This is a genomic window from Nocardioides marmoriginsengisoli, assembly GCF_003725695.1.
In the GTDB taxonomy this organism is placed as follows: Bacteria; Actinomycetota; Actinomycetes; order Propionibacteriales; family Nocardioidaceae; genus Marmoricola; species Marmoricola marmoriginsengisoli.
The window spans coordinates 1-56,326 of the sequence record NZ_RJSE01000003.1 but is presented as its reverse complement, the minus strand read 5'-3'; the positions used below and the strand labels follow the sequence as shown (position 1 = coordinate 56,326).

Genomic DNA, 56,326 nt, shown 5'->3' with positions numbered 1-56,326 from the left:
TGGCGTCTCTCGCCGACCAACGCACCCAATTCGTCTCGATGCTCGGCGCGCTCGACCGGCTCGCCAAGGTCACGGTGCAGACGCTGGACACCTCGCAGGAGGACATCGTCGCCGACCTGCGCGCCCTCGCGCCGATCCTGGACCGGCTCGCCGCCGCTGGGGCGAACCTGCCGAAGGCGCTCGAGATCCTGCTGACCTACCCGTTCCCGGACTCGGTCCTGGGAGCGATCAAGGAGGACTACCTCAATGTGTTCATCACGACGAACTATCGAACGCCCGCAACCTGCTCGGCGCAGGGTTGTGCCTGGCCGCAAGCAACCTCCGGTCGGGCGGCGACCTACAAGAGCGCTGGCCGCAAGTCCGTCCCGAACCTGCTGCCGCCGACCAGCTCGCCGCTTCCCGGACTGCCCGCCCCGACCGTGAGCGTGCCGACGAGGAAGCCGACGCCGACGACCACGCCGTCCACGCCGTTCACGACGTCGTCGGAGTCGCCGACTCCCGACGCGCCGTCCGGGGCGTCGAGCCCGACCGGCTCACCGGAAGCAGGGGAGTAGGACATGCTGACGCAACGGATCAGGATCCAGGTGATCGCCTTCGTGATCATCTCGCTGGCAGTCACGACCTACCTCGGCGCCCGGTACGTCGGCATCAACCTGACCGGCTCCGGCTACGACGTCACGGTCGAGCTCCCCGACGCGGGTGGAGCGTTCGAGAACGCCGAGGTCACCTACCGCGGCGTCCCGGTCGGCCGGGTCAAGGAGCTGACCGCGACCGCCTCCGGCGCCGACCTCCGGGTGCACATCGACGGCGACGCGCCGGCGATCCCGGCGGACGCATCGGTGCGCGTCGTGAACCGGTCGGCGATCGGCGAGCAATTCCTCGACCTGCGCCCGGATTCCTCGGACGGCCCGCAGCTGAAGGCCGGCGACACGATCCGCGGCGGTGCCAGCTCGTTGCCGCCGACCGTGGACCGGGTGATCCGTTCCGCGAGCTCGTTCGTCGCCTCGGTTCCCGAAGACGCGTTGAGGACGGTGATCGACGAGTCCTACGAAGCGTCTCGCGGTGCGGGCGGGGCCTTCGGCCAGCTGATCGACACCAGCCGGGAGTACGCGCGCCTCGCCGACAAGAACCTGCTCGTCACGGTCGGCCTGATCGAGAGCTCGCAGCGGGTGCTCGCCACCCAGCAGGCGTCGTCGGCGAGCATCCTCGGGTACAGCCGGGACCTGGCACTGATCGCCCGGACGCTGCACGACTCGGACGGCGACCTGCGCCGGCTGATCGGGGTAGCGCCGGCAGCGGCCCAGGAGATCGACCGGCTCTTCACCGAGGTGGGGGTACCGCTCGGCATCCTGATGAGCAACCTGGTCTCGACCGCGGAGGTCTTCGGCACCAACGCGGCCGGCCTGGAGGACGCGATGATCCGGATGCCGCAGGCGATGAGCGTGGGCTGGGCGATCACCAACTCCCAGGGAGCCAGCTTCGGTCTCGCCCAGAACTACTTCGACCCGTTGCCGTGCACGACCGGGTACGCAGCTACCCAGCGGCGCCCGGGACTGGACACCGGTCCCGGCAGGCCGTTCAACCTGCGCGCCGGGTGCACGCTCTCGCCGTCCACCGGCGTGAACGTCCGCGGACCGCAGAGCGTGCTCCGCAGGCCGGCCGCCCGGACCACGCCTCGGGTCACCTCGGCGGACTCGCTCGCCGATCTGTACGGGGGCGGCCGATGAGCGGACGACGGTCCAAGGCCGGGTCGGGGGTCAGCTCGGCGACGATGTTGCGCTACCTGCCTGCCCTGTCGCCCCCGGCGCGGCCGCGCCGACGGGTGCTGGTGTCGTGGACCGCCGCGCTGCTGGTCGCCGCCGCCCTGGCCGGCTCCGGCGGGGTGGCCTGGTGGCGGGCGGCGCACGACGAGCGTGCCGAGACCGCCGGTCGGCGTGACGCGGTGGTGATCGCGGCGACCCGGGCGATCGAGACGATGAACACCCTGGACTACCGCAAGGTGGAGGACGGGTTGGAGGCCTGGTCGGCAACGACCACCGGCACCCTGCACGACCAGCTCCAGCAGGTGGGGAAGGAAGACCAGGCCCTGCTCGCGCAGCAGAAGAAGGTCTCCACCGGAAAGGTCGTGGGCCTGGCCGTGGTAGATCTCGGGACCACCACGGCAACGGTCGTCGCTTCCGTCCAGGTGACCGTTCGCGACGGTGTGGACGCGGCTGCCGAGCCGACGGTCAAGCGGAACCGCTTCACGGCGGACCTGGTCCGCGTCGGCGGCACCTGGAAGCTGGAAAGCCTGCAGCAAGTAGCGGTGCACCTGTGAGGGGCCGCATCCTTCGGGTGATCGCCGCGACGGTCGTCGTCACGCTGGTCGTGCTCGGGGTCGCCGGCTGGACCCGGGCGATCAGCTTGCGCCACGACTCGCCGGCAAGCAATGCCGCACTGGTCGACGCCGGTCGCACCGAGGAGCTGGTCACGGCGATCTCCCAATCCCTGACCCAGGTGCTGAGCTACGACTACCAGGATCCGGGTCTCACGAACGCCGCCGCGGACCGGGTGCTCACCGGACCGGCCCGCGACGAGCACACGACGCTCTTCGAGGAGCTCCGGAAGAAGGCACCCGGCCAGAAGCTGGTGCTCAGCGCCGAGATCCAGGCCGCCGGAGTCGTCACGCTCTCCGGAGACCGTGCCACCGTCCTGGTCTTCCTGGATCAGTCGAGCCTGCGGGCCGGCGACAAGGAGGCGACCGTCTCGGCCGCCCAGCTCTCGGTGTCGGCGGTTCGGGTCGACGGTGCGTGGAAGATCTCGGGACTGCGCCCGCTCTAGCCACGGGCCAGGAACGTCCGCACCGCGTCGAGCGTGTCGACGTCTCCAGGTGCCTTGTCGTCGCGGTACCGCAGCACCCGGGCAAACCGCAGTGCTACACCCCCGGGGTAGCGCGTCGACCGCTGGACCCCGTCGAAGGCGATCTCGACGACCTGCTCCGGTCGTACCGTCACGACGTACCCGTCGTCCTCGACCTGCAGGGCACGGAACCGCTCGGTCTGCCAGGCGAGCATCTCGTCGGTCATGCCCTTGAAGGTCTTGCCCAGCATCACGAAGCCCTGCCCGTCACGCGCGCCGAGGTGGATGTTGGAGAGCGTTCCGCGACGTCGCCCCGACCCGTGCTCGACCGCCAGGACCACCAGGTCGAGGGTGTGCCGGGGCTTCACCTTCACCCAGGCCGCGCCTCGGCGGCCAGCGGCGTACGGGGCCGTGGGGTCCTTGAGGATCACGCCTTCCTGACCGTCGCCGACGACGCTCGCGAAGAAGGCCGTCGCCTCGTCGACCTCCGTCGTCACCAGCCGTCGGGTGCGCATCGATTCCGGGACGAGCTCGTCGAGCCGTTCCCAGCGCAGGGTCCCGGGCGATTCGATCAGCGACTCACCGTCGTGGGCGAGCAGGTCGAAGAAGAACGGCTGAGCACTGACCCCTCCGGACGATGCTGTTTCGGACGCGGTCTCCTGGAACGGACGCGGGCGCCCGTCGGCTTCCACCAGGAGCGCCTCGCCGTCGAGGATCAGGGACGTTGCCGCGAGCGCGCGCACGGCCTGGACGACGCCCGGAAGCCGGTCCGAGATCTCGTCGAGGCTGCGGGTGAAGACGAGCACGTCGTCCCCGTCCTTGTGCGCCTGGATCCGGATGCCGTCGAGCTTGGTGTCGACGACGACCGCACCAGCGCCGGCGAGCGGGGCGAATCCCTCCGGCACTCCGGGGGCCGACGAGGCCAGCATCGGTCGGACCGGGCGGCCGACGACCAACGTGAACTCCGCCAGGGCTTCGACGCCACCGGTCAGCGCCGCCACCGCGATCGGTCCGGTCGGTGCGCTGAACATGGCGGCCCGGCGTACGGCAGCGAGAGGGACGTCGGCCGCAACGGCGATCGCGTCCAGCATCACCGAGTCGAGGGCGCCCTGACGGATGCCGCCGGTGATCAGTGCGCAGAGGTAGGCCTGCTCGTCGGCGGCAAGGGTCGCGAAGAGGGCCTCGACCTGAACCTTGCGCTCGCCGCCCGATCCGGGCCCTGCGAGCTCGGAGACGGCGGTCAGGCGCTGGTCGATCTCCGTGAGTGAGAGCGACGGGGCGACGGCCGGTTCCGGCAGCTCGGCGAGGCTGCGCCAGCCGACGCCGGTACGGCGCTGCCGCAGCGTCCCGGACAGGTAGGTGGCGGCCAGGTCGATCTCGGTCGGCGGCGCGCTCACGAGGAGGTCGGCCAGGAGCGCCCGCTTCTCCAACCGTGAACGGGTCGCCGCTACGGCCGCGGAGGTCCGGGCAAGGTCGGCGAGAAGCATGACGCCATCCTGCCCGTTCGCACCGACAGCGCCACAACCCCGACTCAACACGCCACAAGGGGCTATTGAACGGACGAGAAGGGCCTGCTCAACGACCAGACGGGCCCACTCAACGGGAGTGGGATTAGGTTGACGGGGTGACGAACCCCCAGACGCGGGCCTGGCGGCCGGAGTGGCCGTGCCCGGTGGGGGCGATCCTCGGGGTGCACCGCCGCGGCGCTGGCGACCCGACGTACCGGGTCGGACGGGACGGCTCGCACGCGCGCGCCCTCCGCACGCCGGAGGGGCCGGCGACGCTTCAGGTGCAGCCGCTGGATCCGCAGGGCGTCGTGGTCGCGACGGCCTGGGGGACCGGGGCGGCCTGGGCGCTCGACGTACTGCCGCGGATGCTCGGCGCCGACGACGACGTCGCCGGGTTCGAGCCGCGCCACGAGGTGATCGCGGCCGCCTGGCGACGGCACCCGCACTGGCGCCTGGGCGCGACCGGCCTGGTGCTGGAGTCCTTGGTGCCGACCGTGATCGAGCAGAAGGTCACCGGGCAGGAGGCGTTCGCCGCGTTCCGCCGCCTGGTGCGCCGGTTCGGCGAGCCGGCGCCCGGACCGCTCGACCTGATGCTCCAGCCGGCTCCGGCGACGATCCGGACGATCCCGTCCTGGGAGTGGTTGCGGCTGCCGATCGACGGCGGACGGTCACGCCCGTTGCTGGCGGCGGTTCGGGTGGCCGACGCGCTGGAGCGAGCCGGGGGAGGGGCGCTCGACGACTTCGACCGCAAGCTGCGCAGCATCCCGGGTCTCGGCGTCTGGACCAGCGCGGAGGTGCGCGCGACGGCGCTCGGTGACGCGGACGCGGTGAGCTTCGGCGACTACCACGTCGCCAAGGACATCGGCTGGGCGCTCACCGGCGAGGCGGTCGACGACGACGCGCTGGCCGAGCTGCTGGCGCCGTACGCACCGCACCGGCACCGGGTGCAGCACCTCGTCGAGACCGCTCAATTGGGAAGACCCCGGCGGGGGCCGCGGATGTCTCCGCGAACGCACCTGCCGGGGTCTTCCCGTTAGTTCGTGCTCAGGTCGTGATTAGCCGATCACGTAGCTGGCCGACACCGCGACCTGGATGTCCGCGCCGATCGGCAGCCCGAACCGCTTGGTCGACAGGATGATCCGCAGACCAACGATGCTGGAGTAGCCCGGCTGGACGTTCTGCTGGTTGATCCAGACCTGGCCGACGTTGAAGACGTTGATCAGGGTGTTCGGCTTGACGTTGATCGGGATCTTCTTGCCCGCGATCACGAGGTTCACGAAGTTCAGCTGAGCCTCGGAGACGTTGTCACCGGTCGTCTTGCGGACGTGGGTGGTGACACCGACCGCGTCGGCCTTGATGATGCCGCCGAGCAGGTTGATCTTGGCGAGCTGCGCGCCGGTCGCGACGTCGGCGAAGCCGGGCACCGTGCTGGCGTTGACCGAGGTCTGCACCGCTCCGACGACCGCGATCTTCGGGATGTTCACGCCCGCGATCTCGTTCGTGTACGGCGTGCCCTGGGTGCCGTTCGACGGCAGGCTCACCATGCCGGTCGGCTGGGCGAGCACCTTGATGCTGTCGCCGGCACCGATGCCGATGAAGGTGCCGTAGGCGAAGCCGCCGACGGGGAGCGCGTCGCTCGGTCCGGTCGGGACGATCAGCGCCTGGGTCGGGTTCAGCTTGATCTCGGCCCCGGCCGGCGCGGCACCCTGCTTCTTCAGCAGCGTGATGTGCAGCGCGTTACCGATGGTCCGGACCGTCTTGCCGGGCACCGACTTGGTCACCGTCGACTCGTTGATGACGACCTCGGCCAGGCCGGGGATGGTGATCTTGGTGTTCGCCGGCAGGGTCAGCGGGTACGCCTTGCCGGCGATGGTCAGCCGGGCGAAGGTCGTCGAGGTGCCGCCGTCGAGGTCGGCTCCGGTCGAGGTGGCGTTGCTCGCGGTCACCCACGAGGCGCTCTCGATCGCGTCCACCTTGATGGCGCCGTTGAGCAGGTTGATCCCGGCGATCTTGGCGCTCGATGTCATCTTGACGCCGTTGCCGGCGAAGGACTCGGCCTGGTTGCCGGTGGTCACCGCGCCGACGCTGACGAGGCCGGCGACGTTGACGCCGGCGACACCGCTCTGGTTCGAGTTCGGCAGCACGCTGTCGGTCAGGTTCGACGTCGCCGTCAGGCCCGAGGAGATCATCGTGCCGAGCGCGTTGATCTGGGTACCGCCGGCGGTACCGGAGTAGGTCCAGACCTGGGTGGCGGCAGAGACCGGGGCAGCAGCGGCTGCGAGGGAGGCCGTGGCAACGAGCGCGGTAGCGCTCAGCACGGAGACGAGTCGGCGCACGAGGCACCTCCATGAGGAGAGAGATTGACGGGCTCGCCGAGACGACCCGAATGGGAGGAACCTGGATTATGTCACCGATTTCCGCCGTATCCGAAACTCGCCGACAAATTCCGTGTGATGTCTTCCGTTCTGTAAACGGCTGTGACAGTCTCCGTTACATTGCCGTCGTCGCTGGAGAGGATGTGCCGGATGCCGCACCTGACTGCTCCCACAGTCTCCGCGGCCCCTGCTGACGAACCTGGTCAGAAGTGGTCATTGCAGCGTCTTCGCGCGGCTTCCGACGGCGAGATCGGTGCTGCCTTCGGTGAGCTCGAGGCGCGGGAGCGCGGCGTACGGGCGGTGCTGGCGGCGCTGACCGGGACCGGCTGGGACGGGCCGGCCGGGACCGTCCGGTTCGTGGTGGCGCTGGAGTCCGGTGCCCGGGAGAGCTGGACTGTGCGGTTCGCCACTACCGGCGTGTCGTCGGTGCCGGGGGCCGATCCCGACGTCGAGCTGCGACTCGGGCTGGTGGACGTCGTCCGGTTGATGACCGGCGAGGCCGACGGTGCCCTGCTCCATCTCGCGGGCGGCCTGGAGGTGGTGGGGGACGAGAACCTGGTGCTCGCCCTCGGGTGTCACTTGCGGACAGCCGACACCGGCCGGCCGCTGATCGACCCGGCCGCGCTCGACCCGGTCGCAGTCTCGCGCGCCATCGCCGGCGCCCGCACCGAGCACCTGTCCTCGGTGATGGCCGGCGGCTTCCGGTCCCTGGTGCTGAGCGAGGTCTTCGGCCGGCTGCCGGAGTTCCTGATCGAGGAGAAGGCGGCCGGTGTCCGGGTCGCGATCGCCTTCGCGATCGGCGGCCGCCGGGACGGCGGGACCGACCGGTACGTCGTCCGGATCCTCGACGGGGTCTGCACCGTCGAGGTCGACCCTGCGGGGGAGACGGCTGTCGACGCGACCCTGGTCCTCGAGGGCCACGAGTTCCTGCGTCTGGTGCTCGGCCATCTGAACCCGGTACGCGGTGTGCTCTCCGGTCAGCTCCGGGTCGAGGGCCAGGTGATCAAGGCGCTCGGGTTCAATTCGGTCATGCGGATCCCGGGATCCTGAGGTGGTTGCACGATGACAAATCTACTGGCACAGTTCGGCTGTCAAAATAGTGTGACCTGCGTAACTCCGCCGGGTCACCACCGTTGTGCAGGCATCACCGGACATCGACCGATCGTGGGGAGGCAGCGTTGAGTTCCTTGGCGGTCGCCGGCAGGTCCGGCTTCGAGTCGATGGTCGACCGGTCCCGCAAGGGTGTCGTCACCAGCGGAAACCTGGTGATCCTCGGCATCGAGGCTGTCGGCTTCATCGTGGTGGACATCGTCAAGCGCCGGTTCTCCTGGACCGAGTTCATGCTGCAGGCCTGGTTCATGACCCGGGTCTCGCTGCTGCCGACGATCCTGGTCGCGATCCCGTTCGGCGTGATCACCTCGGTGCAGATCGGCGCGGTTGCCAACCAGATCGGCGCCACCTCGTTCAGCGGCGCGGTCAACGGCATCGGCGTCCTGCGCCAGGGGGCACCCCTGGTCACCTCGCTGATGATCGCCGGTGCCGTCGGCTCGGCGATCTGCTCCGACCTCGGCGCCCGCACCGTCCGCGAGGAGATCGACGCGCTGAAAGTGATGGGGATATCCCCGGTCCAGCGCCTGGTGGCGCCGCGGGTGCTGGCCGCTCTGGTGGTGGCGCTCCTGCTCACCGTGATCGTCTCGATGGCCGCGATGATCACCGCCTTCATCATGAACGTCGGTGGCGGCAGCATCTCCGCGGGCGCCTATCTGGACTCGTTCGTCAGCTTCAGCCAGCCGACCGACTTCGCCCTGGCGGAGTTCAAGGCGCTCGTCTTCGGACTGATAGCGACGGTGGTCGCCTCGCACAAGGGGCTCGGTGCGTCCGGCGGTCCGAAGGGCGTCGCCGACGCAGTGAACCAGGCCGTGGTGCTGAGCGTGATCCTGCTCGCCGGTGCCAACGTCGCGATCACCCAGGCGTACGTGATGCTCGTTCCGCAGGGCGTCGCATGAGCGCCTCCGTCGAGCCGACCAGCCGTCCCCAGCTCTCCGACCGTCTGGTCGGTCTCGTCGACGCATTGATGAACGTGCTCGCTCAGGTCGGCGACTTCGCGACCTTCGCGGTCGGCACCATCGGTGCGATCCCGGCCACGATCTCGCGCTACCACAAGGAGGTCCTCCGTCAGCTGAAGGACATCGCCTGGGGCAGCGGCGCGATCATCGTCGGCGGCGGCACCATCGGCGTGATGATCCTGCTCGCGCTCTCCGCGGGTACCTCGCTCGGCATCGAGGGCTTCAACGGTCTCGAGATCGTCGGACTGGCGCCGCTGACCGGCTTCATCTCCGCGAGCGCCAACACCCGCGAGCTCGCGCCGCTGATCGCCGCCCTCGCCCTCGCCTCCCAGGTCGGCTGCCGGTTCACCGCCCAGCTCGGCTCGATGAAGATCTCCGAGGAGGTCGACGCGCTCGAGGTGATGGCGGTGGAGCCGATGCGCTACCTCGTCACCACCCGGGTGATCGCCACCTCGGTCGCGATCCTGCCGCTCTACCTGATCGGCCTGATCGGTTCGTACCTCGCCTCGGCGTTCTCGGTCGTGGTGATCTTCGGGCAGTCGCCGGGACAGTACGACCACTACTTCTCGACGTTCATCCAGGGCCGGGACGTCTTCTTCTCGGTGGTGAAGATCATCGTCTTCGCGATCGCGGTGACGTTGATGCACTGCTGGTACGGCATGCGCGCCTCCGGTGGCCCGCAGGCCGTCGGCGAAGCGACCGGGCGCGCGATCCGGGCCAGCATCGTCTCGGTCGTGCTGCTCGACATGGTGATGACGCTGCTCTTCTGGGGCGGCAACTCCGGCTTCCGGGTCTCGGGGTGATCCGGCATGGCTAAGGCACTGGTACGGCGCGAGCTCAAGCGCCAGGACTACGCCAAGCGCGGTCTGGTGACCGTGATGGCGGGAGCCGTCCTGCTCGGGCTGCTCTTCCTGCGGTCCAGCGGGACCTTCGGCGGCCCCGAGCACGTCAGCGCCCAGCTCGCCGACGCCGGCGGATCGCTGGGCAAGAGCGCCGACGTGAAGGTGCGCGGCGTGATCGTCGGGAAGGTCTCCGGGATCTCCCGCGGTTCCAACGGCGGCGTCCGGATCAAGATCGACATCCCCGGCGACAAGCTGGACATGGTCCCGGCCAACGTCGTCGCCCGGATCCTGCCGGCCACGGTGTTCGGTACGTCGTTCGTCGACCTGGCCATCCACGGCGCCCCGGCCAAGGACGGGTTGCGCGCCGGCGCGACGATCCCGGCCGACAGCACCCAGGGCACGCTCGAGCTGCAGCAGGCGCTCGACGACATCGACACCCTGGTCAAGGCGGTTGGCCCGGCCGAGCTCGCCTCCGCCATCGGGTCCGCCGCCCAGGCGCTCGACGGCCGCGGCGACCAGCTCGGCAAGACCATCGACCTGGCCAACAGCTACCTGGCCAAGCTGAACCCGAAGATGCCGCTGGTCCGCGAGAACCTGGGCAAGCTGGTCGAGAACCTGCAGCTCGCGGAGGAGGTCGCCCCGGACCTGCTCAAGGCGACCAACGACGCCCTGACCACGGCGCGGACCATCGTCGACCAGAAGGCGGCGCTGACCGCCGCGATCAGCGGAGGAACCGCGCTGTCCGACCAGGCGAACACCTTCCTGCGGGCGAACTCGCCATCGCTGATCCGGTTCATCCAGAACTCCGCGGTGCTGCTCGACGTCGTCTACACGAACCGGCAGGCCGGGATCACCGGCGCCGTGATGACCAACCGGATGCTCAACGCGAAGCTGAGCACGGTGATCACCGAGCACGGCTTCATCAACACGATCGCGTCGCTGTCCCTCAACGTGCCGCCATACTACAAGGCCGCGGACTGCCCGCAGTTCGGACCCGCCCGCGGTGACAACTGCCCCGGACTCGGCCGCGCCGGGGTCAGCTCGATGCTGGACGGTCGCGCCGCGACGCCGGACAGGAGCGCGCGATGATCGCCGGCTTCCGTTCCATCGTCATCAAGTTCACCGTGTTCGCGGTCGCGAGCGCCCTGCTCGGGCTACTGCTGGTGAACACGATGCTCAACGGCCTGAACGGCGACACCCGGACGTTCAAGGCCGACTTCGCCGACGTCGCCGGGCTGCGGGTCGGCGACGACATGCGCGTGGCCGGTGTCCGGATCGGCCGGGTCCAGGGGATCAAGATCACCGAGAAGGGCGTCCAGGTCACCTTCGACCTGGTCAAGCAGCAGCCGATCCTGGACAGCACCCGGATCGTGATGCGCTACCAGAACCTGCTCGGCCAGCGGTACCTCGCGCTGGTGCAGACCGGCGCGGAGGGGCAGCCGCTCGCCCCGGGCGCGACGGTCCCGCTGGCACGGACCAGTCCCGGGTTCGACCTCACCGAGCTCCTCAACGGATTCCGCCCGCTGTTCGAGGCGCTCCGCCCCGACGACGTGAATGCGCTGGCGACCTCGCTGGTCAAGGTCCTCCAGGGCGAGGGCGGCACCGTGGAGTCGCTGCTCTCCCAGACCGGCAAGCTGACCAACTTCCTGGCCGACCGCGACCAGGTGGTCGGCGAGGTCCTCGACAACCTCACCCCGGTGCTGACGAACATGGCCGGCCAGGGCACCGAGCTGCGCGCGACCGTGGTCGAGCTCCGGCAGCTGATGACCGGCCTGGCCGAGGACCGCAAGTCGATCGGAGCCTCCATCGACGGGATGAGCCAGCTGATCGGATCGACCTCGGCACTGCTGCGCGACATCAAGGTGCCGACGATCGCGGCGGTCAAGCGGTTCAACAAGGTGATGAGCCTGTTCCTGGCGAACAAGGACTCCTTCACCGCGGCGATCAAGTCCTTCGGCTCGACGCTCGCCGCCCTCGGGCGGGCCAGCTCGTACGAGAGCGCGGTCAACATCTACCTCTGCTCCTCGGTGATCATGGTCGGCCCGCTCAAGATCAACCTGAACGGCAGCAACAACGGACCCTGGTCGGAGGTGTGCCGATGAAGCTCACGGAGACAGCGACCTGGGACCCGTTCAAGATCGGGATCGGTGCCGTCGTCGCCGCCGGCCTGGTGGCGGTGCTGGTGGTGCTGAGCACGTTCGTCTCGTTCGGCGCGAACACCTACCACGCGGTGCTGGCGCAGACCGCGGGCCTGCGGGTCGGCGAGGACGTCGAGGTGTACGGCGTACCGGTCGGTCAGATCAAGGGCATCGAGCTGGACGGCGACAAGGTCCGGGTCGAGTTCACCGTCGACTCCGACGTGAAGGTCGGCCGGGACAGCAGCGCGTCGGTGAAGGTCGCCACCCTCCTCGGCACGCACTACCTGGCCGTCGTACCGGCAGGCAGTGGTCGGATCGACACGATCCCGCTGTCGCGGACCTCGGTGCCGTTCAACCTCCAGGACGTCCTCGAGAAGGGCACCGGGAACCTCCAGAAGCTCGACCCCGTGGTGCTGGCGAAGGCGCTGACCGAGACCAGCAAGACGCTGACCGCGACCAGCCAGAACATCGGCCCGGCGCTGACCGGGATCGCCCGGCTCTCCGAGGCCGTCGAGAAGCGCAGCGACCAAACGGGCGCGCTGCTCACCGCGGCCCGGAGCGTGACCGACCAGCTCTCGGCGAGCAGTACCGACATCGTGGCGCTGATGCGGCAGTCGAACCTGGTCATCTCCGAGATCACCTCGCGGCGGGCGGCGATCCACACCCTGCTCACCGAGACCACGACGCTGGCCGACAACCTCGGCAGGATCATCGAGGGGACCAAGGCCGACATGGCTCCGGCGATCCGCAAGCTCAACACCGTGGTGCAGACGCTCCGGGACCAGGACGCGACCCTGAAGGAAGTGCTGGACTCGATGGCACCCACCGTGCGGTACCTGGCCAACGCCACCGGCAACGGTCCGTGGGGCGACCTGTGGCTGAAGGATCCGGCGATCCCGGCGGACGACCTGAAGTGCAAGCTGGGGGGCTGCAAGTGAAGAAGCTGACGAGCCTCGCGCTGCTGCTGGCCATGCTGTTCGGATTCTCCGGCTGCACCCCGGTGGGCGGCGGCGGCAGCATCAAGATCACCGCCCTGATGAGCGACTCCGCCGGTCTCTTCGTCGGCAACGACGTCGGCATCCTCGGCGTCACCGTCGGCAAGGTCACCGCGATCGAGCCCGACGGCACCCGGGTCCGGGTGGTCATGAAGATCGACGCCGATCAGGCCGTCCCCGCCGACGCCGGTGCGGTCGTGGTCGCCCGGTCGGTCGCCACCGACCGGTACGTCGAGCTGACCCCGGTCTTCCACGGCGGCAAGAAGATGGCCGACGGCGCGGTGATCGAGCAGTCGCAGACCCGGACGCCGGTCGACTTCGACGACGTGCTCGGCGCCCTGAACACCTTCGCCACCGGGATCGCGGGCACCAAGGAGACCCGGAACGCGATCCGGAACATCCTGAAGTCCGGTTCCGAGGCGCTCGACGGCAAGGGTGAGGACTTCAACCGGGCGGTCACCGCGCTCGGCGCGGCCGTCGACTCGATCTCCGGCCAGCGCGGGAACATCACCGGGACGGTGAAGTCGCTCGACACCCTGACCGGGACGATCGCGGAGAACCAGGAGCTGGTCCGGACCTTCATCACGCAGGTCAGCAAGGCCAGTGACCTCCTCGCCGACGAGCGGGCGAACTTCCAGTCCTCGCTCCGGTCCCTGAGCAGCGCGGTGGCCCTGGTGGCCGACTTCGCGCACACCAACCGGCAGCAGCTGACGACGACGCTGTCGAGGAGCACCGACCTGCTGAAGTCCCTGCTGACCAAGCGGGACCGCCTCACCGAGATCCTCCGGGTGATGCCGCTGACGCTGCAGAACCTGAAGGGCCTCTACCACGACGGCAGCCTGCGGGTCCGGCTGGATCCGCTGGTGATCACGCCGATCGGCGGCCTCGTGAACACGCTCTGCAACTCGCTGCCGACCGACATCTGTGCAGCGTTCGGGCCGTCGCTGCTGAACCTGCAGAACCTCCTCCAGCTGCTGGGAGTCGGCAAGTGAGCGCCCGGACGTCGAAGGTCGGCACCGCGGTCGTCGCCGCGGCCGGACTGGTGCTGGTGACCGGCTGCGGCCCGACGATGCGCGACCTGCCGCTGCCCGGCTCGGGTGTCAGCGGCGACACCATCACGATCAAGGTCCAGTTCGACGAGGCGCTGAACCTGGCCCAGGGCGCCGCCGTGAAGGTCAACGGCGTCGACTCCGGCAAGGTGCAGAAGGTCACGACCAAGGACTTCAAGGCGATCGCCACGCTCAAGGTGCGCACCTCGGCGCAACTGCGCAGCGACGCCTCCGCCCGGCTCCGCTACACCACGCCGCTGGGTGAGCTGTTCGTCGACGTGAGCAACCCGGCTCGGGGTGCTCTGGCCGCAGACGGTCAGACCCTCGACCCGAAGAAGGCCAGTACGGCGCCGACCGTCGAGGACGCGCTCGCCTCGGCATCGCTGCTGGTGAACGGGGGCGGGCTCAACCAGCTGCAGACGGTCACCGATCAGCTCAACAAGGCGATCGGCGGCCGCGAGGGCACGGTGCGCGAGCTGCTCGACCGGTCGAACACGTTCCTCGCCGAGGCCAACGCCACCACCGGGGACATCGACCGGGCCCTGAACGCGCTCGCCGGGGTGTCCCGGATCCTCAAGGAGAACGAGAGCACGATCAACGCCGCGATGAAGGACATCCGGCCGGCCGCGAGGGTGCTGCGGGAGAACACGCCCGGGTTCACCAAGCTCCTCGCCAAGCTGGTCGAGTTCTCGGACGCGGCGAACACCGTCGTCGGCCAGACCCGTGCGCAGACCCTGCAGATGGTGAAGCAGGTCACCCCGGTTCTGGACGAGTTCCTCAGCGTGAGCGCCGACCTAGGTCCGTCGTTCAAGGACCTGGTGCACGTCGGGAAGCTGCTCAACCAGGCCATCCCGGGCGACTACGCCAACATGTTCCTGATCCTCCGTCTCGACGGCTCCGAGATGCCCGACTTCCTCGGGCCCGGCGGCGGCGGCAGCACCGGATCACCGGGCGGCCTGCTCGGCGGGATCCTCGACGGCCTCAACGGCGTCCTCGGCGGCAAGAAGCCGACCAAGGCGACCCCGTCGACCACCGGCGGCGTCGGCGGGCTGCTGTCCTCGCTGCTCGGCGGTGGCGCCAAGAAGCCGGCAGCAACGGCACCGGCGGAGAAGCCGACGTTGTTCGACCTGCTCGGGGGTGACCGATGAACGTCGCCGCGCTGCTCCGCGACCGGCTCTGGCAGAGCCTGTTCGGCGTCCTGATCGTGCTGGTGCTGACCGTTGCCTACCTCTTCAACTCGGTGCTGGACACCCCGCTGATCCGGGGGACCAAGACCGTCAAGGTCGAGATGGCCTCGACCGGCGGGCTCTTCGAGGGCTCGGCGGTGACGTATCGCGGCATCAAGGTCGGCAAGGTGCGCACGATCGAGCTCTCCGCGACTGGGGTCGTGGCGACCGTGGTGATCACCGCGGACGACGACATCCCGGTCAAGTCGGTCGCCAAGGTGCGGAGCCTCTCGCCGGTGGGCGAGCAGTACCTGGACTTCCAGCCGAGCACCCGCTCGGGGCCGTACCTCAAGGACGGGTCCGTCGTTCCGGCGACCGCGACCGATCTGCCGAAGACCCTGGCCTCGACGGTGATCGCGGTCAACAAGGTGCTCGACCAGGTCGACGCCGGTCAGCTGCACACCCTGCTCACCGAGCTCAGCACCGGTCTCGCCGGGACCGGAGGCGACCTCGGCAAGCTGGTCGACCAGGGTCAGGTGCTGCTCACCGACCTCGACCGGTTGTGGCCGGAGACGGAGCGGCTGCTCACCAACGGCAGCACCGTCCTCGACATCGGTACGTCGAAGGCCGCCGACATCCGCCAGCTGGCGGTGTCCTCGAAGCAGTTCGCCGCGTTCCTGAAGAACTACGACCCGGAGCTGCGCCGCCAGCTCAAGCAGGCGCCTGCGCAGATCGATCAGCTCCGGGCGCTGGTCCAGGACGCGTCGCGGATCCTGCCCGCGTTCCTGGGGCAGGCGCTGACGTTCTCCGACCTGTTCCGGTCCTACGCCCCGCACCTGAGCGCGATCCTGACCGGCTACGCCTCCGGGCTCGGCGTCCTGGGCAAGGCGGTCAAGGACGGCCAGCTGCTGATCACCGGCATCCCGCAGCGGCCGACCAAGTGCATCTACGACACGCCGCGCCGCGACCCGATGAACCCGGTACGCCGGCCGCTGGTCGACACCGCCCGGTGCCCCGACGGCACCAAGAACCTCCAGCGCGGCGCTGACCACGCCCCGGGCCCGGTCAGGTGAGCTCCGAGGCATCGAGCGCAGCAGAGGATCCCGACCTCGACCCGGTCGACAAGCTGAAGCAGTGGCGGCAGATCTCGGCCGTCCTCGCGGTGCTGCTGGTCGGATCGGTGATCACGCTGATGTTCCTGATCCGCTCCGCGGAGAACGACGAGCCGACCAGCGGCGGGAGCAGTGCTCAGGTGCTCCGGGCGGCCGAGAAGGCGGCGGACGCGGCCGCGCGGCAAGCGGCCGTGTCGCTGACGACGTACGACTACGCGAGCCTGGAGGAGGACTTCTCCTGGGCCGAGACGGCGGGGACGGCGAAGTTCCAGGACCAGTACGCCGAGGTGAGCGCGCCGATCCGCGAACTGGTCACCGAGACCAGGGCGCACGCCGAGGGAACGGTGGTCGACTCGGCCGCCCGCGCGGTCGACGCCGACCACGTGACCGTGCTGCTCTTCGTCGACCAGACGCTGACCAGCAAGGGGAGCGACCGGCCCACCCTGGATCAGCCGCGGTTGACGATGATGATGGTGCGCGAGGACGGCCGCTGGCTGCTCGACGAGGTCAAGCTCAGCAACCTGACCAGCAACTGACCCTCGGGCACGTCCAGGCGTCTCGGCAGGCTCGACGTCCGGGATCAGCGAGCGGCGTCGTGCTGCGTCTCGACAGGCTCGACGTCCGGGATCAGCGGGGCGCGTCCGGCCGCAGCCGCAGCGTCATCAGCGTGGTCGCGAGCATGTCGTAGTGCCCGATCAGCAGGAGCAGCTCGATGCTGGTGCGTTCGTCGTACACGGCGCGCAGGTCCGCCCAGGTGGCGTCGCTGAGGTCGCGCGTCGCCTGGAGCTCCTCGGTGACCCGCATCAGCAGCTGCTCGTGGCCCTGCCAGCCCTCGGCCCCGGAGCCGACCTTGATCCGCTCGACGTCCTCGGGCCGGACGCCGGCGCGGCGGCCCAGGCGGACGTGGTGCTCGAACTCGTAGTCGCAGCCGCGGAGCGAGGCGACCCGCAGGATCACCATCTCCGTCTCGCGCCGGGGGAGCTTTCCGCCGGGCATCAGCTTGCCGGCGAAGTGCAGCCAGCCCCAGAAGAGCCCGCGGCCGCGCCCGAGGGTGGTGAAGATCGCCGGCGGTGCCGTTCGGGTGGCGCGGCCCGCGATCCGGGAGAACGTCCAGATCACCGGTCCGAGCTCCCGGACGCCGCCGGGCAGGATCCGCGGCTGGTCGCTCATCCGTCGTCCCGGACGGCGCGCCCGACCTGCGGGAGTGCCTTGTTGGCGACCCGGTTCATCACGGTCATCGCCAGCGCGTAGCCGGGCGGGAAGTAGCGCTGGCCGAAGTGCGCGAATCGGATGTCGGGGGAGGTGTAGACCCAGTACTTGTTGCGGCGGACGCCCTTGAGGATCGACGCGGCGGCCTGCTCGGGGGTGACCGCGCGCTTCTTGAAGTGCCCCTGCAGCTTGCGGAACTGGGGGCTGGCGTTGTCGACGCCCGCAATGTTCACCGTCTCGGTCAGCCCGGTGTCGACGCCGCCGGGACAGACCAGGCTGACCCCGATCCGGTGCCGCGCCAGGTCGAAGCGGAGCACCTCGGAGACGCCGCGGAGGCCGAACTTGCTGGCCGAGTAGGCGGCGTGCCACGGCATCCCGATGATGCCCGCGGCCGACGAGACGTTGACGATCTGGCCGCCTCGGCGCGCTTCGATCATCGGGGGCACCAGGTACTCGAGCACGCTGATCGGGCCCATCAGGTTGATGTCGACGACCCGCTTCCAGGTGCTGTGCGGCATCGCGGTGATCGTGCCCCAGGAGGCGATCCCGGCGATGTTCATCACTACGTCCATGGCGCCGGCCTGCGCGGTGATCTCGTCGGCCATCGCCCGGACGCCGTCGTGGTCGGAGATGTCGACCGGGGCCGCGTAGGCGACCTCGCCGCCGGCCTCGGTGATCTCGGCGACCACGTCGACGAGGCCCTGCTGGTCGACGTCGGTCAGGAACAGGACCGCGCCTTCGCGTGCGGCCTGGATGGCGGTCGCCCGGCCGATCCCGCTGGCCGCGCCGGTGAGGAAGACGTTCTTGCCGTGGAGGTCCTTGACGGGTGCGCGCAACATGGTGGCGAGCCTAGTGCGGCGGGGGCTTCGGGGGATCCGACTGCGGTAGGAGGCTCAGAGCAGGTGGCGCAGCGGGTTGAGCACGGCCTCGGTGAACCGGCGGTGCACGCCGCGGGCGTTCCAGTCCCGGGACGACAGGTGCGAGCACTGCTCCAGGTCGGAGCGGAAGATCGCCTCCATCACCTCGGCCATGCCGGTGTCGATGAACTCGACGTTGATCTCGTAGTTGCCGGACATGCTCAGCCGGTCGATGTTCGCCGTACCGACCGTGGACCACTTGCCGTCGATGGTGGCGGTCTTGGCGTGCACCATCGCGCCCTCGAACCGGTGGATCTGGACGCCCGACTCGAGCAGCTGCCCGAAGTACCCGCGGGAGATCCAGTCCGCGACCACGTGGTTCGAGGTGCGGGGGAGCAGGATTTTCACGTCCACCCCGCGGCGTGCGGCCGTGGTGAGCGCGTCGACGAAGTCCTGGTCGGGGAGGAAGTAGGCGTGCGTCATCCAGATGTTGCGCCGGGCCCGGTTGATCGCTTCCAGGTACATCGACCGGATCGGGAACATCCACTGCCGGGGCAGGTTGCGGTGCAGCCGGATCCGGGGCTCCCACTCGGCGTCGGTGGTCTCCAGGAGGAGCGGGCGCCGGCCGCCGCGGTGGTCGTTCCAGAAGTCGGCGAAGGATCGCTTCAGGTCCCAGACCGCCGGCCCGGTGATCCGGCAGTGCGTGTCACGCCACTCGGTCGCGTAGGCGGCACCGATGTTGAATCCGCCGACGAAGGCGACGCCGTCGTCGACGACCAGCACCTTGCGGTGGTCCCGGCCGTAGCGGCGCAGGTCGAAGAACCGCCAGCCGGCCGTGTACATCGGGTACTTCAGCACCCGGAGCATCTTGGAGAAGGTCTTGAAGCGCGGGTCGACGACCAGGTTGGCGAAGGAATCGTAGATCGCGTAGACCTCCACGCCCCGGTCGGCGGCCGCGGTCAGGGCCCGCTTGAACCGCTCGCCGGTCTCGTCGCCCTTCCAGATGTAGGTCTCGAAGAGCACCTGGCTGCGCGCGGAGTCGATCGCGGCGAGCATGTCCTCGAAGAGGTCGACGCCGTTCGTGTACGTCGTGATCGTGCCCTCGCCGATCCGGACGTCCTGCGGCTCCAGGGTGGTGAAGGGCTGCGGCTTCTTGCCGCGCCGGCGCCAGGAGTCGACCAGGGTCAGCGTGAACGCCAGGACCAGCTGGACGCCGAGAACGGTGAACAGGGTGCGTCGCAGCACCGGCCAGATCTTGCGCCCCGCGGAGAGAAGGGCGTCCGTGGGTCTGCTCACGAGTCGAGGCTACGCGAACGAGCGGAGCGACGATCACCCATGCACGAGGGCCCAGCGCACCGTGAGACTGGTCTCGACCTGGCTGGAGCCGCGCTCCGGCGCGAAACCCGCGGCATCGGCCTTCGCCATCGCCAGCCGGGGGACGCCACCACCGCCGTACCCCTCGACGATCCGGCGCAGCGCACCGAGCTCGGCGCCGGTCAGGGCGGCGAGCTGCTCGGCCTTGGCGCGGGCGTCCTCGAAGGCTGCTGCCCGGGCCTGCTCCATCAGTGCTGCCGGGTCGGAGATCGCCCAGGCGAGGTGGCTCATCCGGAAGTCGTCGCCGGCAGCGGCCACCGCCGCCGCGAGCACCTCGTCGAGCCGGCCGAGGTCGGCCACCCGGAGCTGCAGGTCCTGGCCGGCGCGGTATCCGGAACGGGCGTTGTCCGGGCCGCCGTACTCCTCGGAGACGTTGCTGTGCGTGGTTCTGATGTCGGCATCGCCGAGACCGGCCTCGCGCAGTGCGACGCCCAGGTCGCGCACCCGGCTGTTGACGGCGTCCAGGGCCTCGGCGACGCCGGGTCGAACCAGGGACACGGCGATGTGCAGGTCGATCCGGTCGGGGGCTTGGGTCGCGGCTCCGTTGCCGGTCACCTCGATGAAGTTCGACATACGGAGAACCTACCTGCGTCTCGACAGGCTCGACGTCCGGCGCGAGGGATTGTCGGTGTGGAGTCGTAGGCTCCAGACATGCGTCCCGTCACCGATCTCGAGCGCCGTGTCGCGCCGTTCCAGGTCATCTCCGAGTACGAGCCCGCCGGCGACCAGCCGGCCGCGATCGCCGAGATCGACACCCGGATCTCCGGCGGCATCAAGGACGTGGTCCTGCTCGGCGCCACCGGCACCGGGAAGACCGCGTCGATCGCCTGGGTGGCGGAGAAGCTCCAGCGGCCGATGCTGGTGATGCAGCCCAACAAGACCCTCGCGGCCCAGTTCGCGACCGAGCTGCGCCAGCTGATGCCGGAGAACGCCGTCGAGTACTTCGTCTCGTACTACGACTACTACCAACCCGAGGCGTACGTCCCGCAGACCGACACCTACATCGAGAAGGACTCCTCGATCAACGAGGAGGTCGAGCGGCTGCGGCACTCGGCCACCAACTCGCTGCTGACCCGCCGCGACGTGATCGTGGTCTCGACGGTCTCCTGCATCTACGGCCTCGGGACGCCGCAGGAGTACGTCGACCGGATGCTGCGGCTCCGGGTCGGCCAGGAGCACGACCGGGACAGCGTGCTGCGCCGCCTCGTCGAGATCCAGTACACCCGCAACGACCTGGCGTTCACCCGCGGCACCTTCCGGGTCCGCGGCGACACCCTGGAGGTCTTCCCGGTCTACGAGGAGCACGCGGTCCGGATCGAGTTCTTCGGCGACGAGATCGAGCGGCTGATGACGCTGCACCCGGTCACCGGCGAGGTGATCACCGATGACAAGGAGCTCTACATCTTCCCGGCGACGCACTACGTCGCCGGTCCGGAGCGGATGGAACGGGCGATCAAGGGGATCGAGGCCGAGCTCGAGGAGCAGCTCTCGGTCTTCGAGCGCCAGGGCAAGCTGCTGGAGGCGCAGCGGCTGCGGATGCGGACGTCGTACGACGTGGAGATGATGCGCCAGGTCGGGTCCTGCTCGGGGATCGAGAACTACTCGATGCACATCGACGGCCGGCAGCGGGGGAGCGCGCCGAACTGCCTGCTCGACTACTTCCCGGAGGACTTCGTCCTGGTCGTCGACGAGTCGCACGTCGCGGTCCCGCAGATCGGGGGGATGTACGAGGGCGACATGTCCCGCAAGCGCAACCTCGTCGACCACGGCTTCCGGCTGCCGAGCGCGATGGACAACCGGCCGCTGCGCTGGGAGGAGTTCCTGGACCGGATCGGCCAGACCATCTACCTCTCGGCGACCCCGGGGGACTACGAGCTGGCCAAGGGCGGCGGGGTCGAGAACGCGGTCCAGCAGATCATCCGCCCGACCGGGCTGATCGACCCCGAGGTGATCATCAAGCCGACCAAGGGGCAGATCGACGACCTGATCAGCGAGATCAACCAGCGCACCGAGAAGCAGGAGCGGGTGCTGGTCACCACGCTGACCAAGAAGATGTCCGAGGACCTCACCGACTACCTGCTCGAGAACGGCATCCGGACCCGGTACCTGCACTCCGAGGTGGACACCCTCAAGCGGATCGAGCTGCTCCGCGACCTCCGCCTCGGCCTGTACGACGTCCTCGTCGGGATCAACCTGCTCCGTGAAGGTCTCGACCTGCCGGAGGTCTCGCTGGTCGCGATCCTGGACGCCGACAAGGAGGGCTTCCTGCGCTCCGACAAGTCACTGATCCAGACCATCGGGCGAGCCGCTCGCAACGTGTCCGGCCAAGTCTTCATGTACGCCGACAAGATCACGCCCTCCATGGAGAAGGCGATCGACGAGACCAACCGTCGCCGCGCGATCCAGGTCGCCTACAACACCGAGCACGGCATCGACCCGACCCCGCTGCGCAAGAAGATCGCCGACATCACCGAGATGCTCGCCCGCGAGGACGAGAACACCGAGGAGCTGCTGGCCACCTGGCAGGGGACTGGGGCGCGCGGGGACAAGAGCAAGAAGGCGCCGGTGCCCGGGTTGTCGAAGCTCAACGCCGACCGCCAGCTGATGCCGGACCTGGCCGGGCTGCCGTCCAGCGACCTGGCCGAGCTGGTCCAACAGCTCACCGAGCAGATGCACGCCGCGGCGGCGGAGCTGCAGTTCGAGGTGGCGGCGAGGATCCGGGACGAGGTCCAGGAGCTCAAGAAGGAACTGCGCCAAATGATGGAAGCGACGAAATAGGCGTCGCCCGTGGGGTGAATCTCCGCAAAGCCCTCGAAAGCCGAGACCAAGGGCAAATCCTCATCAACCGGCGGACAGAACTGAACTCGTCTACGGTTCGGGCGTGACCAATCCAGGACATTCTCGTTGATTTCGTACAGGCGGGGAGTTGCCTGAAATGAGAACAGGTTCTAGGTTTGGTTCTCGTGCCTGCAGGTCGACGGGTCCAGGGGAGGTGACGCGTGGCGATTTCGGTTGCCTCGATGGTGCGTGGCCCCGGTGAGATCGCTGCCATGGTCGTCGACGTCACCAAGGCCGTCTTCACGAGCAGGTTCCAGCTCCGCGAGTTCATCGAGCAGGCCTGGTTCATCACCAGCGTCACGCTGTTCCCGACGATCCTGATCTCGATCCCGTTCGGCGCGGTGATCTCGCTCCAGGTGGGCGGCCTGACCGGCCAGCTCGGGGCGCAGTCGTTCGCGGGCGCCAGCGCGGTCCTCGCCGTCGTCCGTGAGGCGGCACCGATCGCCGCGGCGCTGATCATCGCGGGGGCGGCCGGGTCGGCGATCTGCTCCGACCTCGGCGCGCGGAAGATCCGCGAGGAGATCGACGCGATGGAGGTCCTCGGCGTCGACCCGATCGAGCGCCTCGTCGTGCCCCGCGTCCTCGCCACCGTCTTCGTCGCGCTGATGATCAACGGGATCGTGATCGCGGCCGGGATCGGGGGCGGCTACTTCTTCACGGTGATCGTCCAGGGCGGCTCCGCCGGCGCGTTCCTCGCCTCGTTCACCGCGCTCGCCTCGATCACCGACCTCTGGGTCGCGATGATCAAGGCGCTGCTGTTCGGCTACCTCGCTGCGATCGTGGGCTCGTACAAGGGCCTGAACGCCGGGGGCGGCCCCAGCGGCGTCGGCCGGGCGGTGAACGAGTCGGTGATCATCGCTTTCATGGTGCTGTTCTTCCTGAACGCGATCATCACCGCCATCTACTTCCAAGTCGTCCCCCAGAGCGGGATGTGACGACGGTGTCCCAGCTCACCCAGGTCGGGAGCGCGCTCCTCAAGGAGCAGCGCAACCGGATCGAGGAACGCGGCGACCAGCTGCTCTTCTACGTCAAGGCGCTCGCCTGGACGCCCCGCGCGATCTCCCGCTACAAGCGCGAGATCGGCAGCACCCTGGCCGAGGTCGCGTTCGGCGCCGGGGGCCTCGCGCTGATCGCCGGCTCGGCGGGCGTGATCGCGTTCCTGGCGTTCTTCGCGGGGACCGAGGTAGGCATCCAGGGCTACGCGTCGCTGAGCCAGCTCGGCGTCGCCAAGTTCACCGCCTTCATCTCCGCGTACTTCAACACCCGCGAGGTGGCGCCGCTGGTCGCCTCGATCGCGCTCGCCGCGACCGTCGGCTGCGGCTACACGGCACGGCTCGGCGCGATGCGGATCTCCGAGGAGATCGACGCGCTCGAGGTGATGGGGATCCCGTCGCTGCCGTTCCTCGTGACGACCCGGATGATCGCGGCGTTCATCGCGGTGATCCCGCTCTACATCGTCGCCCTCTGCGCGTCGTACCTCTCGCCGAGGCTGATCACGACCCTGATCTACAAGCAGTCGGCGGGAACCTATGACCACTACTTCATCCAGTTCCTGCCTCCCGAGGACATCCTCAAGTCCTTCCTGAAGCTGATCGTGCTGGCGATCGCGATCATCCTGATCCACTGCTACTACGGCTACACGGCGTCGGGCGGACCGGCCGGTGTCGGGATGGCGGTCGGCCGGGCGATCCGTACCTCGATCGTCACCGTCGTGATCGCCGACTTCTTCATGAGCTTCGCGATCTGGGGCTCCACCACCACCGTGCAGATCACGGGAGGTGGCTGATCCCATGCTGATGAACATCGTGCACGACACCAAGAGCGAGCACCGGCGCCTCTTCGTCGCCGGGATCGCGTACCTGGTGATCCTCGCGCTGCTGATCGGGCTGTCGATCGCGATCTACCAGAAGGCGTTCACGCCGGCGACGATGGTGACGATCAAGGCGGACCGGGCCGGACTGCAGCTCCCGAAGTTCGGGGCGGTCCGGCTGCACGGGGTCGAGGTCGGTCAGATCCGCGGAGTCAGCCAGGACGGCGAGCAGGCCTCGATCAAGATCGCGCTGCAGCCGGACGCCGCCAAGAAGATCCCGGACAACGTCAGCGTCGAGATCCGGCCGACCACGCTGTTCGGGCAGAAGTACGTCGCCCTCGTCGACCCCGAGGCCCCGTCGTCGACCGCGCTGGACGACGGCGACGTGATCCCGTCCTCGCGGGTGACCACCAACGTCGAGCTCCAGCAGGTCCTCGCGACGCTCTTCCCGCTGCTGCGCTCGATCCGCCCGGCTGACCTGAACACGACCCTCTACGCACTCTCGACCGCGCTCGCCGGCCGCGGCGAGAAGCTCGGCCAGACGATCTCCGACCTGGACTCCTACCTCGGTGCGGTGAACGTCCAGCTGCCGACGGTGGAGAAGGACCTGAAGCTGCTCGCCAGTGTCAGCCGGACGTACTCGCTGGCGGCCCCGGACCTGGTCCGGCTGCTCAAGAACGCCACCGTCACCGCGCACACGGTGACCGAGAAGGTCGACGACCTCTCCTCGTTCATCCAGGCGACCACCAGCCTGTCGATCACCACCACCGGGATCCTCACCACCAACGAGGACGCGATCGTCCGTGAGTCCCGGCTGGCCCGTCCGCTGATGGCGCTGCTGGACACCTACTCGCCGGAGTACACCTGCCTGCTCCAGGGCATCGACAAGTACACCGACCGGCTCGGCAAGATCTTCAAGGGCAACCGGGTCCGCCAGAAGATGTCGTTCGACGCCGTCCAGCGCCCGGCGTACACCGCCAAGGACCGCCCCGAGTACGCCGCCACCGGGCACGGCCCCTGGTGCCTCGGCCTGCCGAACCCGCAGGTCCCGGCGCCGTACGTGCCGCTGCCCGACGGCAGCGACCTCGACGAGCCGGGGAGGCACTGATGGGGACGCGCAACACCGCGACCACGGTGGCCGCCGTCAAGCTCGGCATCTTCACCGCCTGCTCGCTGGTGGTGACCACGGTGCTCGCGATGATCATGGGCAACTTCGGCTTCGGGTCGACCACCGAGTACAAGGCCCTGTTCAGCAGCGCGAGCCTGATCTCCAAGGGCGACGACGTCCGGATCGCCGGCCTGACGGTGGGCTCGGTCAAGGACGTGAAGATCTACGACAAGAACAACGCGCTGGTCACCTTCGACGTCAAGAGCGACGTGCCGCTGACGACCGCCAGCAAGGCGGACATCCGTTTCCTGAACCTGGTGGGGGACCGGTACATGTCGATCTCCCAGGGCGCCCCGGGTGCGCCCTCGTTGAAGGAGGACGGCACCATCCCGATGGCGCAGACCACGCCGGCCCTCGACCTGACCGCGCTCTTCAACGGGTTCCAGCCGCTCTTCCAGGCGCTGGACCCGGACCAGATCAACGAGCTGTCGCTGAACCTGGTCAAGGTGCTCCAGGGCGAGGGCGGCACCATCGCGGAGCTGCTGTCGCGGACGGCCTCGCTGACCAACACCCTCGCCGATCGCGACGAGCTGATCGGTGACGTCATCACCAACCTGTCCACGATGCTGAAGACGGTCGACGACCACCACCAGCAGCTCGACGACCTGGTCGTCCAGCTCAAGGACTGGCTCGGCAACCTGTCGGTGGACCGCAAGCTGATCGGCACCTCGCTGACGAATGTGAGCGCGCTGACCGGGCAGCTCTCCGACCTGCTCACCCGCGGTCGCCCGCTGCTCCGCGAGGACATCAAGCAGCTCGGCCGGGTGGCGAACATCCTGGCCCGGCCGAAGAACCAGGCGATCCTCAACGAGGCGCTCGACCGGCTCCCGGAGCTGTTCCGCAAGCAGGCCCGGATCGGCACCTACGGGTCCTGGTACAACTACTACCTCTGCGACTTCACCGGCAAGATCATCCTGCCGAAGATCGACCTCTCCACCCTGGGCATCCCGGACCTGACCGGGCCGTTGATCAAGCAGCTGGAGAAGTCGCTGAGCAAGGCGCTCGAGTTCCACAGCACCGCGGACAGGTGCTCCTGATGGCCCGGCACACCAACGCGTCCATCATGCGCCTGGGCTCGATCTCGCTGATCGTGCTGCTGGTGGTGATGGCGGCCGCCTTCAACCTGCAGAAGTTCCCCGGCTTCCGCGGCACCGGCTACCACGCCGACTTCACCGACGCCTCCGGCCTCGCCCGCGGTGACATGGTGCAGATCGCCGGCGTCCGGGTCGGCCGCGTCAAGAGCATCGACATCCGCAAGGACCACGTCCGGGTCAACTTCGACGTCCACGACGCCTCGTTCGGCACCGAGACCAAGGCCTCGGTCGAGGTGCTGAACCTGCTCGGCAGCAAGTACCTGAACCTCACCCCGGCCGGCCCCGGCAAGCTGGCCGACGGCGGCACCATCCCGCTGAGTCGCACCCGTGCGTCGTACGACATCGTCAGCACGCTGAGCCAGCTGACCACGACCACCGAGAAGATCGACACCGACCAGCTGGCCGAGGCGCTGACCACGCTGTCGGGGACGATCGACGCGGCCGCGCCGCAGGTCCACGACTCGTTCACCGGCATCTCCCGGCTGTCCCGGGCGATCGCCGAGCGGGACGACGACCTCGCCGGGCTGCTCCAGCGCGCCGACCGGGTCACCAAGCTGCTCGCCGACCGACGCGGCGACCTGGTCACCTTGATGAAGCAGGGCGACCAGGTCTTCCAGGAGCTCCGGAACCGCAAGGAGGCGATCCACACCCTGCTGGTCAACGCGTCCAAGCTCTCCGCCTCGCTGACCGGCATCGTCCGCGACAACGAGAAGCAGATCGGCCCGGTGCTGGCCGACCTGCAGCAGGTCGTCGGCCTGCTGCGCATGCGTGAGAAGTCGCTGCAGGCGACGATCCACAACCTCGGTCCGTACGCCTCGATCCTGATCAACGTGATCGGCACCGGGCCCTGGTTCGACGCCTACGTGCCGAACCTGGTCGGTCTGGCCACCGGCGAGTTCCTGCCCGGCACCCGGAAGGGGGGATGAGCGGGATGAGTGCCCTTCTGGACCGGCTCAGCGGCCGGACCCTCGCGATCGTGGTCGCGCTGCTCCTGGTCGGCGCCACCCTGGTCACGTTCGTCGGCGGGAGCGGCGGCGACCGGACCGTCTCCGCGCACTTCTCCCGTGCGGTGGCGATCTACCCGGGCTCCGAGGTCCGGCTGATGGGCGTCCGGATCGGGACCGTGGACGCGGTCGTCCCCGAGGGCGAGAGCGTCCGGGTCGAGATGACCTACGACTCGGCGTACAAGCTCCCGGCCGACGCCAAGGCCGCGATCATCACGCCGACCCTGGTCGCCGACCGGTTCGTCCAGCTCGGCCCGGCCTTCACCTCGGGCAAGGTGCTCGCGGACGGCGCCGACATCCCGCTGCCCGACACCGGGACACCGGTCGAGCTCGACCGGATCTACCGCGGACTCGCGGACCTGAGCACGGCCCTCGGCCCGAACGGAGCCAACAAGAAGGGCGCGCTCAGCGCGCTGCTCTCCTCCGGCGCGGACGCGCTGCGCGGCCAGGGCGCGCTGGCCAACGACACCCTGCTGAACATGTCGAAGGCGGTCCAGGCGTTCGGGGACAACAGCGGCGCCCTGTTCAGCTCGGTCCGGCAGCTCTCCGAGCTGACCTCGACGCTGGCGGCCAACGACTCGGTGGTCACCCAGTTCATCGGCGACCTCTCCGGGGTCTCGGCCCAGCTCGCCGGCGAGCGCGGCGAGCTCTCCCGCGCGCTGGCATCGCTGTCGAGGGTGGTCACCACGGTGCGCGGCTTCGTGAAGAACAACAAGGCGGCGCTGACCAGCAACATCCGGGACCTGACCACCGTCCTGGGTGCCCTCGCCAAGGAGCGCGACTCGCTCGGTACGGCGCTGCAGCTGGCCCCGCTCGGCCTGGGCAACCTGACCCTGGCGTACGACGTCAAGTCCGGCACGATCGGCTCCCGGGTCCAGTTCGGCCCGACCGTGCAGAGCCTCGGCAACGTGCTCTGCGACATCGTGGTGAACTCGCGGGTGCCGAACCCGGGACTGGCCTGCCAGGTGCTCAAGGCACTGACGGCTCCGCTGGCCCAGCGCGGCTCCGACCTCGCCGCCGGCATCCAGATCCCCGGCATCAAGCTCGGCAAGAGCGCGAAGTCCGGCTCGGGCCAGCGCGCGATCCTGGGAGGCAGCTGATGAAGCGTCGCCCCGGGCTGCTGGCGATCGCCCTGCTGGTGATCGCGTTCGTGGTCTCCTCGTGCAAGTTCGACGGCGCGTACGACCTGCCGCTGCCCGGCGGCAAGGCGGTGGACCCGGACGACGCCATCACCGTGACCGCGGAGTTCACCGACGCGCTGAACGTGGTGCCCCGGACAGCGGTGATGGTCGACGACGTCCCGGTCGGCCAGGTCTCGGAGATCGAGCGGGTCGGCTGGCACGCGAAGGTCACCCTGCAGATCCGCAAGGACCTGGACCTGCCGGCGAACACGTTCGCGGACATCCGTCAGACCAGCCTGCTCGGTGAGAAGTACGTCGCCCTGCTCCCGCCCGAGGACGGCGCCCAGGGTCGGCTCAGCGAGGGCGACACCATCCCGCTGGACCGGACCGGCCGGAACCCGGAGGTCGAGGAGGTCCTCGGCGCGCTCTCCTTCGTGCTCAGCGGCGGCGGCGTCCAGCAGCTGCGGACGATCAGCATCGAGATCAACAAGATGCTCGACGGGCGCACCGATCAGGCCCGCGGCGCGTTGACCAACATCACCAAGCTGGTCAGCACCCTGGACGACCAGAAGGCCTCGATCGTGACCGCCCTGGAGGCGGTCGACAACCTCGCGAAGACCCTCAACAAGGAGAGCCGGTCGGTGGCCGCCGCCATCGACGCGATGGGTCCGGCGCTGCGGGTGCTCAACGGGCAGCACAAGGCGCTGATGAAGATGCTCGTCGAGCTCGACAAGCTCGGCGTCGTCGGCACCCGGGTGCTGGCGGCGAGCAAGGAGGACGTGATCGCCACGCTGCGGCACCTCGCTCCCTCGCTCCGCGAGCTCGCCGACGCCGGCGACTCGCTGCCGCGCGGGGTCAGCCTGATGGCCAGCTTCCCGTTCCCGAAGGAAGCGGCCGACCTGGCCAAGGGCGACTACGCCAACGCGTTGTTCGCGATCGACTTCGACCTCTCCAAGCTGCTCGGCAGCGGTGGCGTCGGGGACACCTCGAACCTGCCCAGCCCGGTCGAGATCTGCATGGCGACGCCGCTCGCGCCGGTCTGCGAAGGGCTCAACAAGACGCTGCTCACCCAGCTCTGCTCGCTGATGCCGACCAATCCGCTCTGTCCTGGTGTCGGGCCGGCGCCGCACGGGAACAAGGACAACCCGCTCGGCACCTTCCTGAACGGGATCCTGGGGGGATCCAAGCCCAGCACCAGCGGCTCGACCGGCACGACCGGCAACGGCGGACTGCTCGGCCTGCTGCTCGGAGGAGGGAAGAAATGACCCGCGGAGTCAAGGTCCGGCTGATCGCCTTCGTCGTTCTCGCGGCCGTCGGCATCGTCTACGTGACCGCCTCGTACCTCGGCCTGATGGACAAGGTCACCGGCCGCGGCCTGACCCTGCACGCCGAGCTGCCCAGCTCGGGCGGGCTCTTCGTCGGCAGCGAGGTCACCTACCGCGGCGTGAAGGTCGGCAAGGTCTCCGACATGGAGGTCATCCCGGACGGCGTCCGGCTGACCTTCGCGGTCAAGGAGGGCACCAGGATCCCGGCCGACTCCCCGTTCTTCATCCACAACCTCTCGGCCGTGGGGGAGCAGTACCTGGACTTCGAGCCGAAGGACGGCAACGGCCCGTACGCCGCCGACGGCGACACCTTCGACGGCGACGAGGCCAGCCTGCCGCAGGCCACCGACGACCTGCTCGTGAAGATCAACGGGCTGGTCGGGTCCCTGAACCAGTCGGACGTCGCCACGGTGACCTCAGAGCTGGGCACGATGTTCAAGGGCACCGCCGACCCGTTGCGGCGGATGGTCGACTCCGGGACGGCGCTGGTGGCGCAGGCCAAGAAGAACGAGGCCGAGACCATCGCGCTGATCCGGTCCGGGCAGACGGTGCTGGAGACGCAGCAGGACAACGCCGCGAACATCCGGTCGTTCTCCTCGAACCTGGCCGACTTCACCGGCACCCTGGCGTCCTCCGACGACTTCCTGCGCACCGTGCTCGAGGCCGGGACGCCGGCGGTCCAGGAGGTCGACTCGCTGCTGACCGGGCTGAAGCCGATCCTGCCCTCGTTCCTCGGGAACCTCGTCGAGGTCAACCAGGTCGCGACCGACCGGTTGAACGCGCTGGAGCAGACCCTGGTCACCTTCCCGGCGGTGATCTCCTCCGGGTTCACCGGTACGCCGGGCGACGGCTACGGGCACATCAACCTGCAGCTCAACTACGCCCAGGCGGCGTGCACCGAGGGCTACAAGCCGGTGAAGGACTGGCGGCCCGGCACGGACCTGACCGACTCCCCGACGTACCAGGCCAAGTGCCTCTCGCCGGCGCCGTACAACATGCGCGGTTCGAAGTACGCGCCGCAGCCCTCGAGCGTCACCGGGAACCGGAGCCGGGTCGGAACGTACGATGCTGAGCAGGCACGGACGACACCCGAGGTGAGCAGTGGGAGGCATACGGTGTTTGGCGACGACACGTGGAAGTGGATTCTCCTGGGATCCAGCGACTGATGACTGAGGACCTCGCCACGCCGCCGCGCACCGCGCGCCGGTTCCTGACGGTGCTGGCCGTCGTGCTCGCGCTCGCCTGCCTGCTCGTCCTCGGCGCGAAGGCGTTCGTGCCGGGCGTGCTGCCGAGTTCCTGGACCGCCGCCGACGACGCGGCCGACCGGGACACCGAGATCACCACCACCGCGCGCCGGATGATGAGCGACTTCGTCAACCTCGACTACAACGACATCGACGCCGACACCAAGCGGGTGCTGGGCTACGCGACCGGCAAGTTCAAGACCGACTACAGCAACGACCTGGTCGAGCTGACCGCGCTGACCCGCCAGCGCCGGGCCGTCTCCACCGGCGACGTCCTCAAGGTCGGGATCGGTCAGGTCGACGAGAAGACCGCGATCGTCTCGGTGGCGGTGGACACCAAGGTCACCAACACCACCACCGAGGCCGCCAAGAAGGCCGGCAAGGGCCCGGGCTACCAGGAGCTCGGCTACATGTTCAAGCTGACCATGAACCACGTCGGCGACCGCTGGTTGATCGCCGACCTCGAGGTGATCCGATGAACGCGATCGCACCGGACGAGAAGGTCTGCCCGTTCTGCGCCGAGGTGATCAAGGCAGCGGCCGTGAAGTGCCGGTTCTGCCACTCGGACCTCCCGGAGCCGGAGCCGGTGGAGCGCGACCTGGCCGAGCCCGAGCCCGAGGACGCGCCTGCGCCTGAGGCGGAGTCGGATTCCGCGCCCCTGCCAGGCGCCGACCCCGAGTCGAGCGCCGAGCCAGAAGCCGAGCCCGAGGCCGAGGCCGAGGCCGACGCCGACCCCGAGCCGAGCGCCGAGCCGCTGGCGGATGCCGAGCCGGGCACCGGCGCAGCCCGGGCTGCCGGAACCGGGGGAGTCGACAAGGTCGCCGCGGCGCTGCTCGCCCTCTGCGTGCTGCTCGCCGGAGCGCTCACCACGATCATCCTGACCTCCGGTCCGGGCGACCTGGCGGTCGCGGACAACGGCCAGGTCACCGATGCGGCGTACCGGGACGCGGCGATGAGCGCGGCAGCCTCGAACGCCGCCCTGCTGGGCTCCCTGAGCTACAAGACACTGGACGCCGACAAGAAGGCCGCCCGCGCGGTGATGACCGCGTCGTACGTGAAGGAGTACGAGGACGCGCTCAAGGACGTCGAGCCGGCGATGGTGAAGCAGAACGTGACCGTCAAGGCCACCGCGATCTCGACTTCGGTGCTTTCGCTGCGGAAGAGCGAGGCCAAGATCATGATGTGGGTCAACACGATCACCACGATCGAGGGCAATCCGCGCCAGCAGCTCGACCAGAACCGGATCGTTCTGACGATGAAACGCCAGGACGACGCCTGGGTCGTGTCCAAGACGGATAAGCTCTGATAAATTAGAACAGGTTCCACTTTGTGGGACCTGATGCCCCGGAAGGACGATGGAGTGCCCCAAGAAGAGGCCCAGGAAGCGGCACAGCTCCATGAGACGGACGTGCTCATCGTCGGTGCCGGGCCCGCAGGGCTCTTCGGCGCGTACTACGCGGGCTTCCGCGGGATGTCGGTGACCCTGGTCGACTCGCTTCCCGAGATCGGCGGCCAGGTGTCGGCGCTCTACCCCGAGAAGGCGATCCTGGACGTGGCCGGGTTCCCGACCATCAAGGGCCGGGAGCTGATCAGCCAGCTGGTCGCCCAGGCAGCCAGCGCGGAGCCGACGTACCTGCTCAACCGGACCGCGAACGCGCTGACCGTCGGTGAGGACTCGGTCACGATGGGGCTGGACGACGGCTCCGAGATCGTCGCGAAGGTCGTCATCGTGACCGCGGGCATCGGCAAGTTCACCCCGCGACCGCTGCCGGCCGGTGACGGCTGGGAGGGGCGCGGCCTGGTCTTCTTCGTGCCGTCGTTCGACGAGTACCGCGGTAAGGACGTGGTGATCGTCGGCGGCGGGGACAGCGCCTTCGACTGGGCGCACCAGCTCGACGGCATCGCCAGCTCGATCACCCTGGTGCACCGTCGCGACCAGTTCCGGGCGCACCAGGCGACCATCGACGCCGTCCTCGCGAGCGACGCCGAGGTGATCACCAAGGCCCAGGTCACCGCCCTGATCGGAGACGACCAGGTCGAGAAGGTGGAGATCACCAAGGACGACGGCGAGGTCGTCACCAAGCCCGCCCAGGCCGTGGTCGCCGCCCTGGGCTTCGTCGCGGACCTGACCGCGATGAAGGAGTGGGGCCTGGAGTTCGACAAGCGGCACATCAAGGTCGACACCAGCACCCGGACGAACCTGCCACGGGTGTTCGCGGCCGGCGACATCACCGAGTACGACGGCAAGGTCCGGCTGATCGCGGTCGGGTTCGGCGAGGTCGCCACTGCGGTGAACAACGCCGCACCGCTGATCTTCCCCGACCAAGGCGTCTTCCCCGGTCACTCGAGCGAAGGATCCTGATGGCAGCCGGTAGGGACGCGGTCAAGCTGACCAACGAGGAGCTCGCCGAGTTCCTCGACACCAACATGAAGGTCCAGGTGGCCACCAACGGCCCCGACGGGCAGCCGCACCTGACCACGCTCTTCTACGTCATGGTCGAGGACCGGATGTTCTTCTGGACCTACGGCAAGTCGCAGAAGATCCTCAACCTGCGCCGCGACCCGCGGATCACCTGCCTGGTCGAGGACGGCACCGACTACTTCGAGCTGCGCGGCGCGACCATCTTCGGCAACGCGCGCCTGATCGAGGACTACGACCAGCTCGTCGATCTCGGTGGCCGGGTCGCCAAGGTGATGGCGAACGGCGAGGACCTCGGCGAGTTCGGTGACCAGATCGTGGCCCAGCAGGCTCGCAAGCGGGTCGGCGTCATCGTCGAGCCGGAGAAGATCGCGACCTGGGACCACCGCAAGATGACCGCACCCCCTGGAGGAAATTCATGAAGATCAAGGTCGACTTCGACCTCTGCGAGTCCAACGCGCTCTGCGAGGCGCTCGCACCGGCCAACTTCGAGATCGACGACGACGATTTCCTCCAGATCGTCGACGAGAACGTCACCGACGAGAACCGCGACGCGGTCGCGCAGGCCATCGCCGCCTGCCCCAAGTCCGCGATCAGCCTGATCGACGGCTGACCGAAACCACCTCCCGCACGTCCTCCGCAGAGAAGAGAGTTGCATCCGCATGCCTGAAACCACCGACCCGTTGAGCCTGGACGGCCGCGTCGCCGTCGTCACCGGAGCCGGAGCCGGCCTCGGTCGCGCCGAGGCGGTCGCGCTCGCGAAGGCCGGGGCGGCGGTCGTCCTCAACGACCTGCCCGGCGCCGGCGACGAGGCGGCCGACGAGATCAGGAGCCTCGGCGGCACCGCCGTCGTGGTCGCCGGTGACGTGGGGGAGCGGTCCACCGCAGACGCCATGATCGAGGCAGCGATCGGTCTGGGCGGGCTCGACGTCGTGGTGAACAACGCCGGCGTCACCCGGGACAAGATGCTCTTCAACATGACCGACGAGGACTTCGACCTGGTCACCAAGATCCACCTGCGCGGTCACTTCCTGCTCTCCCGCAACGCCGCGGCGTACTGGCGGGCGAAGCACAAGGAGACCGGCGAGCAGGTCTACGGCAGCGTGATCAACACCGCGTCCGAGGCTTCGCTGAGCGGCTCCCCGGGGCAGGCGAACTACGCCGCCGCCAAGGCCGGGATCACCGCGCTGACGCTCTCCACCGCGCGCGGCCTGGGCCGGATGGGCATCCGGGCGAACGCGATCGCACCGCGGGCCCGGACCGCGATGACCGCGGCGGTCTTCGGCGAGGACCAGTCCGGGAAGGCGATCGACCCGTACTCCGCCGAGCACGTCGCCCCGCTGGTGGCCTACCTGGCCTCGCCGGCGGCCGAGCGCATCACCGGCCAGGTCTTCGTCGTGTACGGCGGCATGGTCGCCCTGATCGGCGCCCCGGTCGTCGAGCAGCGCTTCGACACCACCGGCGACGTCTTCGACCTCGCCGAGCTCGACAAGACCGTCGGTGGCTTCTTCGCCGACCGCGACCCCTCCTCGGGGTTCGCGGCCGACTCCGTCATGCAGCTCCAGGTCTGAGCAACCCACCCCCACCCAGAAGGAACCCCAGCATGAGCAACAGACTCGCCGGAAAGGTCGCCATCGTCACCGGCGGCGCACAGGGCCAGGGCGCCGCGATCGCCCGGCACTTCGTCGCCGAGGGCGCCAAGGTGGTCATCGCGGACGTCGCCGACGAGTTCGGCCAGGCGCTGGCCGACGAGCTCGGCGCGGACGCGCACTTCGCCCACCACGACGTCAGCGACGAGGACTCCTGGACCGCGCTGGTCGAGTCGACCAACGAGCGCTTCGGGCCGGTGAACGTGCTGGCCAACAACGCCGGGATCCTGCGGTTCGCCGACATCGAGAAGATGACCAAGGAGGAGTACCTGCTCCTCGTCAACGTGAACCAGCTCGGCACCTTCCTGGGCATGAAGGCCGTCGCCCGGACGATGCGGAAGAACGGCGGCGGCTCGATCATCAACGCCTCCTCGGTCGAGGGCCTCGCCGGGATGGCGTCGCTGACCGGCTACGTGGCCACCAAGTGGGCCATCCGGGGCATGACCAAGGCAGCGGCGATGGAGCTCGGCCCCAAGGGGATCCGGGTCAACTCGATCCACCCCGGGATGATCGACACCCCGATGACTCGCCCGCACGGCGGCGACGCGGCGATGGAGTTCGGCGCCTCCCGGGTGCCGCTGCGCCGGGTCGGCTACCCCGAGGACATCGCGCCGCTCTACGTGTTCCTGGCGAGCGACGAGTCCGGGTACATCAACGGGGCCGAGATCGCGATCGACGGCGGTGTGACCGCCACCCACGCGTTCGGGGGGTAGTCACGTCTGCGGGTCCGTCGAGACGCGGTGCCGTGCGCGGGAACTACCGCAGGACGAGCCGGACGGCCGTCTCGATGTGGTCGGCGACCTCTTCGGCGGTCGCGCGGCCGGTGACCCAGGAGACCAGCGCGGAGAGCCAGACGTCGCTGATCACCCGGGCGACGGCGACCTCCTCGTCGGAAGGCTGCTCGCCCTCGACGTACGCGTCGCCCTTGATCGCCCGGTTCAGCATCGTGGTCAGCTGCATGCCGACGACGTGGATCTCGGTCGCGACCGAGGCGTCGGCGAACATGAAGGCCCGGGTCAGCGCCTCGGTCAGGTTGGCGTCGCCCTGCATGCCGCGGGTCGCCCGGCGGAGCACGTAGATGACCCGCTCGGACGGGGTCTCGCCGGGGACGGGCTTGCGGCTGACCATCGACTGGGTGTCTTCGAACTGGCGTGCGAGCGCCGAGACGAGAAGATGGATCTTGGACGGGAAGTAGCGGTAGAGGGTGCCGAGGGCGACGTCGGCCTGCTCGGCGACCGCGCGCATCTGGACGGCGTCGAAGCCGCCCTTGGATGCCAGCGCGATGGTGGCGTCGAGGATCCGACGTCGGCGGTCACGCTGGGCAGCGGAGCCGAGATCGTCGTACGTCAACGAGTTCGTGGTGGTCAAGATGCCTGTCCCCTCGTGGTCGCCCAGGCTGTTCGTGAGCGGAGTTGTGCCGACCCTGCAGAATTGCCCGCGAGACCGTGATTCCAAGGCTAGCAGCGGGATCGGTCATAATAGAAACACGTTGCAGTTCCGATACATGGAAAAAACAGCCTGGGTCCGCCTGGGAAAACTGGGAAGGGCGGGCCTTTGCGCATCGCACTCGTGTCCTACCGCAGCAAGCCACATTGCGGGGGACAGGGCGTTTACGTCCGTCACTTGAGCCGTGAGCTCGTCGAGCTCGGCCACACCGTCGAGGTGTTCTCGGGTCAGCCGTACCCGGAGCTGGACGAGGGTGTCGCCCTGACCAAGGTCCCGAGCCTGGACCTCTACCGGGAACCGGATCCGTTCCGGATGGTCTGGCCGTGGGAGTTCCGCGACCTGATCGACGCCCAGGAGTTCGCCATCATGTGCACCGCCGGCTTCCCGGAGCCGCGGACCTTCGGCAAGCGCGTGCTCAAGGCGCTGCGCGGCCGCAAGGACGACTTCGACATCGTGCACGACAACCAGGTGCTGGCCCACGGCGTGATGGACATCGAGAAGGAGCTCGACATCCCGGTCCTCACCACCGTGCACCACCCGATCACGTTCGACCGCCGGGTCGACATCGCCGCCGCGCCGCTGCGCAAGAAGCTCAGCCTGCGTCGCTGGTACGGCTTCCTGAAGATGCAGGGCGCCGTCGTACGGCGTGCGCGCTGGATCCTGCTGCCGTCGGAGTCCTCGAAGGTCGACGCGGCCAAGGACTTCGCCGCGGACATCGAGAAGATGCAGGTCATCCCGCTCGGTGTCGACGACTGCTTCGTGCCGCCGACCAAGCCGCGGGTTCCCGGACGACTGGTCGCGATGGCCAGCGCGGACGCCCCGATGAAGGGCATCGCTACCCTGCTGGAGGCGTTCGCCAAGCTGCGCACCGAGCGCGACCTCGAGCTGCTGCTCGTGACCAAGCCGACCCCGGGCGGCCGCACCGAGAAGCTGATCGAGGAGCTCGGTATCGGCGAGCACATCCGGTTCGTCAACGGGATCAGCGACACCGAGCTGGTCGAGGTGATGGGCTCCGCCGAGATCGCCGTCGTCCCGTCGCTCTACGAGGGCTTCTCGCTGCCGACCGCCGAGCTGATGGCCTGCGAGACCCCGCTGGTGGTCAGCCGCACCGGCGCGATCCCGGAGGTCGTCGGTCCCGACGGTCTCTGCGCCGAGCTGGTCACCCCCGGCGACGTCGGTGAGCTGGCGTCCACGCTGGCGGACCTGCTCGACGACCCGGAGCGGCGCGACCGCCTCGGCAAGGCGGGTCGGGTGCGCGCCCAGGAGCTGTTCAGCTGGACCGCGGTCGCCAAGAAGACGGCGGCGGCGTACGAGCACGTGCTCGCCGACTACGCGCTCCACCCGACCTCCACGCACAAACGCGTCAAGAAGATCAAGAAGTAAGGAACGACTGATGCTGACTGTTGACTTCGACCGGCTGGGTCTGAAGCCCGGTGACCGGGTCATCGACATGGGCTGCGGCGCCGGGCGGCACGCGTTCGAGATGTACCGCCGCGGCGCTGACGTCGTCGCCTTCGACCAGGACGCCGACGAGCTGGCGAACGTGCTGGAGCTCTTCGGCGCGATGAAGGAGGCCGGCGAGGTGCCGGCCGGCGCGGCCGCCGACATCAAGGAGGGCACCGCGCTGGCGCTGCCGTTCGCGGACGGCGAGTTCGACCGGGTGGTCTGCTCCGAGGTGCTCGAGCACATCCACGACGACATGACCGCGATCACCGAGCTGATCCGGGTGCTGCGCCCCGGCGGCACGATGGCGATCACGGTGCCGCGGTGGCTGCCCGAGGTGATCAACTGGCGGCTGTCGCCCGAGTACCACAACGCCGAGGGCGGGCACATCCGGATCTACACCGACCACGAGCTGGTCGACAAGGTCACCAAGGGTGGTCGGATGAACGACGGCACCCCGGGCACCACGATGATCTTCGAGGGCAAGGACCACGCCCACGGCCTGCACGCGCCGTACTGGTGGATCAAGTCCGCAGTGGGTGTCGAGAACAACGACCACCCGCTGGTGAAGGCGTACCACCAGGTGCTGGTCTGGGACATCATGAAGACCCCGCGGTACTCGACCGTGACCCGGCTGGCGGAGCGGGCGCTGAACCCGCTGATCGGCAAGAGCATGGTGCTCTACTTCCGGAAGCCGGAGTGACCTTGCCCGACAGCAAGCGCACCTGGCGGATCCCCGCCGTCGAGGGTGTCCTGACGTCGCAGCAGGTGGCCGACACGGCCGCCTCGATCGCGGCGATGCAGGAACCGACCGGCGCGGTGCCTTGGGCCCCGGGCGAGAAGACCGACGTCTGGAACCACGTCGAGGGTGCGATGGCGCTCCTGGTCGGCGGCGAGGTGGAGGCTGCTGAGCGCGCCTACGCGTGGTGCGCCCGGACCCAGCGCGCCGACGGCTCCTGGCCGATGGAGATCGTCGTCGACGAGATCAAGGACGCCTCCGGCGAGACCAACATGTCGGCGTACCTGGCCGTCGGGGTCTGGCACCACTGGCTGCTCCGCGGCGACCGGGCCTTCGTCAACCGGATGTGGCCGGTCGTACGGCGTGCGCTGGACTTCGTGGTCGGGATGCAGCTGCCCTGGGGCGGCATCGCCTGGTCGCAGGAGTGGAACGCCGAGGGCCCGGCGAAGGTCAACGAGGACGGCCTGCTGGCGGGGTCCTCGAGCATCTACCAGGCGCTGCGGGCCGGGGTGGCGCTCAGCGAGCTCGTCGGCGACCCCCAGCTGGACTGGGAGCTGGCCGGCGGCCGGCTCGGGCACGCGCTGCGGCACCACCGCGACCTGTTCCTGGACAAGTCCGAGTTCTCGATGGACTGGTACTACCCGGTCCTCGGCGGCGCGGTCCGCGGCAACGCCGCCGTCGAGCTGCTGGAGAGCGAGTGGGACACCTTCGTGATCCCCGGCAAGGGCATCAAGTGCGTCGTCCAGAACAATTGGGTCACCGGTGCGGAGACCTGCGAGCTGGTGATGTCGTTGGACGCGATCGGCGACCACGAACGCGCGCTGGAGCAGTTCGCGAACATGCAGCACCTGCGTGAGGACGATGGCCGGTACTGGACCGGCTGGGTCTTCCCGGAGGACGTGAACTGGCCGGACGAGCAGACCACCTACACCGCGGCGGCGGTGATCCTGGCGGCGGACGAGCTGTCCCGGACCACGCCCGGCTCGGGGATCATGCGCGGCGACACGCTGGCCCCGCACTTCGAGGAGATCGCGCTCGAGTGCGGCTGCCGGACGGCCGACCGGGCCGCTATCCGACGCTAGCGCCGGGCTCGCCGGAGGTCCGGGTCAGGACCCGCATCGACCCGACGGTCTCGCGGGGGGTGAACGCCCCGCCGGCGACCGCTCGCTGCCAGACGTGGAACGGGGCCTGGCCGCCGTCCTCGGGGCGCTCGAAGACGTCGTGGATCACCAGGACGCCGCCGGGCTGGACCCAGCGCGCGAAGCCGGAGTAGTCGGCCTGGGCGGGCTCCTCGGAGTGGCCGCCGTCGATGAAGAGCAGGGCGACCGGGGTCCGCCAGTAGCGGGCGACGGTGGGGGAGTCGCCGACGACGGCGACGACGCGGTGCTCCAGCCCCGACCGCTGCACCGTACGGCGGAAGGTCGGCAGCGTGTCCATCAGCCCGATCTCCGGGTCGACCACGGTCGGGTCATGGTGCTCCCAGCCGGCCTGGTTCTCCTCCGAGCCGCGGTGGTGGTCGAGGGTGAAGACGGTGCTGTCGACGGCCTCGGCGGCCGCGCCCAGGTAGATCGCCGACTTCCCGCAGTAGGTGCCGATCTCCAGCGCCGGCCCGGCACCCAGGTGGGCGACGGCGGTGCGGTGCAGCAGCTCGCCCTCGTCGGTCGGCATGAAGCCCTTGGCGGCCAGGGCGTGCTCCAGCAGGACGGGATCGATGTCACTCACGCGCCGAACCCTATCCGGGCCTGATCCATGGCAGAATAGGAACCTGTTCTAGTTTGCTAAGACCGGAGTTGAGACATGCCCATCGGTATCAGTGACGAGCACACCGAGCTCGCGGCGTCGGTCCGCAAGTGGGCCGAGAGCCAGGGCTCGATCGCCGCGATCCGGGCTGCCGAGACCGACTCGGAGGCGCTGGCGCCCTGGGGTGCGCTCGCCGCCGAGCTGGGGCTCTCCGCGATCGCGCTGCCCGAGTCCGCGGGCGGTGGCGGCGGCACGCTGCTCGACCAGGCCGTCGCGATCGAGGCCGCCGGCTACGCCCTGGTGCCCGGCCCGCTGCTGACCACCGCGGTCGCCGGCCTGATGTACGACGACGCCGAGCTGCGCGCCGGGATCGCCGACGGCTCGATCACCGTCGGACTCGGCACCAGCGCGCTCGCGGTCGTCGAGGCCGGCCGTGCGACGCACCTCTCGGTCCCGGTCGCCGCCGGCCACGTCGCCGTACCGGTCGACCAGGCCGAGGTCCGTCCGGGCGCGTCGGTCGACCTGTCCCGCGGCGTCGGCGAGGTCGTCCTCGGTGACGTGCCCAACACCGACCTGCCGACCTACCCGAAGTCCGGCGCCCCGCTGGAGCTGATCGTGCTCGCCGCCGCCGAGGCGTCCGGCATCGCCCGCTGGTGCCTCGACACCGCGGTCGAGTACGCGAAGGTGCGCGAGCAGTTCGGTCAGAAGATCGGTGCCTTCCAGGCGGTCAAGCACCTCTGCGCCGAGATGCTGGAGATCAGCGAGAGCGTGACGGCGGCGGCCTGGGACGCGGCCGAGGCGGCCGAGCACGGCGAGGAGCAGGCACTGTTCGCGGCCGGCGTCGCTGCGACGATCTGCTTCGACGGCGCCGTCGAGGTGGCGAAGTCCTGCATTCAGGTCCTCGGCGGGATCGGCTTCACCTACGAGCACGACGCGCACTTCTACCTGCGCCGCGCGATCGCGCTGCGCGCCCTGGTCGGCGACACCGGCGAGGCCGCCGCCGCGCTCAGCGCGTGCGCCCGGACCGGTGTCCGGCGCTCGGGCGAGATCGACTTCGGCGGACTCGACGAGCAGTTCCGCGCCGACGCCCGCGCCGAAGCGCAGCGGATCGCCGGTCTGGCCGACGACGACCGTCGTGCCGCCCTTGCCGCGAACGGCTACCTGGCACCGCACTGGCCCGCGCCGTACGGGCTCGGTGCCGGCCCGGTCCAGCAGCTGGTGATCGACCAGGAGCTGCAGTCCGCGGACGTCGAGCGTCCGGACCTGGTGATCGGTGCCTGGGCGGCGCCGACGATCCTCGAGGGCGGCACCGACGAGCAGCGCGAGCGGTTCATCGGCCCGACGCTGACCGGGGAGATCACCTGGTGCCAGCTGTTCAGCGAGCCCGGTGCCGGGTCGGACCTGGCGTCGCTGCGGATGAAGGCCGAGCGTACCGACGGCGGCTGGTTGCTGACCGGCCAGAAGGTCTGGAACTCGATCGCCGAGCGCGCCGACTGGGGCGTCTGCCTGGCCCGCACCGACGCCGACGCCAAGCCGCACGCCGGGATCAGCTACTTCGTGGTCGACATGAAGAGCGCCGGGATCGACATCCGCCCGCTGCGCGAGCTCACCGGTGAGGCCCTCTTCAACGAGGTGTTCTTCGACAACGTCTTCGTCCCCGACGACTGCGTCGTGGGGGAGATCAACAAGGGCTGGCGGCTCGCGGTGACCACCCTGGCCAACGAGCGGGTCGCGATGGCCGGGTCCAAGCTCGGCGACAGCGTCGAGCTCGCGATCACCCTGCTCGACGAGACCCGGAGCCCCGCTGCGCCGGAGAAGGTCGGCCGGGCGATCGCGCTGGCCCAGGTCGTCAAGCTCCTCGGCACCCGCTCGACGTTGCGCTCGATCGCCGGCCAGGGGCCGGGGGCGGAGTCCAGCGTCGCCAAGCTGGTGGGGGTCCGCAGTCGTCAGGATTCCGCCGAGCTGGCGATGGAGCTCCTCGGACCGGAGATGTTCACCCGCAGCGAGCGGGCGCTGGCCGCGAACGACCTCTTCCTGCGCAACCGCTGCCTCTCGATCGCGGGAGGAACGACGCAAATCTTGAGGAACGTGGCCGGTGAAAGGATCCTCGGCCTCCCCAGGGCCTAGGCGTCGACCAGCTGGTCGCGGGTCGCCGTACGGCGGTTCGCCCGGTGCCACTCCAGCCAGCGCTCGACCGAGCGGATCACCTGCTGGCTGCGGATCGAGGAGAACACCTCGAACGCGTGCTGGGTGCCGGGGAGTTCGAGGTAGGTGGTCATCCCGGTGGAGATCGCGCGCAGCTTCTCGACGAACGCGCGCGCCTGCCGGATCGAGACCAGCCCGTCGTGGACACCGTGCAGCACGAAGAAGTCGGGTGAGTCCGGGGTGACGTGGGTCAGCGGCGAGGCAAGCTCGAACGCCTCGAGCTGGGTCTTCGGGTCCTGCTTGAAGATCCGCTTCGCCAGGAACAGGTCGCGCATCTCAACGGCCGCCTTGTCGCCGGTGATGCCGGCCAGGTCGTAGACCCCGTAGAAGGGGACGCAGGCGGAGACCCGGGTGTCCGCAGCCTCGAAACCGGGCTGGTACTCCTTCACCTCCGGCGTCAGGGCGGCGAGCGAGGCGAGGTGCCCGCCGGCGCTCCCGCCGGTGATCACCAGGTACGACGGGTCGCCGCCGTACGAGGCGATGTTGTCGCGGGTCCACGCGATCGCCTTCTTGACGTCGACGATCTGCGCGGGGAACGGGTGCTTGGGCGCGAGCCGGTAGTTGATCGCGACGCAGACCCAGCCGCGGGCCGCCATCCGGTTCATCAGCAGCAGGCCCTGCTGCGACTTGTCGCCCATCGTCCAGCCGCCGCCGTGGACCTGGATGAGCACCGGGGCGTCGGTGAGGTCGACGCCTACGGGGCGGTAGATGTCGAGTCGTGCCCGGCTGCCGCCGTCGCGGTAGTTGATGTCGCGGATGACCTCCACGCCCGGCTTCATCATCGAGAACGGCCGGGCGAGGTCGCGCAGCGGCACCTTGAGGTCGGCGTCGGACGGTCGGTCGGGGATCTGCTCCAGGTAGTCGGCGCCGAGCGACTCGGTCAGCGCGGTCTCGGCGAGAGGCCCGGTCCGCCGGGCGCCGGTGATCAGGTAGCCGAACGCCGCCGCCGAGGCGCCGGCGAGCAGCACGGTGCTTTTCGACGCCTTGCCGCGCAGGACCGCCTGGGCGGTGTCCGCCGCGGTCAGGGCGAGCAGCTGCGGTGCGAGCTCACTGGTCGGCCAGCCCACGGCGAAGCCGAGCGCGGAGATGCGCCCGCTCAGCGGCTTGACGGCGTTGGCGGCGAGGAGGGCGGTGATGACCCGCCGGCGCTTGAAACCCATGCCAGGAGCCTACGCGAGCGAGCGAAGGCGCCCGAGCTTGCTCGAGGCGGTGCAGCGAGGAGCGTTGAGGAGCGAAGGGACGATCGCCGGGAGAACAAGAACACGTTCCAGTCGCGCCTATAGTTCCTGCATGGAACGTCTCAGTGGCCTGGACGCCAGCTTCCTCTACCTGGAGAGCTCGGCGCAGCTGATGCACGTCTGCGGGATCCTGCAGCTGGACCCGTCGACCATTCCCTCGGACTACTCGTTCGGGGCTTTCAAGGCGGACCTCGAGGCGCGAATCTCGACGATCCCGGACTTCCGGCGCAAGCTGAAGGAGGTCCCGCTGGAGATCGACCACCCGGTCTGGGTCGACGACGCGGACTTCGACATCAACCGGCACGTGCACCGGCTCGCCGTACCGTCCCCGGGCGGTCCGGCCGAGCTCGCCAAGCTGTGCGGGCACATGGCCGGCATCCCGCTCGACCGCTCCCGGCCGCTCTGGGAGATGTACGTGATCGAGGGCCTCGACAACGGCCGGATCGCGATCTTCACCAAGATGCACCACGCGACCGTCGACGGGATCTCCGGGTCGAACCTGATCTCGTTCCTGTGCAGCCTCGAGCCCGGCGCCCCGTTGCTGGACCTGACCCCGCTCGGCGAGCGGTACGACGCCGCGCCGGGTGACTGGGAGCTCTTCGGTCGCGGCCTGCTGAACAACCTCGGCAAGCCCTGGCAGTTCGTCCGGCTGATGGCGCCGACCACGTCGGTGCTCACCAAGACGATCCGCCGGGCGCGCGAGGGTACGGCGATGGCGGCCCCGCTGACGGCCCCGCGGACGTCGTTCAACGGCAACATCACCGGCAAGCGCTCGGTCGGGTACGCCGACATCTCGCTGGAGAAGATCAAGGAGATCCGGCACGCGGTCGAGGGGGCGACGGTCAACGACGTCGTCCTGGCGATCAGCGGCGGTGCGCTGCGGCGCTACCTGGAGGAGCGCGGCGAGCTCCCCGAGACGTCGTTGCTGGCGAGCGTCCCGGTGTCGGTGCACGGCACCTCCACGAAGACCGGCGGCACGAACAAGGTCTCCTCGATGTTCACCAGGCTCGGGACCGACGTGGCCGATCCGGTCGAGCGGCTCCGCCAGCTCGCCGAGGCGAACGCGCACGCCAAGGACCACCACAAGGCGATCCCCGCCGACACCCTCCAGGAGTGGGCGGAGTTCGCCGCGCCCCGCACCTTCGGGCTCGCGGTCCGCGCGGTCGCGAAGCTCAAGCTCGCCGAGAAGGGCCCGGTGATCCACAACCTGGTGATCTCGAACGTCCCCGGCCCGCCGGTCCCGCTGTACTTCATGGGCGCGAAGATCGTCGGCTTCTACCCCCTCGGCCCGGTCTTCCACGGCGCCGGGCTGAACGTCACGGTGATGAGCGCCAACGGCCAGATGCACGTCGGCCTGATCGCCTGCCGCGAGGCGATGCCGGAGATCGCCTCCCTGGCGGCGCACTTCCCCGAGGAGCTGGACGCGCTGCACGCCGCGGTCCTGGGCTGACGGCGCGGGCGACCGCTCAGCTGGTGCGGGCCAGCATGCTCGCCCGGCGTCCCACCGTGGTGTCCAAGGCCTCCAGGAACGCCGGCACGAAGACCGCGGAGTCCAGCACGCAGCCGGCATGGCCGCACTCGGCCTCGTGCACGGTCGCGCCCGGGATCGTCGCGGCGATCACCCGCTGCCGCTCGGGGGAGAGCACCTTGTCCTTGGTCGTCACGACCACGGCGGTCGGGATGTCGATCGCCGACAGCCACGGCGTCGAGTGGTGCCGTCCGAGCGCCGCGACCGCCTGCGCCACCGCCCAGGAGGACGTGCTGCGCCACTCGGCGAGCGCCCACTGGTGGGTGTCGGTGGGGTCGAGGAGCACCTCGGTGGTCGCCTTGGCTGCGACGTTCACCGCCTTCGAGCGCGACAGCGTGCGCAGCGCGCCCATGCTGTACTCCATGGTCTGGTGGAAGAACCGCTCGCTGCCCGAGGTCCGGAAGTGGTCGGTGGTGGCGGCGAGCACCAGGCCGCCGAACTGGCGCGGGTGCTGGCGCCAGCAGCGCTGGGCGACGATCGAGCCCATCGAGTAGCCGGCGACGATCGGCGCGTCCAGCCCGAGCAGGTTCGAGACCGCGGCGACATCGTCGGCGCAGTCGCGGATCGAGAAGTGCTCCGACATGATCCCGCGGCCGTGCCAGCGCTGGTCGAAGATCACCACCCGGTACTTACGGGACAATTCGGTGATGACCGGGAACCAGGTCAGCATCCCGGTGCAGCCGACCGCGTGCAGCAGGATGATCGCCGGCGCGTCCTCGGTCGGCCCGGGAACGTCGGTGAGCCAGGTGCGGCCCCGTCCGGGCAGGTCCAGCCAGCGGCCCTTCGGGATGACGACCTCGGGGACGTCGACCATCTCGCGCAGCAGGGTGGGCAGGCTGGGCAACGGCACGGACGGCTCCTCGATCTCGGCACCTGAAAGCGCCGGGTCAACTGCTCCTAGAAACGTGTTGCTCACGCTAGACTAGAACTTGTTCCAATTTTGGTAGCCGGAGAATGTTCTTGCGAAGGGAGCACCTGTGTCCGAGGTGCGTGAAGAGATCCGCTCAGTCGTCACCGACGTCCTGGACAAGGGCGGCGCCACCTGGGCCGCTTGCGCCGAGGCCGGCCTGCTCGGCCTGGCGGCGCCCGAGGAGCACGGCGGCGAGGGCCTCGGGCTCGGCGAGGTCGCCGTGCTGCTGCACGAGGTCGGCGCCCGCGCCCTGGACCTCCCGGTCTGGGAGACCCTGGCCTGCGGGCTGCTCACGATCGCTTCCGCCGGTACGCCGGACCAGGCGGCGAGCGTGATCCCGCGGATCGTCGCCGGCGAGCTGCTGATCGCGCCCGCGCTGAACGAGCCCGGCAACCCGCTGCCGACCGCGCCCGGCACCACCCTGCGCGACGGCAAGGTCTCCGGCCACAAGATCGACGTCTCGGTGCTCGACGGCAGCACCCTGCTGATGGTCTCGACCGACGGCGGCGTCGTCCTGGTCGACCCCGAGGGGCCCGGCGTCACCGCGACCGCGAACTACTCCAGCCGCAGCATCCCGGTCGGCACCGTCCGCGGTATCCAGACCGGTTACCTCTTCGACGAGGCTCCCGCCGTCGAGGTGCTGCCCGAGGCCGCCGCGAAGGTTCTCCGCGAGCACGCCACCGCCGGCCTGCTGCTCCTCGGTGACGGCCTGGTCGCCGGAGCGCTCGCGCTCACCGCCGGCTACATCAAGGAGCGGGTCCAGTTCGGTCGCAAGCTCGCCGAGTTCCAGGCGGTCGCGGTCCAGATCGCCGACGTGTTCGTGGTCGCGCGGATGGCCTCGCTCGCCGCCGACGCCGCCGCCTGGCGCGTCGCCGAGGGTCTCCCGGCCGCCGAGGACCTGGCCGTCGGCGCGGCCTGGTTCACCGACCGGGTGCCGACGGCGCTGCAGACCTGCCACCACCTGCACGGCGGCATGGGGGTCGACGAGACCTACCCGCTGCACTTCTACTTCTCCCGGGTCAAGGACATCGCCCGGCACCTCGGCGGCAAGGCGGCCACCCTGGCCCAGGTCGCCATCGACGACGGCGAGGGCAAGAACCTCGAGCTCACCGAGTCCCAGCGTGCCTTCAAGGACGAGGTCCGGGCGTACTTCTCGACGCTGGTCAGCGACGAGGACAAGCTGGAGATGATGGAGAACCGGCACGGGCCGGCGTACCACCGGAACATCAAGCAGATGGGCTCCGACGGCTGGATGGGCGTCGGCTGGCCCACCCAGTACGGCGGCAAGGGCCTCGGTGAGGTCGAGCAGCAGATCTTCGCCAACGAGGCGTCGTACGGCGACATCCACCTGCCGTCGGTGACGCTGCAGACGGTCGGCCCGACCCTTCAGGCGTTCGGGACCGAGAAGCAGAAGGATCTGTTCCTCAACAAGATCCTGGCCGGCGACGTGCACTTCGCGATCGGGTACTCCGAGGCGGACGCCGGCACCGACCTGGCCTCGCTGCGCTGCGCGGCCAAGAAGGACCCGGCCACCGGTGACTGGATCGTCAACGGCCAGAAGATGTGGACCACCGGCGGGCACGCCGCGGACTACCTCTGGCTCGCGGTCCGGACCGACCCGGACGCGCCGAAGCACAAGGGCATCTCGGTGCTGATCGTGGACACCAAGGACCCCGGGTACTCCTGGACGCCGATCATCACCTGCGACGGCTCGCACCACGTGAACGCGACGTACTACAACGACGTCCGAGTCCCCGCGGACATGCTCGTCGGCGAGGAGAACGAGGGCTGGCGGCTGATCACCACCCAGCTCAACCACGAGCGCATCATGCTCGGCCCGGCCGGCCGGCTCGAGGGCCTCCGCGACGAGGTGATCGCCTGGGCGAAGGACCGCAAGGCGCCGGACGGGACGCCGTTGCTGGAGGTGCCCGCGGTGCGCGACACCCTGGCCCGGGTGACCGTCTCGTTCCGGGTCAACGAGCTGCTGAACTGGCAGGTCGCCGGCGGCGGGCACGCCGACCCCAAGCAGGCGGTCGCCGACGCGTCGTCGAGCAAGGTCTTCGCCTCCGACGAGGTCCAGGTGCTGGGTCTGGCGCTGGAGGAGATCGTCTCGGCGTACGGGGATCCCGCGGACCCGGACACGGCGACGCTGCTGCACTCGCTGGACGCGACGTCCAAGCGCAACCTGGTGCTCACCTTCGGCGGTGGCGTCAACGAGGTGCAGCGCGAGCTGATCGCGATGTTCGGTCTGGGCCTGCCGAAGGTGCCGCGATGAGCACGGCGGAGTGGACCCACGACGACATCATGGCCGCGGTCGAGGAGATCAAGGCGCTCGGCGAGTCCGAGCCCAAGCCGGCCCGGGACCCGATCAACCAGCCGATGATCAACAACTGGCTGGAGGCGATCGGCGAGACCGACCCGCGGTACACCTCGGGCGAGGCGCCGCCGGCGATGGCGCAGGTCTGGACGATGGACGGCCTGGACCACACCAAGCGGGCCGCGGCGCCGCTGCACCGGACCATGCAGATCTTCGACGAGGCCGGGTTCAAGTCCGTCCTCGGCACGAACTGCGACCAGGTCTACCTGCGGCCGGTCGAGGTCGGCGAGCACGTCACGCTGAGCGCGCGGCTCGACTCGGTCGTCGGCCCCAAGGTCACCGGCGTCGGCGAGGGCTACTTCGTCACCACCGAGAACACCTGGCGGGTCGGCGACGAGGTGGTCGCGACCATGTCCTTCCGGGTGCTCAAGTTCAAGCCGGGCGCGCGCAAGCCCGCGGTCGACAAGACCAGGCTGGTCCGCCCGCAGATGAATCAGGACACCGCGTACTTCTGGGAGGGCACCGCGCTCGGCGAGCTCCGGATCCAGAAGTGCAACGCCTGCGGCGAGCTCCGGCACCCGCCCGGGCCGATGTGCCCGACCTGCCACGCGGCAGACCGCGGTTACGTCGTGGCCAGCGGCAAGGGGACGGTGTTCTCCTTCTTGGTCCACCACGCCCCGCAGCTGCCGGGCAAGGAACTGCCGATCACGCTCGCGCTGATCGAGCTCGAGGAAGGACTCCGGATGGTCGGCGAGGTGCAAGGCGGTCGCGAGAGCATCGCGATCGGTTCCCCGGTGCAGGTCGCGTTCGAGAAGATCGACGACGACCTCACCCTGGCGCAGTGGGCGGTAGTGGAATGAGCACGGCAACCGGTACGACGCTCCCCGCCTGGGAGCTCCCGCTCACCCCGACGCTGATCGTCTCCACCGCGATCGCCACCCGGGACTTCCAGGACGTCCACCACGACCGCGACCTCGCCCAGGGGCACGGCTCGAAGGACATCTTCATGAACATCCTGACCACCACCGGCCTGGTCCAGCGGTACGTCGGCGAGTGGGCCCGGGACGCGATCGGGCCGGACTTCCGGATCGCCGGCTGCGCGCTGCGCCTGGGTGCGCCGGCGTACCCGGGGGACACGCTGACGTTCTCCGGCTCGGTCACCGAGTCCGGCGAGCTGACCGTGATCGACGTGGTCGGCGCCGTCTCGCTCGGCAACCACGTCAACGCGCAGGTCACGGTGGTGGCCCGATGAGCGAACGCACCCTCAGCGGCAAGGCCGCGATCGCCGGCATCGGCGCGACGGAGTTCTCCAAGGCGTCCGGCCGCACCGAGCTGCAGCTCTCCTGCGAGGCCGTCCTGGACGCACTGGCGGACTGCGGGCTCTCGACGAAGGACGTCGACGGCCTGGTCACCTTCACGATGGACAACTCCTCCGAGATCGCCGTCGCCCGCGAGCTCGGGATGGGCGACCTGCGGTTCTTCAGCCGGATCAACTACGGCGGCGGCGCCGCCTGCGGCACCGTCCAGCAGGCCGCCCTCGCGGTCGCGACCGGGGTCGCCGACGTCGTGGTCTGCTACCGCGGTTTCAACGAGCGCTCCGGGGACCGGTTCGGCCAGGTCTCCCAGTGGGCTGCGGCCCAGGTCAACACCAACGGCCTCGACAACGCGTTCACCTACCCCTACGGCCTGTCCACTCCGGCGGCCACGGTCGCGATGCAGGCGCAGCGCTACATGCACGAGTACGGCGCGGTCTCGGCCGACTTCGGCGCGGTGGCGGTCGCGGACCGCAAGCACGCGGCGACCAACCCGAAGGCCTTCTTCCACGGCAAGCCGATCACGATCGAGGAGCACCAGGCGTCGCGGATGATCGCGGCGCCGCTGCACCTGCTCGACTGCTGCCAGGAGAGCGACGGCGCGGTGGCGATCGTGGTGACCACGCCGGAGCGGGCCGCCGACCTCAAGCAGAAGCCGGCGATCATCGCAGCGGCAGCCCAGGGGAGCGCCCCGGACCAGTACGTGATGACCTCCTACTACCGCGACGACATCGGCATCCCGGAGATCGGCGTGGTGGGCCGCGAGCTCTGGCGGCAGTCGGGGCTCGGCCCGGCTGACATGGCGATGGCGGTGCTCTACGACCACTTCACGCCGTACGTGCTGATGCAGCTGGAGGAGCTCGGCTTCTGCGGTCGCGGCGAGGCGAAGGACTTCGTCAAGGACGGTGCCATCGAGCTCGGTGGCCGGCTGCCGCTCAACACCCACGGCGGTCAGCTCGGCGAGGCGTACATCCACGGGATGAACGGCATCGCCGAGGGCGTCCGGCAGATCCGCGGCACCTCGGTCAATCCGGTTCCGGACGTGCAGAACGTGCTGGTCACGGCCGGCACGGGCGTTCCCACCAGCGGGCTGATCCTCAGCGTCTGACACTCAGCGTCCGGTGTCGCCGCGCCAGGTGGCGAGCCGCCCGCTGCGGTGCACCGCCCGGATCCGGCGCTCGGCGGAGTGGCGCTGCTCCGGGGTGGTGAAGAGCACCAGCACGTCGTGCGTCTGCAGCTGGGTGGTCGCCTTCAGCGCGCTGGTGGCGCCGTCGCGTTGGAGCAGTCCGAGCGTGGACCCGGCCGGCAGCCGGAGCTCGGCGACGTGCACGCCGTGCAGTGCCGAGCCCGGGTTGACCCGCACCTGGAGCAGGTCGGCGCCGAGCTTGTAGAGCGATCCCACGCCGACGTCGAGCTCCAGGGCGGGCACGTTCGGCGGTGGTGCGGGCGACCGGGCGAAGAGCCGGGCCGGGATCAGCCGGGAGAAGAAGCCGGGCCACGAGGCCGCGATCGGGCCGACGACGGCGAGCAGGAGCACGTACCCGGCGGCGAACGCGCCGATCCGGGGATCCAGGCCGGCGCCGACCGCGAGGGTCGCGAGGATCAGCGAGAACTCGCCGCGGGTCAGCACCGTGAAGCCGATGTTGGCGGCCTGCACCCGGCTGAACGAGTGCAGCCGGGCCGCGATCACCCCGGCCACCGTGGCCAGCACGGTGGTCATCGCCGCGGCGATCACGATCTGCGGGGCGACCGCGAGGACGTCGCCGGGCACGATGGTCAGGCCGACGTGGAAGAAGAAGATCGCTCCGAAGGCGTCCCGCAACGGGTGGGTCAGGTCGCGGAGCCGGCTGGCCCGGGCGGTGGCGCCCAGGATCAGCCCGACCATGAACGCGCCGATCGCGTCGGACACACCCACGAGCTCGGCCGCGCCCGCGGTGATGATCGCCAGCCCGACGAAGACGACGACCACGACCTCCTCGTCGGCGGAGGCGAGCAGCTTGCCGACGTGCTTGGCGCCGTACCGGGCGATCAGGAAGAGCGACATCAGGAAAGCGAACGCGACCGCGATCCCGAGCACCGCCTCTCGAGGACCGGCGGCCTTGCTGAGCACCGGCTGCAGCAGCGCGAGGTAGAAGGCCAGGAAGACGTCCTCGAGGACCGCGATGCCCAGGATCGTCTTGGTCTCCGGGTTGCCCAGCCGCCGGTTCTCCACGAGCAGCTTGGTGACGATCGCGGTCGAGGAGATCCCGATGATCCCGGCGAGCACGAAGGCCTCGCTGACGCCCCAGCCGAGGCTGAAGCCGAGGACCAGCCCGCCCCCGACGTTCAGCACCAGGTACGCCGTCGCGGCGGTGAGCAGCCGGCGCCCGCCCGAGGTCAGGTCGTCCAGGGTGAACTCCAGGCCGAGGTAGAACAGCAGGAACACCAGCCCCAGCCGCGCGACCAGCTCGAGGTCGGCCGGGTTCCCGACCAGGACCGGGCCGCTGGTGTGCGGGCCGAAGACGATCCCGGCGGCCATGAACAGCGGGATGGTCGGCAGCCCGATGCGGGATCCCGCGCGCGCGACCAGCCCGCAGACCAGGAACGCGGCGCCCAGCGCGACCAGGGTCTCGGAGACGTGGTGGGTCATGCGGGACCGGCCAGACGCAGGTCGATCTCGTCGATCCGCAGCGACTGGGCGGTGACGCCCCAGATCACGCTCCGGGCGCTGACCTCGGCGACCACGTCGTCCAGGAGGGCGGCGGGGCAGTCCCGGACCTGGTCGACGGTGAGGTGGGCGAACGCCTGGGCGGCAAGCTCCTCGGCGAGGGTGGCCGTGGTCACGTCGACGTCCGGCACCCGGGTGGCGTGCTCCGGGTCGGTGATCTGGAACGCGAGGGTCGCCAGCACGATGAGCTCGTCTCCGTCACGGGTCCGGGCGCGGACGACCAGCGGGACCTCCTGGGGCTCCCGCGGGAGCCGGGCGACCCGCAGGCGCAGGGCGAGGGCGGCGAAGGTGGAGCGCATGTCCTCAGCCTGACGCGAGCGCCGCCACCGAGGTATCGGGTCCTGCACCCATCTTCTAGGGCTCGATCAGCCCGACCCGGATCGCGTAGCGGGTGAGCTCGGTGCGGTCGCGCATGCCCAGCTTCGCGAGCACGTTCTGCCGGTGGCTCTCGACCGTCTTGGGGCTGATCGTCAGCAACCGGGCGATCTCGCGGGACGAGTGGCCCTCGGCGATCAGCTTCACGATCTCGTCCTCGCGGGGCGTGAGCACCGCCCGCGGCATCCGCTCGCCGCGATCGAGGCGCTCCAGGTAGTCGCGCACCAGCGTGCTCTCCGCGCCCGGGTAGAGGAACGACTCGCCCCGCAGGGCCGCCCGGCACGCATCCACCAGGTCCCGGTCCGCGGCGGACTTGAGGACGTAGCCGGAGGCGCCGACCCGCAGCGACTCGAAGAAGTACTGCTCGTTGTCGTGCATCGAGAGCATCAGCAGCCGCGGGGCCGGCCGGTCGGCCGTCGCTCGCCGGGTGATCTCCCGGGCCGCCTGGAGGCCGGTGAGCCGCGGCATCGCCACGTCGAGGATCGCCAGGTCGATCTCGGTGTCCGCGACCCGGTCGAGCGCTTCCGCGCCGTCACCGGCCTCGGCGACGACGGTGAGGTCGGGCTGGGTCTCCAGGATCAGCCGGACCCCGCGGCGGACCAGGGCGTGGTCGTCGGCGAGCAGGATCCGCGCCGGCGTGCTCACGGGCGCCGCACCGGGACGTCGAGGGTGACCGTGGTGCCGCCGTCGCGGCGGGCCACCTCCAGGCGGCCGCCGACCAGCGCAGCGCGCTCGCGCATCCCGCGGATCCCGGTGCCGTTGGCACCCGGACCGATCCCGACGCCGTCGTCGGCCACGGTGAGCACCAGGTGGTCGCCGCGCTGGCTCAGCGAGATCGACACCGTGTCGGCGCGGGCGTGCCGGGCGACGTTGGTCAGCGCCTCCTGGGCGACCCGGAAGACCACCAGCTCGGTGGCCTCGTCGAGCTCGGGCAGCCCGGGGGCGATGCCCCGCTTCACGTGGGTGCTGCCGTGGCCGAACAGGTCGGTGGTCAGGGCCGCGAGGGCGCTGCGCAGACCCAGGTCCTCGAGCACGTGCGGGCGCAGCTGCCGGGCCACGCCCCGGACCTCGTCCAGGCTGGCCCGGACCCGTTCGCGGAGGTCGTCGTCGGGCGGGTCGCGCCGGCCCAGCTCGAGGAGCAGGGCGGTCAGCGACTGGCCGACGCCGTCGTGCAGCTCCTGGGCGATCCGGGCGCTCTCGGCCTCCTGGCCGGCGAGGCTGGCGAGGTCGCGCTCGCGGTTGCCGCTCTCGATCCGGGCGAGCAGGTCGTTGACCGCGACCGCCAGGGTCCGGCCGAGCCCGGAGACCGGTTCGCCGACGCGCTCGGCGCCGGCATCGCTCCGGACCGTCTCGACGTCGGCGACCAGCCGGTCGAGCGGCTGCAGCGCCCGTCGTACGAGCAGGGCGTTGGCGAGGATCAGCGTGCTCAGCCCGACGACCAGGACGACCACCTCCGAGACCAGCGGACGGCTGGAGACGGTGGCAGGGGAGAAGGCGAGCAGGGCCGTGCCCAGGGCGAAGAGCAGCCCGTTGGTCAGGACGACGCGGGCGACCAGCGAGGAGGTCCGGAGCCGCAGCATGACACCGACCCTAGGCTGTCCGCCCCAGCGGACACCCGATCAGGCGCGGGTGAGGACGCAGTCGGCGAGCACCGGCGCTCCGTCGCGCTCCTCGCGGGAGCTCGCGATCGTCGCCGACACCACGATGCCCGACGGCTCGTCCCAGGCCTGGACCCGGATGGTCTCGCCCGGGAACACCACGCCCGCGAACCGTGCGCTGAAGCTCCGGACCTGGGCCGCGTCGCCGCCGAGCAGGTCGTCGACCACCGTCCGCAGCACGATGCCGTAGGAGCAGAGCCCGTGCAGGATCGGCGCCGGGAAGCCGGCCGCCTGCGCGAACGCGGGGTCCGAGTGCAGCGGGTTCCGGTCGCCGCAGAGCCGGTAGAGCATCGCCTGCTGCGGCGTCACGTCGTACGTCGTGTCGGCGTCGGGCTTGCGCTCCGGGATCAGCACCGGCGTCGCGTCGCCGCGGTTGCCGCCCCAGCCGCCCTCGCCCTTGACGAAGATCGACGAGCGGACCGTCCAGAGCTCGGTGCCGTCGGGTGCCGTCGCGACCCCCTCCTGCCAGATCACCGCCGCCTTGCCCTTGTCCCAGACGTCGCTGATCACGGTGCGCAGCGTCGCCTCGCCGGAGGCCGGCAGGGGACCGTGGACGGTGATCTCCTGGGCGCCGTGGACGACCTGGGCCAGGTTGATGTCGCAGCCCGGGAGGTCGAGCGCCGGCGGGTCGGTCTCGTGGAACGACGGCGCGACGATGCCGAACGACGGCAGCACCTGCAGGTTCTCGTCGTCCAGGGTGTAGCGCAGCGCCTTCGGGTCCAGGTTGTCGCCGGGACGCGAGCCGGCGCCGACGCCCAGGTGGTAGAGCAGCACGTCGCTGCTGCTCCAGGTGAACGTGCGGCTGCCCAGGTCGGCCCCGATCGCGATGTCCGGGTTGATCGGCATGTCAGGCCCCTTCAGCAGCGGGTTCGGCGGCGATGTCCTGGGCCGCAAGGTACCCGAAGGTCATTGCGGGCCCGATGGTCGCTCCCGGCCCGGCGTACGTGTTCCCCATCACGGCCGAGGAGCAGTTGCCGGCGGCGTACAGGCCCGGGATCACCGAGCCGTCCGCGCGGAGCACCCGGGCGCGCTCGTCGGTGACCAGTCCGCCCTTGGTGCCGAGGTCGCCGGGCACGATCTTGACCGCGTAGAACGGACCCTGGTCGATGGTGTGCAGCGACGGGTTCGGCTTCACGGTCGGGTCGGAGTAGTACTTGTCGTACGCCGACTCGCCGCGTCCGAAGTCCTCGTCGACACCGCTCCGGGCGAAGCCGTTGAAGCGCTCGATGGTCTCGGTGAGCGCCTCGACCGGGACCTCGATGGCCTCGGCGAGCGCTGCCACCGAGGACGCCTTCTTGATCACGCCTTCCTTGAGCCAGCGGCCCGGGAACGGCTGGCGCGGGCCGAGCCCGGCGAAGAGGTACCGGTTGCGGTAGCGCTGGTCGATGATCATCCAGGACGGCACGTGGGTAACCCCGGTGGCCTCGCCCTTGTAGATCTCGTGGGTCGCCTCGACGTAGGGGAGCGCCTCGTTCATGTAGCGCTTGCCGGCCTGGTTCACGATGA

The 56,326-nt window shown here is 69.7% G+C and carries 56 protein-coding genes (1 of these 56 cut by a window edge); 40 read left to right on the top strand and 16 right to left on the bottom strand.

The features are described 5' to 3' along the window. The 4 genes in view from EFK50_RS02255 to EFK50_RS22030 are tightly spaced (at most 3 nt apart) and all read left to right on the top strand, a layout consistent with a single transcriptional unit that may run on beyond the window. Window positions 1-554 carry the end of an MCE family protein gene (locus EFK50_RS02255; protein WP_183407661.1) on the top strand. 715 nt of this gene lie to the left of the window's left edge, so 554 of the gene's 1,269 nt are visible here — the last part of the coding sequence; its start codon lies beyond the left edge, outside the window; the stop codon is at window positions 552-554. 3 nt (window positions 555-557) lie between these two features. Then, complete coding sequence (locus EFK50_RS02250; protein WP_123225936.1) at window positions 558-1,727, top strand: MlaD family protein; 1,170 nt, start codon at window positions 558-560, stop codon at window positions 1,725-1,727. Continuing rightward, window positions 1,724-2,317 carry a hypothetical protein gene (locus tag EFK50_RS22035; protein ID WP_183407660.1) on the top strand — a complete coding sequence of 198 codons (594 nt, stop codon included), beginning with the start codon at window positions 1,724-1,726 and terminating at the stop codon, window positions 2,315-2,317. Before EFK50_RS02250 ends, EFK50_RS22035 begins: the two co-directional genes overlap by 4 nt. Then, window positions 2,314-2,820, top strand: a complete 507-nt coding sequence (locus tag EFK50_RS22030; RefSeq protein WP_183407659.1) for a nuclear transport factor 2 family protein — start codon at window positions 2,314-2,316, stop codon at window positions 2,818-2,820. The genes EFK50_RS22035 and EFK50_RS22030 overlap by 4 nt, the downstream gene beginning before the upstream one ends. Here EFK50_RS22030 and EFK50_RS02240 read toward each other — a convergent pair. Continuing rightward, the gene (locus EFK50_RS02240; RefSeq protein ID WP_123225934.1) at window positions 2,817-4,325 is read right to left on the bottom strand and encodes an ATP-dependent DNA ligase; all 1,509 of its coding nucleotides are present in this window, start codon (window positions 4,323-4,325) and stop codon (window positions 2,817-2,819) included. The two genes, EFK50_RS22030 and EFK50_RS02240, sit on opposite strands and share 4 nt — an antisense overlap. 137 nt (window positions 4,326-4,462) lie before the next feature. On the opposite strand from EFK50_RS02240, the gene EFK50_RS02235 reads away from it, so the two are divergent. Then, a complete protein-coding gene (locus EFK50_RS02235; RefSeq protein ID WP_123225933.1) occupies window positions 4,463-5,383 on the top strand; it encodes a DNA-3-methyladenine glycosylase family protein in 921 nt (306 codons plus the stop codon). An 18-nt stretch (window positions 5,384-5,401) separates the two neighbouring features. Here the strand turns inward: EFK50_RS02235 and EFK50_RS02230 are convergent, their stop codons facing one another. Further along, window positions 5,402-6,682: a choice-of-anchor P family protein gene (locus EFK50_RS02230; protein ID WP_123225932.1), complete on the bottom strand. Its 1,281-nt coding sequence runs from the start codon at window positions 6,680-6,682 to the stop codon at window positions 5,402-5,404. A gap of 255 nt (window positions 6,683-6,937) precedes the next feature. On the opposite strand from EFK50_RS02230, the gene EFK50_RS02225 reads away from it, so the two are divergent. From EFK50_RS02225 to EFK50_RS02180, 10 genes are all read left to right on the top strand, one after another. Beyond that, the gene (locus EFK50_RS02225) at window positions 6,938-7,771 is read left to right on the top strand and encodes an SCP2 sterol-binding domain-containing protein (RefSeq protein ID WP_183407658.1); all 834 of its coding nucleotides are present in this window, start codon (window positions 6,938-6,940) and stop codon (window positions 7,769-7,771) included. Between the two features lie 128 nt (window positions 7,772-7,899). Next, a complete protein-coding gene (locus EFK50_RS02220) occupies window positions 7,900-8,727 on the top strand; it encodes an MlaE family ABC transporter permease (protein WP_246003992.1) in 828 nt (275 codons plus the stop codon). Further along, window positions 8,724-9,590: an MlaE family ABC transporter permease gene (locus tag EFK50_RS02215; RefSeq protein WP_123225930.1), complete on the top strand. Its 867-nt coding sequence runs from the start codon at window positions 8,724-8,726 to the stop codon at window positions 9,588-9,590. Before EFK50_RS02220 ends, EFK50_RS02215 begins: the two co-directional genes overlap by 4 nt. 6 nt (window positions 9,591-9,596) lie before the next feature. After that, a complete protein-coding gene (locus tag EFK50_RS02210; RefSeq protein ID WP_123225929.1) occupies window positions 9,597-10,718 on the top strand; it encodes an MCE family protein in 1,122 nt (373 codons plus the stop codon). Further along, window positions 10,715-11,731: an MCE family protein gene (locus EFK50_RS02205; RefSeq protein WP_123225928.1), complete on the top strand. Its 1,017-nt coding sequence runs from the start codon at window positions 10,715-10,717 to the stop codon at window positions 11,729-11,731. Before EFK50_RS02210 ends, EFK50_RS02205 begins: the two co-directional genes overlap by 4 nt. After that, window positions 11,728-12,705 (top strand): MCE family protein, encoded by a 978-nt coding sequence (locus tag EFK50_RS02200; protein ID WP_148046022.1) that lies wholly within the window; start codon window positions 11,728-11,730, stop codon window positions 12,703-12,705. The genes EFK50_RS02205 and EFK50_RS02200 overlap by 4 nt, the downstream gene beginning before the upstream one ends. Then, window positions 12,702-13,754, top strand: coding sequence for an MCE family protein (locus EFK50_RS02195; protein ID WP_123225926.1), 1,053 nt, complete (start codon window positions 12,702-12,704; stop codon window positions 13,752-13,754). Before EFK50_RS02200 ends, EFK50_RS02195 begins: the two co-directional genes overlap by 4 nt. Beyond that, window positions 13,751-14,959 (top strand): MCE family protein, encoded by a 1,209-nt coding sequence (locus EFK50_RS02190; RefSeq protein WP_123225925.1) that lies wholly within the window; start codon window positions 13,751-13,753, stop codon window positions 14,957-14,959. The genes EFK50_RS02195 and EFK50_RS02190 overlap by 4 nt, the downstream gene beginning before the upstream one ends. After that, window positions 14,956-16,050: an MCE family protein gene (locus EFK50_RS02185; RefSeq protein WP_123225924.1), complete on the top strand. Its 1,095-nt coding sequence runs from the start codon at window positions 14,956-14,958 to the stop codon at window positions 16,048-16,050. Before EFK50_RS02190 ends, EFK50_RS02185 begins: the two co-directional genes overlap by 4 nt. Then, window positions 16,047-16,625, top strand: a complete 579-nt coding sequence (locus EFK50_RS02180; protein WP_123225923.1) for a hypothetical protein — start codon at window positions 16,047-16,049, stop codon at window positions 16,623-16,625. Before EFK50_RS02185 ends, EFK50_RS02180 begins: the two co-directional genes overlap by 4 nt. A gap of 91 nt (window positions 16,626-16,716) precedes the next feature. Here EFK50_RS02180 and EFK50_RS02175 read toward each other — a convergent pair whose 3' ends face one another. The 4 genes from EFK50_RS02175 to EFK50_RS02160 are packed head-to-tail and all read right to left on the bottom strand — an operon-like array spanning window position 16,717 to window position 20,102. Continuing rightward, entirely contained in the window at window positions 16,717-17,259 is a 543-nt protein-coding gene (locus EFK50_RS02175; RefSeq protein WP_123225922.1) for a carboxymuconolactone decarboxylase family protein, read from the bottom strand. Beyond that, entirely contained in the window at window positions 17,256-18,137 is an 882-nt protein-coding gene (locus EFK50_RS02170; protein WP_123225921.1) for an SDR family oxidoreductase, read from the bottom strand. The genes EFK50_RS02175 and EFK50_RS02170 overlap by 4 nt, the downstream gene beginning before the upstream one ends. Before the next feature lie 54 nt (window positions 18,138-18,191). Beyond that, window positions 18,192-19,451, bottom strand: a complete 1,260-nt coding sequence (locus tag EFK50_RS02165) for a phospholipase D-like domain-containing protein (RefSeq protein ID WP_183407657.1) — start codon at window positions 19,449-19,451, stop codon at window positions 18,192-18,194. A 33-nt stretch (window positions 19,452-19,484) separates the two neighbouring features. Further along, window positions 19,485-20,102 carry an SIMPL domain-containing protein gene (locus tag EFK50_RS02160; RefSeq protein ID WP_123225920.1) on the bottom strand — a complete coding sequence of 206 codons (618 nt, stop codon included), beginning with the start codon at window positions 20,100-20,102 and terminating at the stop codon, window positions 19,485-19,487. A gap of 78 nt (window positions 20,103-20,180) precedes the next feature. On the opposite strand from EFK50_RS02160, the gene uvrB reads away from it, so the two are divergent. The 16 genes from uvrB (at window position 20,181) to EFK50_RS02080 (ending at window position 35,914) form a co-directional block, all read left to right on the top strand. Then, window positions 20,181-22,307: an excinuclease ABC subunit UvrB gene (uvrB, locus tag EFK50_RS02155; RefSeq protein WP_123225919.1), complete on the top strand. Its 2,127-nt coding sequence runs from the start codon at window positions 20,181-20,183 to the stop codon at window positions 22,305-22,307. Window positions 22,308-22,579: 272 nt separating this feature from the next. Then, window positions 22,580-23,302 carry an MlaE family ABC transporter permease gene (locus EFK50_RS02150; protein ID WP_425454371.1) on the top strand — a complete coding sequence of 241 codons (723 nt, stop codon included), beginning with the start codon at window positions 22,580-22,582 and terminating at the stop codon, window positions 23,300-23,302. A gap of 5 nt (window positions 23,303-23,307) precedes the next feature. Continuing rightward, window positions 23,308-24,153 (top strand): ABC transporter permease, encoded by an 846-nt coding sequence (locus EFK50_RS02145; protein WP_123225917.1) that lies wholly within the window; start codon window positions 23,308-23,310, stop codon window positions 24,151-24,153. After that, complete coding sequence (locus EFK50_RS02140) at window positions 24,146-25,285, top strand: MCE family protein (RefSeq protein WP_246003991.1); 1,140 nt, start codon at window positions 24,146-24,148, stop codon at window positions 25,283-25,285. Before EFK50_RS02145 ends, EFK50_RS02140 begins: the two co-directional genes overlap by 8 nt. After that, window positions 25,285-26,382 carry an MCE family protein gene (locus EFK50_RS02135; protein ID WP_123225915.1) on the top strand — a complete coding sequence of 366 codons (1,098 nt, stop codon included), beginning with the start codon at window positions 25,285-25,287 and terminating at the stop codon, window positions 26,380-26,382. Before EFK50_RS02140 ends, EFK50_RS02135 begins: the two co-directional genes overlap by 1 nt. Next, entirely contained in the window at window positions 26,382-27,365 is a 984-nt protein-coding gene (locus tag EFK50_RS02130; protein WP_123226572.1) for an MCE family protein, read from the top strand. Before EFK50_RS02135 ends, EFK50_RS02130 begins: the two co-directional genes overlap by 1 nt. A gap of 5 nt (window positions 27,366-27,370) precedes the next feature. Then, the gene (locus tag EFK50_RS02125; protein WP_183407656.1) at window positions 27,371-28,543 is read left to right on the top strand and encodes an MCE family protein; all 1,173 of its coding nucleotides are present in this window, start codon (window positions 27,371-27,373) and stop codon (window positions 28,541-28,543) included. After that, the gene (locus EFK50_RS02120) at window positions 28,543-29,829 is read left to right on the top strand and encodes an MCE family protein (RefSeq protein ID WP_123225913.1); all 1,287 of its coding nucleotides are present in this window, start codon (window positions 28,543-28,545) and stop codon (window positions 29,827-29,829) included. The genes EFK50_RS02125 and EFK50_RS02120 overlap by 1 nt, the downstream gene beginning before the upstream one ends. Then, window positions 29,826-31,055: an MCE family protein gene (locus tag EFK50_RS02115; RefSeq protein ID WP_123225912.1), complete on the top strand. Its 1,230-nt coding sequence runs from the start codon at window positions 29,826-29,828 to the stop codon at window positions 31,053-31,055. The genes EFK50_RS02120 and EFK50_RS02115 overlap by 4 nt, the downstream gene beginning before the upstream one ends. Next, window positions 31,055-31,612, top strand: a complete 558-nt coding sequence (locus tag EFK50_RS02110; RefSeq protein WP_123225911.1) for a hypothetical protein — start codon at window positions 31,055-31,057, stop codon at window positions 31,610-31,612. The genes EFK50_RS02115 and EFK50_RS02110 overlap by 1 nt, the downstream gene beginning before the upstream one ends. Further along, window positions 31,609-32,439, top strand: a complete 831-nt coding sequence (locus EFK50_RS02105; protein ID WP_123225910.1) for a hypothetical protein — start codon at window positions 31,609-31,611, stop codon at window positions 32,437-32,439. The genes EFK50_RS02110 and EFK50_RS02105 overlap by 4 nt, the downstream gene beginning before the upstream one ends. Before the next feature lie 54 nt (window positions 32,440-32,493). Further along, window positions 32,494-33,495, top strand: coding sequence for an NAD(P)/FAD-dependent oxidoreductase (locus EFK50_RS02100; protein ID WP_246003990.1), 1,002 nt, complete (start codon window positions 32,494-32,496; stop codon window positions 33,493-33,495). After that, window positions 33,495-33,974 (top strand): pyridoxamine 5'-phosphate oxidase family protein, encoded by a 480-nt coding sequence (locus tag EFK50_RS02095; RefSeq protein WP_123225909.1) that lies wholly within the window; start codon window positions 33,495-33,497, stop codon window positions 33,972-33,974. The genes EFK50_RS02100 and EFK50_RS02095 overlap by 1 nt, the downstream gene beginning before the upstream one ends. Further along, a complete protein-coding gene (locus tag EFK50_RS02090) occupies window positions 33,971-34,165 on the top strand; it encodes a ferredoxin (protein WP_123225908.1) in 195 nt (64 codons plus the stop codon). The genes EFK50_RS02095 and EFK50_RS02090 overlap by 4 nt, the downstream gene beginning before the upstream one ends. 49 nt (window positions 34,166-34,214) lie before the next feature. After that, window positions 34,215-35,123: a 3-oxoacyl-ACP reductase gene (locus tag EFK50_RS02085; protein ID WP_123225907.1), complete on the top strand. Its 909-nt coding sequence runs from the start codon at window positions 34,215-34,217 to the stop codon at window positions 35,121-35,123. 32 nt (window positions 35,124-35,155) lie between these two features. Continuing rightward, complete coding sequence (locus tag EFK50_RS02080) at window positions 35,156-35,914, top strand: glucose 1-dehydrogenase (RefSeq protein WP_123225906.1); 759 nt, start codon at window positions 35,156-35,158, stop codon at window positions 35,912-35,914. 43 nt (window positions 35,915-35,957) lie between these two features. Here EFK50_RS02080 and EFK50_RS02075 read toward each other — a convergent pair whose 3' ends face one another. Next, the gene (locus EFK50_RS02075) at window positions 35,958-36,569 is read right to left on the bottom strand and encodes a TetR family transcriptional regulator (protein ID WP_123225905.1); all 612 of its coding nucleotides are present in this window, start codon (window positions 36,567-36,569) and stop codon (window positions 35,958-35,960) included. A 201-nt stretch (window positions 36,570-36,770) separates the two neighbouring features. On the opposite strand from EFK50_RS02075, the gene EFK50_RS02070 reads away from it, so the two are divergent. The 3 genes from EFK50_RS02070 to EFK50_RS02060 are packed head-to-tail and all read left to right on the top strand — an operon-like array spanning window position 36,771 to window position 39,911. Further along, complete coding sequence (locus EFK50_RS02070; protein WP_281273987.1) at window positions 36,771-38,030, top strand: glycosyltransferase family 4 protein; 1,260 nt, start codon at window positions 36,771-36,773, stop codon at window positions 38,028-38,030. A 10-nt stretch (window positions 38,031-38,040) separates the two neighbouring features. Continuing rightward, window positions 38,041-38,793 (top strand): class I SAM-dependent methyltransferase, encoded by a 753-nt coding sequence (locus EFK50_RS02065; RefSeq protein ID WP_123225903.1) that lies wholly within the window; start codon window positions 38,041-38,043, stop codon window positions 38,791-38,793. Continuing rightward, window positions 38,790-39,911 carry a prenyltransferase gene (locus EFK50_RS02060; RefSeq protein WP_246003988.1) on the top strand — a complete coding sequence of 374 codons (1,122 nt, stop codon included), beginning with the start codon at window positions 38,790-38,792 and terminating at the stop codon, window positions 39,909-39,911. Before EFK50_RS02065 ends, EFK50_RS02060 begins: the two co-directional genes overlap by 4 nt. Here the strand turns inward: EFK50_RS02060 and EFK50_RS02055 are convergent. Further along, window positions 39,898-40,551, bottom strand: a complete 654-nt coding sequence (locus tag EFK50_RS02055) for a class I SAM-dependent methyltransferase (protein ID WP_246003987.1) — start codon at window positions 40,549-40,551, stop codon at window positions 39,898-39,900. The genes EFK50_RS02060 and EFK50_RS02055 overlap by 14 nt on opposite strands. Before the next feature lie 75 nt (window positions 40,552-40,626). Between EFK50_RS02055 and EFK50_RS02050 the strand changes: the two genes are divergently transcribed. Beyond that, window positions 40,627-42,696: an acyl-CoA dehydrogenase family protein gene (locus EFK50_RS02050; RefSeq protein WP_123225902.1), complete on the top strand. Its 2,070-nt coding sequence runs from the start codon at window positions 40,627-40,629 to the stop codon at window positions 42,694-42,696. Here EFK50_RS02050 and EFK50_RS02045 read toward each other — a convergent pair. Next, window positions 42,693-43,934 carry an alpha/beta hydrolase gene (locus EFK50_RS02045; RefSeq protein WP_123225901.1) on the bottom strand — a complete coding sequence of 414 codons (1,242 nt, stop codon included), beginning with the start codon at window positions 43,932-43,934 and terminating at the stop codon, window positions 42,693-42,695. The two genes, EFK50_RS02050 and EFK50_RS02045, sit on opposite strands and share 4 nt — an antisense overlap. A 130-nt stretch (window positions 43,935-44,064) precedes the next feature. On the opposite strand from EFK50_RS02045, the gene EFK50_RS02040 reads away from it, so the two are divergent. Continuing rightward, window positions 44,065-45,462: a WS/DGAT/MGAT family O-acyltransferase gene (locus EFK50_RS02040; RefSeq protein WP_123225900.1), complete on the top strand. Its 1,398-nt coding sequence runs from the start codon at window positions 44,065-44,067 to the stop codon at window positions 45,460-45,462. Between the two features lie 16 nt (window positions 45,463-45,478). Here the strand turns inward: EFK50_RS02040 and EFK50_RS02035 are convergent, their stop codons facing one another. Then, entirely contained in the window at window positions 45,479-46,390 is a 912-nt protein-coding gene (locus tag EFK50_RS02035) for an alpha/beta fold hydrolase (RefSeq protein ID WP_246003986.1), read from the bottom strand. 127 nt (window positions 46,391-46,517) lie between these two features. On the opposite strand from EFK50_RS02035, the gene EFK50_RS02030 reads away from it, so the two are divergent. The 4 genes from EFK50_RS02030 to EFK50_RS02015 are packed head-to-tail and all read left to right on the top strand — an operon-like array spanning window position 46,518 to window position 51,188. Continuing rightward, a complete protein-coding gene (locus tag EFK50_RS02030) occupies window positions 46,518-48,725 on the top strand; it encodes an acyl-CoA dehydrogenase family protein (RefSeq protein ID WP_123225899.1) in 2,208 nt (735 codons plus the stop codon). Further along, a complete protein-coding gene (locus EFK50_RS02025) occupies window positions 48,722-49,627 on the top strand; it encodes a bifunctional MaoC family dehydratase N-terminal/OB-fold nucleic acid binding domain-containing protein (RefSeq protein ID WP_123225898.1) in 906 nt (301 codons plus the stop codon). The genes EFK50_RS02030 and EFK50_RS02025 overlap by 4 nt, the downstream gene beginning before the upstream one ends. Next, the gene (locus EFK50_RS02020; protein ID WP_123225897.1) at window positions 49,624-50,019 is read left to right on the top strand and encodes a MaoC/PaaZ C-terminal domain-containing protein; all 396 of its coding nucleotides are present in this window, start codon (window positions 49,624-49,626) and stop codon (window positions 50,017-50,019) included. Before EFK50_RS02025 ends, EFK50_RS02020 begins: the two co-directional genes overlap by 4 nt. After that, the gene (locus EFK50_RS02015) at window positions 50,016-51,188 is read left to right on the top strand and encodes a lipid-transfer protein (protein ID WP_123225896.1); all 1,173 of its coding nucleotides are present in this window, start codon (window positions 50,016-50,018) and stop codon (window positions 51,186-51,188) included. Before EFK50_RS02020 ends, EFK50_RS02015 begins: the two co-directional genes overlap by 4 nt. A 3-nt stretch (window positions 51,189-51,191) precedes the next feature. On the opposite strand, the gene EFK50_RS02010 is transcribed toward EFK50_RS02015, so the two are convergent. The 6 genes from EFK50_RS02010 to EFK50_RS01985 form a co-directional block, all read right to left on the bottom strand. Continuing rightward, window positions 51,192-52,709, bottom strand: coding sequence for a cation:proton antiporter (locus EFK50_RS02010; protein ID WP_183407655.1), 1,518 nt, complete (start codon window positions 52,707-52,709; stop codon window positions 51,192-51,194). Then, the gene (locus tag EFK50_RS02005) at window positions 52,706-53,086 is read right to left on the bottom strand and encodes an SPFH domain-containing protein (protein WP_123225895.1); all 381 of its coding nucleotides are present in this window, start codon (window positions 53,084-53,086) and stop codon (window positions 52,706-52,708) included. Before EFK50_RS02005 ends, EFK50_RS02010 begins: the two co-directional genes overlap by 4 nt. Before the next feature lie 55 nt (window positions 53,087-53,141). Then, window positions 53,142-53,807, bottom strand: coding sequence for a response regulator (locus EFK50_RS02000; protein ID WP_123225894.1), 666 nt, complete (start codon window positions 53,805-53,807; stop codon window positions 53,142-53,144). Then, window positions 53,804-54,742 (bottom strand): sensor histidine kinase, encoded by a 939-nt coding sequence (locus EFK50_RS01995; RefSeq protein WP_123225893.1) that lies wholly within the window; start codon window positions 54,740-54,742, stop codon window positions 53,804-53,806. Before EFK50_RS01995 ends, EFK50_RS02000 begins: the two co-directional genes overlap by 4 nt. A 39-nt stretch (window positions 54,743-54,781) precedes the next feature. Beyond that, complete coding sequence (locus EFK50_RS01990) at window positions 54,782-55,666, bottom strand: MaoC/PaaZ C-terminal domain-containing protein (protein WP_123225892.1); 885 nt, start codon at window positions 55,664-55,666, stop codon at window positions 54,782-54,784. A gap of 1 nt (window position 55,667) precedes the next feature. Next, window positions 55,668-56,326 (bottom strand): FAD-binding protein (locus EFK50_RS01985; RefSeq protein WP_123225891.1); only part of this gene is annotated, 659 nt, incomplete at its 5' end.

Excerpts from the sequence above, each read along its gene's own strand:
- EFK50_RS02250 (WP_123225936.1), top strand. The coding sequence starts at position 558 with ATGCTGACGCAACGGATCAGGATCCAGGTGATCGCCTTCGTGATCATC.
- EFK50_RS22035 (WP_183407660.1), top strand. The coding sequence starts at position 1,724 with ATGAGCGGACGACGGTCCAAGGCCGGGTCGGGGGTCAGCTCGGCGACG.
- EFK50_RS02240 (WP_123225934.1), bottom strand. The coding sequence starts at position 4,325 with ATGCTTCTCGCCGACCTTGCCCGGACCTCCGCGGCCGTAGCGGCGACC.
- EFK50_RS02215 (WP_123225930.1), top strand. The coding sequence starts at position 8,724 with ATGAGCGCCTCCGTCGAGCCGACCAGCCGTCCCCAGCTCTCCGACCGT.
- EFK50_RS02210 (WP_123225929.1), top strand. The coding sequence starts at position 9,597 with ATGGCTAAGGCACTGGTACGGCGCGAGCTCAAGCGCCAGGACTACGCC.
- EFK50_RS02205 (WP_123225928.1), top strand. The coding sequence starts at position 10,715 with ATGATCGCCGGCTTCCGTTCCATCGTCATCAAGTTCACCGTGTTCGCG.
- EFK50_RS02200 (WP_148046022.1), top strand. The coding sequence starts at position 11,728 with ATGAAGCTCACGGAGACAGCGACCTGGGACCCGTTCAAGATCGGGATC.
- EFK50_RS02185 (WP_123225924.1), top strand. The coding sequence starts at position 14,956 with ATGAACGTCGCCGCGCTGCTCCGCGACCGGCTCTGGCAGAGCCTGTTC.
- EFK50_RS02175 (WP_123225922.1), bottom strand. The coding sequence starts at position 17,259 with ATGAGCGACCAGCCGCGGATCCTGCCCGGCGGCGTCCGGGAGCTCGGA.
- EFK50_RS02170 (WP_123225921.1), bottom strand. The coding sequence starts at position 18,137 with ATGTTGCGCGCACCCGTCAAGGACCTCCACGGCAAGAACGTCTTCCTC.
- EFK50_RS02160 (WP_123225920.1), bottom strand. The coding sequence starts at position 20,102 with ATGTCGAACTTCATCGAGGTGACCGGCAACGGAGCCGCGACCCAAGCC.
- uvrB (WP_123225919.1), top strand. The coding sequence starts at position 20,181 with ATGCGTCCCGTCACCGATCTCGAGCGCCGTGTCGCGCCGTTCCAGGTC.
- EFK50_RS02150 (WP_425454371.1), top strand. The coding sequence starts at position 22,580 with ATGGTCGTCGACGTCACCAAGGCCGTCTTCACGAGCAGGTTCCAGCTC.
- EFK50_RS02135 (WP_123225915.1), top strand. The coding sequence starts at position 25,285 with ATGGGGACGCGCAACACCGCGACCACGGTGGCCGCCGTCAAGCTCGGC.
- EFK50_RS02130 (WP_123226572.1), top strand. The coding sequence starts at position 26,382 with ATGGCCCGGCACACCAACGCGTCCATCATGCGCCTGGGCTCGATCTCG.
- EFK50_RS02125 (WP_183407656.1), top strand. The coding sequence starts at position 27,371 with ATGAGTGCCCTTCTGGACCGGCTCAGCGGCCGGACCCTCGCGATCGTG.
- EFK50_RS02120 (WP_123225913.1), top strand. The coding sequence starts at position 28,543 with ATGAAGCGTCGCCCCGGGCTGCTGGCGATCGCCCTGCTGGTGATCGCG.
- EFK50_RS02115 (WP_123225912.1), top strand. The coding sequence starts at position 29,826 with ATGACCCGCGGAGTCAAGGTCCGGCTGATCGCCTTCGTCGTTCTCGCG.
- EFK50_RS02110 (WP_123225911.1), top strand. The coding sequence starts at position 31,055 with ATGACTGAGGACCTCGCCACGCCGCCGCGCACCGCGCGCCGGTTCCTG.
- EFK50_RS02105 (WP_123225910.1), top strand. The coding sequence starts at position 31,609 with ATGAACGCGATCGCACCGGACGAGAAGGTCTGCCCGTTCTGCGCCGAG.
- EFK50_RS02095 (WP_123225909.1), top strand. The coding sequence starts at position 33,495 with ATGGCAGCCGGTAGGGACGCGGTCAAGCTGACCAACGAGGAGCTCGCC.
- EFK50_RS02090 (WP_123225908.1), top strand. The coding sequence starts at position 33,971 with ATGAAGATCAAGGTCGACTTCGACCTCTGCGAGTCCAACGCGCTCTGC.
- EFK50_RS02085 (WP_123225907.1), top strand. The coding sequence starts at position 34,215 with ATGCCTGAAACCACCGACCCGTTGAGCCTGGACGGCCGCGTCGCCGTC.
- EFK50_RS02080 (WP_123225906.1), top strand. The coding sequence starts at position 35,156 with ATGAGCAACAGACTCGCCGGAAAGGTCGCCATCGTCACCGGCGGCGCA.
- EFK50_RS02065 (WP_123225903.1), top strand. The coding sequence starts at position 38,041 with ATGCTGACTGTTGACTTCGACCGGCTGGGTCTGAAGCCCGGTGACCGG.
- EFK50_RS02050 (WP_123225902.1), top strand. The coding sequence starts at position 40,627 with ATGCCCATCGGTATCAGTGACGAGCACACCGAGCTCGCGGCGTCGGTC.
- EFK50_RS02045 (WP_123225901.1), bottom strand. The coding sequence starts at position 43,934 with ATGGGTTTCAAGCGCCGGCGGGTCATCACCGCCCTCCTCGCCGCCAAC.
- EFK50_RS02040 (WP_123225900.1), top strand. The coding sequence starts at position 44,065 with ATGGAACGTCTCAGTGGCCTGGACGCCAGCTTCCTCTACCTGGAGAGC.
- EFK50_RS02025 (WP_123225898.1), top strand. The coding sequence starts at position 48,722 with ATGAGCACGGCGGAGTGGACCCACGACGACATCATGGCCGCGGTCGAG.
- EFK50_RS02020 (WP_123225897.1), top strand. The coding sequence starts at position 49,624 with ATGAGCACGGCAACCGGTACGACGCTCCCCGCCTGGGAGCTCCCGCTC.
- EFK50_RS02015 (WP_123225896.1), top strand. The coding sequence starts at position 50,016 with ATGAGCGAACGCACCCTCAGCGGCAAGGCCGCGATCGCCGGCATCGGC.
- EFK50_RS02010 (WP_183407655.1), bottom strand. The coding sequence starts at position 52,709 with ATGACCCACCACGTCTCCGAGACCCTGGTCGCGCTGGGCGCCGCGTTC.
- EFK50_RS02005 (WP_123225895.1), bottom strand. The coding sequence starts at position 53,086 with ATGCGCTCCACCTTCGCCGCCCTCGCCCTGCGCCTGCGGGTCGCCCGG.
- EFK50_RS01995 (WP_123225893.1), bottom strand. The coding sequence starts at position 54,742 with ATGCTGCGGCTCCGGACCTCCTCGCTGGTCGCCCGCGTCGTCCTGACC.
- EFK50_RS01990 (WP_123225892.1), bottom strand. The coding sequence starts at position 55,666 with ATGCCGATCAACCCGGACATCGCGATCGGGGCCGACCTGGGCAGCCGC.